General features: G+C 66.6%; 53 protein-coding genes (2 of these 53 running past the window's edge). 21 read left to right on the top strand and 32 right to left on the bottom strand.

Features of this window, described 5'->3' with window-relative positions; all coding sequences use genetic code 11:
- The 5 genes from ccmE to speB form a co-directional block, all read right to left on the bottom strand.
- Nucleotides 1-102, bottom strand: the beginning of a protein-coding gene (gene ccmE, locus KUV65_RS02795; RefSeq protein ID WP_222187334.1) for a cytochrome c maturation protein CcmE. The gene continues 360 nt to the left of window position 1, outside the view; only the first 102 of its 462 coding nucleotides appear in the window; it begins with the start codon at nt 100-102; the stop codon falls past the left edge of the window.
- Between the two features lie 25 nt (nt 103-127).
- Nucleotides 128-1,156, bottom strand: a complete 1,029-nt coding sequence (gene argC / locus KUV65_RS02790) for an N-acetyl-gamma-glutamyl-phosphate reductase (protein WP_222187332.1) — start codon at nt 1,154-1,156, stop codon at nt 128-130.
- A 31-nt stretch (nt 1,157-1,187) separates the two neighbouring features.
- Nucleotides 1,188-2,006, bottom strand: a complete 819-nt coding sequence (locus KUV65_RS02785) for a glutamate racemase (RefSeq protein ID WP_222187331.1) — start codon at nt 2,004-2,006, stop codon at nt 1,188-1,190.
- 4 nt (nt 2,007-2,010) lie between these two features.
- The gene (locus tag KUV65_RS02780; RefSeq protein ID WP_222187330.1) at nt 2,011-2,967 is read right to left on the bottom strand and encodes a lysophospholipid acyltransferase family protein; all 957 of its coding nucleotides are present in this window, start codon (nt 2,965-2,967) and stop codon (nt 2,011-2,013) included.
- Between the two features lie 64 nt (nt 2,968-3,031).
- Complete coding sequence (gene speB, locus KUV65_RS02775) at nt 3,032-3,994, bottom strand: agmatinase (protein WP_222187329.1); 963 nt, start codon at nt 3,992-3,994, stop codon at nt 3,032-3,034.
- Nucleotides 3,995-4,127: 133 nt separating this feature from the next.
- On the opposite strand from speB, the gene KUV65_RS02770 reads away from it, so the two are divergent.
- The 5 genes from KUV65_RS02770 (at nt 4,128) to KUV65_RS02750 (ending at nt 8,968) form a co-directional block, all read left to right on the top strand.
- Entirely contained in the window at nt 4,128-4,652 is a 525-nt protein-coding gene (locus KUV65_RS02770) for a flavin reductase family protein (RefSeq protein ID WP_222187328.1), read from the top strand.
- Nucleotides 4,652-5,449, top strand: a complete 798-nt coding sequence (gene mazG / locus KUV65_RS02765) for a nucleoside triphosphate pyrophosphohydrolase (RefSeq protein WP_222187327.1) — start codon at nt 4,652-4,654, stop codon at nt 5,447-5,449. The genes KUV65_RS02770 and mazG overlap by 1 nt, the downstream gene beginning before the upstream one ends.
- 104 nt (nt 5,450-5,553) lie before the next feature.
- Nucleotides 5,554-6,459: a DMT family transporter gene (locus KUV65_RS02760; protein WP_308124491.1), complete on the top strand. Its 906-nt coding sequence runs from the start codon at nt 5,554-5,556 to the stop codon at nt 6,457-6,459.
- A 371-nt stretch (nt 6,460-6,830) separates the two neighbouring features.
- On the top strand, nt 6,831-7,916 hold the full coding sequence (locus KUV65_RS02755; RefSeq protein WP_222187326.1) for an OmpP1/FadL family transporter: 1,086 nt from the start codon (nt 6,831-6,833) through the stop codon (nt 7,914-7,916).
- 116 nt (nt 7,917-8,032) lie between these two features.
- Complete coding sequence (locus tag KUV65_RS02750; RefSeq protein ID WP_222187325.1) at nt 8,033-8,968, top strand: DMT family transporter; 936 nt, start codon at nt 8,033-8,035, stop codon at nt 8,966-8,968.
- Here the strand turns inward: KUV65_RS02750 and hflX are convergent.
- From hflX to trkA, 4 genes are all read right to left on the bottom strand, one after another.
- A complete protein-coding gene (gene hflX / locus KUV65_RS02745; RefSeq protein ID WP_374107053.1) occupies nt 8,925-10,229 on the bottom strand; it encodes a GTPase HflX in 1,305 nt (434 codons plus the stop codon). The two genes, KUV65_RS02750 and hflX, sit on opposite strands and share 44 nt — an antisense overlap.
- Nucleotides 10,226-10,459, bottom strand: a complete 234-nt coding sequence (hfq, locus tag KUV65_RS02740; protein ID WP_025312876.1) for an RNA chaperone Hfq — start codon at nt 10,457-10,459, stop codon at nt 10,226-10,228. The genes hflX and hfq overlap by 4 nt, the downstream gene beginning before the upstream one ends.
- 124 nt (nt 10,460-10,583) lie before the next feature.
- The gene (locus KUV65_RS02735; protein ID WP_222187324.1) at nt 10,584-12,101 is read right to left on the bottom strand and encodes a TrkH family potassium uptake protein; all 1,518 of its coding nucleotides are present in this window, start codon (nt 12,099-12,101) and stop codon (nt 10,584-10,586) included.
- A gap of 3 nt (nt 12,102-12,104) precedes the next feature.
- Nucleotides 12,105-13,481 carry a Trk system potassium transporter TrkA gene (trkA, locus tag KUV65_RS02730; protein ID WP_222187323.1) on the bottom strand — a complete coding sequence of 459 codons (1,377 nt, stop codon included), beginning with the start codon at nt 13,479-13,481 and terminating at the stop codon, nt 12,105-12,107.
- A 213-nt stretch (nt 13,482-13,694) separates the two neighbouring features.
- On the opposite strand from trkA, the gene KUV65_RS02725 reads away from it, so the two are divergent.
- A complete protein-coding gene (locus KUV65_RS02725; protein ID WP_222187322.1) occupies nt 13,695-14,201 on the top strand; it encodes a hypothetical protein in 507 nt (168 codons plus the stop codon).
- Here KUV65_RS02725 and ntrX read toward each other — a convergent pair.
- The 5 genes from ntrX to dusB form a co-directional block, all read right to left on the bottom strand.
- Nucleotides 14,198-15,598, bottom strand: a complete 1,401-nt coding sequence (gene ntrX, locus KUV65_RS02720) for a nitrogen assimilation response regulator NtrX (RefSeq protein WP_222187321.1) — start codon at nt 15,596-15,598, stop codon at nt 14,198-14,200. The genes KUV65_RS02725 and ntrX overlap by 4 nt on opposite strands.
- 3 nt (nt 15,599-15,601) lie before the next feature.
- Nucleotides 15,602-17,818, bottom strand: coding sequence for a sensor histidine kinase NtrY-like (locus tag KUV65_RS02715; protein WP_222187320.1), 2,217 nt, complete (start codon nt 17,816-17,818; stop codon nt 15,602-15,604).
- Nucleotides 17,819-17,945: 127 nt separating this feature from the next.
- Nucleotides 17,946-19,319 carry a response regulator gene (locus KUV65_RS02710; protein ID WP_222187319.1) on the bottom strand — a complete coding sequence of 458 codons (1,374 nt, stop codon included), beginning with the start codon at nt 19,317-19,319 and terminating at the stop codon, nt 17,946-17,948.
- 36 nt (nt 19,320-19,355) lie between these two features.
- The gene (locus KUV65_RS02705; RefSeq protein ID WP_222187318.1) at nt 19,356-20,429 is read right to left on the bottom strand and encodes a two-component system sensor histidine kinase NtrB; all 1,074 of its coding nucleotides are present in this window, start codon (nt 20,427-20,429) and stop codon (nt 19,356-19,358) included.
- A complete protein-coding gene (gene dusB, locus KUV65_RS02700; protein WP_374107064.1) occupies nt 20,426-21,361 on the bottom strand; it encodes a tRNA dihydrouridine synthase DusB in 936 nt (311 codons plus the stop codon). Before dusB ends, KUV65_RS02705 begins: the two co-directional genes overlap by 4 nt.
- 234 nt (nt 21,362-21,595) lie before the next feature.
- On the opposite strand from dusB, the gene KUV65_RS02695 reads away from it, so the two are divergent.
- Genes KUV65_RS02695 through KUV65_RS02685 form a run of 3 tightly spaced genes read left to right on the top strand, consistent with a single transcriptional unit; the run spans nt 21,596 to nt 23,735 of the window.
- Complete coding sequence (locus KUV65_RS02695; protein WP_222187316.1) at nt 21,596-22,765, top strand: bifunctional 2-C-methyl-D-erythritol 4-phosphate cytidylyltransferase/2-C-methyl-D-erythritol 2,4-cyclodiphosphate synthase; 1,170 nt, start codon at nt 21,596-21,598, stop codon at nt 22,763-22,765.
- Nucleotides 22,762-23,256, top strand: a complete 495-nt coding sequence (locus KUV65_RS02690) for a phosphatidylglycerophosphatase A family protein (RefSeq protein ID WP_222187315.1) — start codon at nt 22,762-22,764, stop codon at nt 23,254-23,256. Before KUV65_RS02695 ends, KUV65_RS02690 begins: the two co-directional genes overlap by 4 nt.
- Complete coding sequence (locus KUV65_RS02685) at nt 23,253-23,735, top strand: CinA family protein (protein ID WP_222187314.1); 483 nt, start codon at nt 23,253-23,255, stop codon at nt 23,733-23,735. Before KUV65_RS02690 ends, KUV65_RS02685 begins: the two co-directional genes overlap by 4 nt.
- A gap of 83 nt (nt 23,736-23,818) precedes the next feature.
- Here KUV65_RS02685 and KUV65_RS02680 read toward each other — a convergent pair whose 3' ends face one another.
- Entirely contained in the window at nt 23,819-24,277 is a 459-nt protein-coding gene (locus KUV65_RS02680; protein ID WP_222187313.1) for a type II toxin-antitoxin system RatA family toxin, read from the bottom strand.
- A 90-nt stretch (nt 24,278-24,367) separates the two neighbouring features.
- On the opposite strand from KUV65_RS02680, the gene hpt reads away from it, so the two are divergent.
- The 5 genes from hpt (at nt 24,368) to KUV65_RS02655 (ending at nt 27,778) form a co-directional block, all read left to right on the top strand.
- Entirely contained in the window at nt 24,368-24,931 is a 564-nt protein-coding gene (hpt, locus tag KUV65_RS02675) for a hypoxanthine phosphoribosyltransferase (protein ID WP_374107052.1), read from the top strand.
- 156 nt (nt 24,932-25,087) lie between these two features.
- Nucleotides 25,088-26,056 carry a hypothetical protein gene (locus tag KUV65_RS02670; RefSeq protein WP_222187312.1) on the top strand — a complete coding sequence of 323 codons (969 nt, stop codon included), beginning with the start codon at nt 25,088-25,090 and terminating at the stop codon, nt 26,054-26,056.
- Between the two features lies 1 nt (nt 26,057).
- Nucleotides 26,058-26,240 (top strand): hypothetical protein, encoded by a 183-nt coding sequence (locus KUV65_RS02665; RefSeq protein WP_222187311.1) that lies wholly within the window; start codon nt 26,058-26,060, stop codon nt 26,238-26,240.
- A 112-nt stretch (nt 26,241-26,352) separates the two neighbouring features.
- Nucleotides 26,353-26,817, top strand: coding sequence for a c-type cytochrome (locus tag KUV65_RS02660; RefSeq protein WP_222187310.1), 465 nt, complete (start codon nt 26,353-26,355; stop codon nt 26,815-26,817).
- Between the two features lie 67 nt (nt 26,818-26,884).
- The gene (locus tag KUV65_RS02655) at nt 26,885-27,778 is read left to right on the top strand and encodes a c-type cytochrome (protein WP_222187309.1); all 894 of its coding nucleotides are present in this window, start codon (nt 26,885-26,887) and stop codon (nt 27,776-27,778) included.
- A gap of 72 nt (nt 27,779-27,850) precedes the next feature.
- Here the strand turns inward: KUV65_RS02655 and KUV65_RS02650 are convergent, their stop codons facing one another.
- From KUV65_RS02650 to KUV65_RS02640, 3 genes are all read right to left on the bottom strand, one after another.
- Nucleotides 27,851-29,203, bottom strand: coding sequence for an SEL1-like repeat protein (locus tag KUV65_RS02650; protein ID WP_222187308.1), 1,353 nt, complete (start codon nt 29,201-29,203; stop codon nt 27,851-27,853).
- A 52-nt stretch (nt 29,204-29,255) separates the two neighbouring features.
- Nucleotides 29,256-30,206: a lipoyl synthase gene (gene lipA, locus KUV65_RS02645; protein WP_222187307.1), complete on the bottom strand. Its 951-nt coding sequence runs from the start codon at nt 30,204-30,206 to the stop codon at nt 29,256-29,258.
- Nucleotides 30,207-30,333: 127 nt separating this feature from the next.
- On the bottom strand, nt 30,334-31,485 hold the full coding sequence (locus KUV65_RS02640; protein ID WP_222187306.1) for a DUF6456 domain-containing protein: 1,152 nt from the start codon (nt 31,483-31,485) through the stop codon (nt 30,334-30,336).
- 212 nt (nt 31,486-31,697) lie between these two features.
- On the opposite strand from KUV65_RS02640, the gene KUV65_RS02635 reads away from it, so the two are divergent.
- Nucleotides 31,698-31,937: a DUF6477 family protein gene (locus KUV65_RS02635; RefSeq protein ID WP_222187305.1), complete on the top strand. Its 240-nt coding sequence runs from the start codon at nt 31,698-31,700 to the stop codon at nt 31,935-31,937.
- Nucleotides 31,938-31,960: 23 nt separating this feature from the next.
- Here the strand turns inward: KUV65_RS02635 and KUV65_RS02630 are convergent, their stop codons facing one another.
- Complete coding sequence (locus KUV65_RS02630) at nt 31,961-33,517, bottom strand: trimethylamine methyltransferase family protein (RefSeq protein ID WP_222187304.1); 1,557 nt, start codon at nt 33,515-33,517, stop codon at nt 31,961-31,963.
- Between the two features lie 285 nt (nt 33,518-33,802).
- Here KUV65_RS02630 and KUV65_RS02625 point away from each other — a divergent pair, with 285 nt between their 5' ends.
- From KUV65_RS02625 to KUV65_RS02615, 3 genes are all read left to right on the top strand, one after another.
- Entirely contained in the window at nt 33,803-34,504 is a 702-nt protein-coding gene (locus KUV65_RS02625) for an outer membrane protein (protein WP_222187303.1), read from the top strand.
- Between the two features lie 96 nt (nt 34,505-34,600).
- Entirely contained in the window at nt 34,601-36,178 is a 1,578-nt protein-coding gene (gene guaA, locus KUV65_RS02620) for a glutamine-hydrolyzing GMP synthase (protein ID WP_222187302.1), read from the top strand.
- Nucleotides 36,179-36,230: 52 nt separating this feature from the next.
- Nucleotides 36,231-36,818 carry a YdcF family protein gene (locus tag KUV65_RS02615; RefSeq protein WP_222187301.1) on the top strand — a complete coding sequence of 196 codons (588 nt, stop codon included), beginning with the start codon at nt 36,231-36,233 and terminating at the stop codon, nt 36,816-36,818.
- Between the two features lie 28 nt (nt 36,819-36,846).
- On the opposite strand, the gene KUV65_RS02610 is transcribed toward KUV65_RS02615, so the two are convergent.
- Both KUV65_RS02610 and KUV65_RS02605 read right to left on the bottom strand, forming a co-directional pair.
- Nucleotides 36,847-38,217 (bottom strand): outer membrane protein assembly factor BamB family protein, encoded by a 1,371-nt coding sequence (locus tag KUV65_RS02610; RefSeq protein WP_222187300.1) that lies wholly within the window; start codon nt 38,215-38,217, stop codon nt 36,847-36,849.
- A gap of 49 nt (nt 38,218-38,266) precedes the next feature.
- Entirely contained in the window at nt 38,267-39,115 is an 849-nt protein-coding gene (locus KUV65_RS02605) for a hypothetical protein (protein ID WP_222187299.1), read from the bottom strand.
- A 283-nt stretch (nt 39,116-39,398) separates the two neighbouring features.
- On the opposite strand from KUV65_RS02605, the gene KUV65_RS02600 reads away from it, so the two are divergent.
- Both KUV65_RS02600 and KUV65_RS02595 read left to right on the top strand, forming a co-directional pair.
- Nucleotides 39,399-40,646: an efflux RND transporter periplasmic adaptor subunit gene (locus tag KUV65_RS02600; RefSeq protein ID WP_222187298.1), complete on the top strand. Its 1,248-nt coding sequence runs from the start codon at nt 39,399-39,401 to the stop codon at nt 40,644-40,646.
- Nucleotides 40,643-44,464 carry an efflux RND transporter permease subunit gene (locus KUV65_RS02595; RefSeq protein ID WP_222187297.1) on the top strand — a complete coding sequence of 1,274 codons (3,822 nt, stop codon included), beginning with the start codon at nt 40,643-40,645 and terminating at the stop codon, nt 44,462-44,464. Before KUV65_RS02600 ends, KUV65_RS02595 begins: the two co-directional genes overlap by 4 nt.
- A gap of 120 nt (nt 44,465-44,584) precedes the next feature.
- On the opposite strand, the gene KUV65_RS02590 is transcribed toward KUV65_RS02595, so the two are convergent.
- Nucleotides 44,585-46,471: an ABCB family ABC transporter ATP-binding protein/permease gene (locus tag KUV65_RS02590; protein ID WP_222187296.1), complete on the bottom strand. Its 1,887-nt coding sequence runs from the start codon at nt 46,469-46,471 to the stop codon at nt 44,585-44,587.
- 71 nt (nt 46,472-46,542) lie between these two features.
- On the bottom strand, nt 46,543-47,883 hold the full coding sequence (locus KUV65_RS02585; RefSeq protein WP_222187295.1) for a LysM peptidoglycan-binding domain-containing protein: 1,341 nt from the start codon (nt 47,881-47,883) through the stop codon (nt 46,543-46,545).
- Nucleotides 47,884-47,995: 112 nt separating this feature from the next.
- On the opposite strand from KUV65_RS02585, the gene KUV65_RS02580 reads away from it, so the two are divergent.
- Nucleotides 47,996-48,547: an LOG family protein gene (locus KUV65_RS02580; protein WP_222187294.1), complete on the top strand. Its 552-nt coding sequence runs from the start codon at nt 47,996-47,998 to the stop codon at nt 48,545-48,547.
- Here the strand turns inward: KUV65_RS02580 and rarD are convergent.
- From rarD to KUV65_RS02535, 9 genes are all read right to left on the bottom strand, one after another.
- Nucleotides 48,516-49,439, bottom strand: coding sequence for an EamA family transporter RarD (gene rarD, locus KUV65_RS02575; protein WP_222187293.1), 924 nt, complete (start codon nt 49,437-49,439; stop codon nt 48,516-48,518). The two genes, KUV65_RS02580 and rarD, sit on opposite strands and share 32 nt — an antisense overlap.
- A gap of 57 nt (nt 49,440-49,496) precedes the next feature.
- Nucleotides 49,497-50,003: a host attachment family protein gene (locus KUV65_RS02570; RefSeq protein WP_261331572.1), complete on the bottom strand. Its 507-nt coding sequence runs from the start codon at nt 50,001-50,003 to the stop codon at nt 49,497-49,499.
- Nucleotides 50,003-50,233: a hypothetical protein gene (locus tag KUV65_RS02565; protein ID WP_222187292.1), complete on the bottom strand. Its 231-nt coding sequence runs from the start codon at nt 50,231-50,233 to the stop codon at nt 50,003-50,005. Before KUV65_RS02565 ends, KUV65_RS02570 begins: the two co-directional genes overlap by 1 nt.
- Before the next feature lie 134 nt (nt 50,234-50,367).
- The gene (locus tag KUV65_RS02560; RefSeq protein ID WP_222187291.1) at nt 50,368-50,976 is read right to left on the bottom strand and encodes a superoxide dismutase; all 609 of its coding nucleotides are present in this window, start codon (nt 50,974-50,976) and stop codon (nt 50,368-50,370) included.
- Between the two features lie 137 nt (nt 50,977-51,113).
- A complete protein-coding gene (locus KUV65_RS02555; protein ID WP_222187290.1) occupies nt 51,114-51,680 on the bottom strand; it encodes a sarcosine oxidase subunit gamma in 567 nt (188 codons plus the stop codon).
- The gene (locus tag KUV65_RS02550; RefSeq protein WP_222187289.1) at nt 51,673-54,687 is read right to left on the bottom strand and encodes a sarcosine oxidase subunit alpha family protein; all 3,015 of its coding nucleotides are present in this window, start codon (nt 54,685-54,687) and stop codon (nt 51,673-51,675) included. Before KUV65_RS02550 ends, KUV65_RS02555 begins: the two co-directional genes overlap by 8 nt.
- Nucleotides 54,684-55,004 carry a sarcosine oxidase subunit delta gene (locus KUV65_RS02545; protein WP_222187288.1) on the bottom strand — a complete coding sequence of 107 codons (321 nt, stop codon included), beginning with the start codon at nt 55,002-55,004 and terminating at the stop codon, nt 54,684-54,686. Before KUV65_RS02545 ends, KUV65_RS02550 begins: the two co-directional genes overlap by 4 nt.
- Complete coding sequence (locus KUV65_RS02540) at nt 54,991-55,443, bottom strand: HD domain-containing protein (protein ID WP_261331571.1); 453 nt, start codon at nt 55,441-55,443, stop codon at nt 54,991-54,993. Before KUV65_RS02540 ends, KUV65_RS02545 begins: the two co-directional genes overlap by 14 nt.
- A 134-nt stretch (nt 55,444-55,577) precedes the next feature.
- Nucleotides 55,578-55,694 carry the 3' portion of a hypothetical protein gene (locus KUV65_RS02535; RefSeq protein ID WP_222187287.1) on the bottom strand. The gene runs 144 nt beyond the window's last position, so 117 of the gene's 261 nt are visible here — the last part of the coding sequence; its start codon lies off the right edge, out of view — the gene reads right to left on this strand; its stop codon occupies nt 55,578-55,580.

Genomic DNA, 55,694 nt, shown 5'->3' with positions numbered 1-55,694 from the left:
TCCGTCGCGCATGGCATATCCGATCAGGCCGGCGGATACGGCCAGGGCGAGGGTGGCCACGATGATGACCTGAATCCGCCGCTGTTTCTTGAGACCGCGCATGGTCGTTCGTCTCCTCAATGGGGCGTCAGGGGAACAGCGCCGCGCCCAGCAAGCCGGTGGTTTCCTCCACCCCCAGCATCAGGTTCGCGTTCTGAAGCGCTTGCCCCGAAGAGCCCTTGCACAGATTGTCGAGCGCAACGAACACCGAGGCCCGTCCCGCCCGCCGGTCCGCCGTCACACCGACATGGACATAATTGCTTCCTCTGACGTCGTGAGTCGAGGGGGATGCGCCAAAGGGAAGCATCTGGATGAAGGGTTCGTCCCGGTAGGCCTGCTCCAGCGCCTCGTAGATCGCCTGCGCATGGCCGTGCACGTAGACGGTGGCGAGGATGCCACGGTTCATCGGCGCCAGATGCGGGGTGAACTGCACCGACACGGGACGGCCGGCAATGGCGCTGAATTCCTGGTCGAATTCGCCGAGGTGCCGGTGCGTGCTGCCGATGGCGTAGGCGTTCGCGCCCTCGCTCATCTCGGCGTGCAGCAGGTTTTCCTTCAGGCTGCGCCCCGCGCCCGAAACGCCGGTGATCAGGTTGATGATGATCTCGTCGGGGTCGATCACGCCCGCCGCAAGCAGCGGCCGGATGGCGTATTGCCCGGTCGCGGCGTTGCAGCCGGTGCCGGCCACCAGCCGTGCGGTGCGGATCTGGTCGCGGTAGAACTCGGTCAGGCCATAGACGGCCTCTGCCTGCAACTCGGGCGCGTCATGGGGTTTGCCATACCACTTGGCATAGGCGGCGGGGTCGCGCAGGCGGAAATCGGCGGACAAGTCCACAACTTTAAGATCGCGAGGCAAACCCTTGATCACGCGTTGTGATGTCGCATGCGGCAGCGCGCAAAAGGCGAGATCCACCCCAGAGAAATCCACATCCTCGATCCGGCAGAGATCGGGCAGGTCGAAGCCGCGCAGGAACGGATAGACCTCGGCCATGGCGCGGCCGGCCTTGCGCTCGCCGGTGAGCGCGACAAGGGTCATGTCGGGATGGCCGAGGATCAGCCGGGTGAGTTCGGCGCCGGTATAGCCGGACGCGCCGAGAATGGCGATTTTGTAGGTCATGGTCTGCGAACCCCCAGAAAAGGGCGAAAGGTCAAAGATCGGCGGCGGTGAAGTCGATCTGTCGTCGCAGGAATTGCGTGGCCTTGGAGGAGACGCGCTTGGGGTCACCCGTGGTCAGGAACCGGGTCTCGGCACCCGGCCCCACCATTTCGGGGCGGCGCTCGAGGTAATCGGCAAGGCTTTCGGCCACGAGATTGGGCTGGGAATAGACGGCCACGTCCGGCCCCAGCGCATCACGGAAGACCTCTTCGACCAGCGGGTAATGGGTGCAGCCCAGGATCGCGGCCTCGGGCCTCGGCATCCGCCGTTGCAGCGATTCCACGTGGGACCGCACCAGCGCATCGGCCAGGATCATGTCGCCCATCTCGATCGCGTCGACGACACCGGCGCAAGGCTGCGCCTCCACGTCGACGCCGATGGCGCGGAAGGCCAGTTCGCGCTGGAAGGCGCGGCTGGAGACGGTGGTGGGCGTGGCAAAGAGTGCGACGTGCTTTACCGCGACTTCGCGCGGGGGGGAGTTGTCGCCCCATTTGCGTTCGGTCAGCGCCTCGATCAGCGGCACGAACACGCCGAGTACGCGCTTGTCATGGGGCACCCAGCCTTCCTGCATCCGGCGCAGCGCGGCGGCGGAGGCCGTGTTGCAGGCCAGGATCACGAGGTCGCAGCCCTGATCGAACAGGCATTGCACGCCGGCGGTGGTCAGCTCGTAGATGTCATCGGCATCGCGCACGCCATAGGGGGTGTGGGCGTTGTCACCGAAATAGACCACGGGCAGGTCCGGCAGGCGCTTGGTCACCGCCTCAAGAACCGTCAGACCACCCAATCCGCTATCGAAAATCCCGACTGCCATCGCCTCAATACCTGTCTTTCAGCTTGCCGCGCGGGCGTGCGCCCTCGTCATCCCTGTCGCGGTGCTGTGCCTCGAATTCGAATCCTCTCAGCCGCGGGTCCAGCGGCCTCGGGCTTAACCCATAGGTCCTTTCGCGCAGGAAGGCCATCATCGCCTTGGTGTCGCGGGCGAAGGGCTCCAACTCGGCGCGCGGGATCGGATCGCCGATGACGACGCGCACGGGGCTGTTCACGCGGGAGCGGAATTCCTTGATGAGAAGGCCCATACGCAGGGTCGTGTGCAGGTGGCTCATCAGCTGGAAGAGGCGCGAATTGTGGCCGTCGAAGAAGATCGGCACCACGGTGGCGTCGGATTTCGCAATCATCTTGGCGGTGAAACCGCGCCAGCCGGGATCCATCGGGCGGCCAAAGGGCTTGGCCGCCGTCGAGACCGTGCCGCCGGGAAAGACCCCGATCGCGCCCCCGTCGGAGAGGTAGCGCAGCGCCTCGCGCCGGGTTTCGATGTTCAGCGCCAGCGCCTCTTTCGTGTCATCGAAGCTGATGGGCAGGATGACCCGGTCGATATCCTCGGCCTTGCGGAACACGCGGTGGGCCAGGATGCGGAAATCGCCCCGCGCCTTGCTGAGGATATGGCCCATCATCAGCCCGTCGAGGATGCCGTAGGGATGGTTGGCGATCACCACCACTGGCCCCTCGGCGGGGATGTTCGACAGGCTGCCGCCGATCACGTCGAGGCTGAGCCCGTAGCGATCGGTCATCACCTGCCAGAAATCGCGGCCCTGCCGCACCTCGTCGTCATAGCCCTCGGCCCGGCGGATCAGGCCCATGCGACCGGTGGCGTTCTCCATCACCCGGATCATCGCGCGCCCGCCCTTGGAGGCGGCCGAAGACGCATAGGAGATCTCGCGCGCGACCTGGCGCTGGAGCGACTGTTGCGTGGGTTCGGAGCGCCTGAGGGGCATGGCTCGCGTCCGGGTTGAAAGCGTTGGTTTGGCTTACCGCGAAGGGGGCGGCTGCGTCCAGCCTCTAGCGGCGGGTCCAGCCCCAAAGGCAGAGCAATTCCATCGCCACATGGGCGCCGGCCACCGCCGTCATCTCGGCATGGTCGAAGGGGGGCGAAACCTCGACCACGTCGCCGCCGACAAGGGTGATCCCCGCGAGTCCGCGCAACAGTTGCGCGGCCTGTGCGCTGGACAGGCCGCCCCAGACCGGCGTGCCTGTGCCGGGGGCAAAAGCCGGGTCCAGACCGTCGATGTCGAAGCTGAGGTAAACGGGCCGCTCCCCGACCCGTGCGCGCAGGTCCTCGGCCACGGCCCCTGCCCCGCGCGCATGCACCTCGGCCGCGTCGTGGATGTGAATGCCGAGATTGTCTTCGACCACGGTGCGGATGCCGACATGGGCGGAATGGGCCACGTCGATCAGCCCCTCCTTCACCGCCGTGTAGCAGAAGGTGCCGTGGTCGATGCGGGACGCGTCGTCATCGGGCCATGTGTCGGTATGGGCATCGACCTGGATCAGGGCGACGGGCCCGTGCTTGGCCGCATGGGCGCGCAGGATCGGCAGGGTGATGGAGTGATCGCCGCCAAGCGTGATCGCGGCGGCGCCTGCGTCGAGGATGCCCTTGATATGCGCCTCGATCCGGGCGGGCACGTCGGCGGTATAGGCATAATCCAGCGCCATGTCGCCGTAATCGGCAATGGCCAGTGCTTCGAGCGGCGAATAGCCATCCCAGCCATAGGGCGGATCGAAGGGTTGCAGGCTGGAGGCCGCGCGGATCGCGCGCGGGCCGAACCGGGTGCCGGGCCGGTTCGTCACCGACTGGTCGAAGGGAATGCCGGTGATCGCTACGTCCACGCCGCTGAGGTCCTTGGTGTAGGTACGGCGCAGGAAGCTGGTCACGCCCGAAAAGGCGTTCTCGAAGGCCAACCCCTTGAACTCGTCGCGCGTGATGGCGGTGTCGATCTGGTGTTTCGCGTCTTCCAGGGCCATGTGCGTCTCCGTTTCGTTGCGCCAGCCTTTGCCGTTTCGCGCGCGATTGGCAAGCGGCCCCTGACTTTGCCGCCCTTGCCCCTATCTGCCCCATCGGGCAATGAGGCGACAGGCAAGCGACGGGAGAGTTCCGATGGCCGACACCACCGATGCAACCGCAGGAGAGGCGCTGCGCGCGGCCTTCCTCGAAGGGATGAGCCGGGCGGCGGCCTCGGTCTCGGTGGTCACGACCGATGGCGCGGCGGGCCGTGCGGGTGTCACCGTGTCGGCCATGACCTCGATCTCGGCGGACGGGGCCGCGCCCACGATGCTGACCTGCCTGAATGCGTCCTCCTCGGCCCTGCCGCTGGTGCTGGAGAACAAGTGCTTCTGCATCAACGTGCTGCGCACCGGCCAGACCGAGATCTCGGACGTGTTCTCTTCGCGCCTGCCCGCGCCGGGGGGCGACAAGTTCAACGCGGTCGCGCATGAGGTGATGGCCACCGGCGCGCCGCGCCTGTCGGACGCGCTGGTCAGTTTCGACTGCCGCCTGATCTCGGCTGAGCGGATCGGCACGCACCATATCTGCATCGGCGAGGTGGCCGAGGTGATCACCGCGCATGAGGGCGAGCCGCTGCTTTACGGTTTGCGGAAATACCTGCGGCCCGAGGCGCATTGATGCCGGATACCTCGCAAAACCAGATGAGCCGCCTGCGCGCTATCATGGCGCGCCTTCGCGACCCGGAACACGGCTGCCCCTGGGACGTGGAGCAGACCTTTGCCACCATCGCGCCCTACACGATCGAGGAAGCCTACGAGGTCGCCGACGCGATCGAGCGCGAGGCCTGGGACGAGTTGAAGGGCGAGTTGGGCGATCTTCTGTTCCAGTCGGTGTTCCACGCCCGCATGGCCGAAGAAGCGGGGCTGTTCGATTTCGACGACGTGGCGCGGTCCATCGCCGACAAGATGGTAGCGCGCCATCCGCATGTGTTCGGGGAGGAAAGCAATGCGAAATCCGCCGAACAGCAGACCCGCGACTGGGAAGCGGTAAAGGCCGCCGAACGCGCCGCCAAGGCGCGGGGCGGCGTGCTGGATGACGTGGCGCTGGGCCTGCCGGCGCTGATGCGGGCCGAGAAGCTGCAGAAACGGGCCGCCCGGGTCGGGTTCGACTGGCCCGAGATCGGCATGGTCGTGGACAAGATCGCCGAGGAGGCGCGCGAACTGGCCGAAGCCCGCGCAACCCTGCCGCAGGACAAGATCGAGGAGGAACTGGGCGACCTGCTTTTCGTCGTGGCCAACCTCGCCCGGCATCTCAAGGTCGACCCCGAGGTCGCCTTGCGCGCGGCCAATGCGAAATTCGTCCGCCGGTTCCATTTCATCGAAGCCGCGCTGGCAGAGCGGGGCAAGACGCCGGATCAAAGCGATCTCGACGAGATGGACGCGCTCTGGACCGAGGCGAAAACGCAAGGTCTGTGACCGGGTTGGCCGGTAGGTGCACTTGCGCCCCGAGTGTGAAGACGGCATGCAAGGCATGAGGGCATCGGCTTCCTTTCCTTGGCCGCTGCGGGAGGATTTTCAACGTGACCGACCGGACGGCGCAGACACCTTTGGCCGCCGCGCCCGCGCCTGCGCAGGTGGGGTTGGCCGCAGTCTGGATGCTGGGGGCCATCGCCTCCTTCTCCGCCATGGCGATTGCCGGGCGCGCGGCCAGCCTGGAACTCGATACCTTCGAGCTGATGACCTATCGCTCGGCGGTGGGCTTCGTGATCGTCGTGACGGTCGGCCTGCTGACCGGGCGTATCCGGCAGGTCACGACGCGGCACATGGGACGGCACGTCTTGCGCAACATCGCGCATTTCACCGGGCAGAACCTGTGGTTCTACGCCATCACGGTCAGCCCGCTGGCGCTGGTCTTCGCGTTGGAATTCACCTCGCCGCTCTGGACCATCGGGCTTGCCGCGCTGTTTTTGGGCGAGCGGCTGACGCGCATCAAGCTGCTGGCGGGGGCGATGGGCTTCGCGGGCATCCTTGCCATCGTCCAGCCGGGCACGGCCGCGATCTCGCCGGGGATGATCGCCGCGGCCTCTGCCGCCATCATGTTCGCGACAACGGCGATCTTCACCAAGCGGCTGACGGCGACCGAGACCATCACCTGCATCCTGTTCTGGCTGACGCTGATCCAGCTGGGCCTTGGCCTTGTGACCTCGCTTTATGACGGGGACATGACCCTGCCCTCGCTGGCCATGCTGCCCTGGGTCGTCATCATCGGGGTCGCAGGGCTGGCCGCGCATTTCTGCCTGACAACCGCCCTGTCGCTGGCCCCGGCCTCGGTCGTGATGCCGATGGATTTCGCGCGCCTACCGGTGATCGCCGTGATCGGCGTCCTGTTCTACAACGAGGCCTTGAGCCTTGGCGTGATCCTTGGCGCGATCCTGATCCTGACGGGCAACTTCCTGAACATCCGCGCCGGGCGGCGGGCCGGGTGACTGGGCTGTTTCGCCCCCGCCACAGGTTTCGTTAGAGGTTGGGGTTGACGCAGCCACGGTCGACGGTGCGGAGCGGGACCCGCCAGGCATGGGCTTTCACTTCGACGAAGGCAGCACCCTCGAACTCCTGCTGACTTTTTCCGGGCCCGATAACAAAGGGTTCGGCAGGCTCGGCCGCCTTCCAGATCGGGGTCCTTTTTCCAAAACCCCGGCGATCTGCGGCACAGCGGCATCAGCCTGTAGCATTTCCGCCACATCAGCGGGTTTACCAAGACCTCAAATTCGAGATTACGCTGGGGAAGAATTGACCGGATCAGGCCTTCCACAGACATAGTGCCGCAGGGAACCAAGGGTTTATTGGGGAGGAACGCATGTACCGTTTCGCAGCCGCAAGTGCGGCACTTCTGGCGACAACCGCCATCGCACAGGCCGATATCGAGCGCACGAACCAGTCGCTGCGCATTCTGTATGAAGACACCGGCGACCTCGGCAGCTATGTCGAGCTGTCCTACGGCAGCATCATGCCCGAGGCGGGCGCGAACGGCTATTCAAACCCGCTGACCGATTACGACCTCACCAGCATTGGCTACCTATACCGGTTCAATGACCAGTTTTCGGTCGCGATGCTCTACGATCAGCCGTTCGGTGCGGGCGTGGATTACACCCCGGGCGTCCCGTTCTTTGACGGCGAGGCTGCCGTGGAAAGCGACGCCATAACCGTTGTGGGCCGCTACGAGATCAACGATCGCTTCAGCGTGCACGCCGGGGTCCGCGCCCTGGCCGTCGAAGGCGATATCTATACCAACGTGGCAGGTCAGGTGTTTCATCTTCTCGAAGGTGAAAGCGATTGGGGCTATGGTTACGTGGTCGGTGCGGCCTACGAGATCCCTGACATCGCGCTGCGCGTCGCCCTGACCTACAATTCGGCGATCGAAGTGTCGTTCGATGCCGATGAAACCCCGTTCAATCCGGCAACGGGGACCCCTGTCGGGCCGACAGCGCAAGCCAATTTCGATGTCGAGTTCCCTGAAAGCATCAATCTCGAGTTCCAAAGCGGCATCGCCGAGAACACCCTGATCTTCGGCTCCATCCGTCATGCCTTCTGGGATGGTTTCCGGCTGTCGACAACCGTGGGTGATTACGTGAACTTCACCTCGGATTCGACGACGTACACGCTGGGTGTGGGCCGACAGTTCAACGATAACTGGGCCGGTTCGGTGTCTTACTTGCACCGTACCGACGGCACGATTCCCAGCGATACGGCGCTGGCACCCACCACGGGCCTGGATTCGGTGACGTTGGGCCTGCGCTACACGCGTGATGCCTTCACCATCTCGGGTAGCCTGACCCTCGGCGTGCCCGGTGACCAGGTGGTTCAGAACGGGATCGTCGGCGACATCGACTTCGACGACAACTTCGTGTCCGCCGTTGGTGTGCGCGTCGGCTTCCGCTTCTGATCCGAGCCAATACCGCAAGACCAAGCCCCTGCGCGCCACATGGCCCGCGGGGGTTTTTCTTGTCGCATGAGCAGGTTTCGGGTCGGCGGGGGCGTTTGCCCATGCCATGAAGGGGCATGATCCAGGCCCCTGCTCTCACCTTTCGCAGCCTGAGCGAGATGCTGCTTCTGGCGGCGATATGGGGCGCGTCTTTCCTGTCGATAAAGCTGGCGCTGGACGAATTGCCGGTGCTGACGCTGGTGGCGCATCGCGTGGTCTGGGCGGCGCTGATCCTTTGGGCCTATGTCCTGATCCGGGGCCTGCCCGTGCCGCGCGCGCCGCGAGTCTGGGGCGCGTTGATCGTCATGGGGCTGCTCAACAACGCCATTCCCTTCGCGCTGATGGCCTGGGGGCAGCAGTATATCGAGACCGGGCTGACCTCGATCTTCAACGCGGGCACTGCCGTTTTTGGTGTGCTGGTCGCCGCCGTCGTCTTTGCGGATGAGCGGCTGACGGCGCGGCGGTTGGCGGGCGTGCTGATTGCCTTTGTGGGCGTCGCGGTGGCGATCGGGCTGGAGGCCCTGGCGCAGTTCGACATCCGCTCGGCGGCGCAACTGGCGGTGTTGGCGGGGGCGCTCTCTTACGCTGTGGCGGCGGCCTGGGCGCGCAAGCAGCTTTCCGGCCTGCCGCCGCAGATCGCCGCGATGGGGATGCTGACGGGATCGAGCCTGATCCTGCTGCCGCTGGCCTATGTCGTGGATGGGGGCATCAGCCTGCCCCACACGGCACAGGGCATCGGCGCGGTCGCCTATTTCGCCGTGATCGGCACGGCGCTGGCCTACCTGCTTTATTACCGCGTGCTGGCCGTGGCCGGATCGGGCAACGCAATGTTGGTGACGCTGATGATCCCGCCCGTGGCGATCACCTTCGGATGGCTGGTGCTGGACGAGCGGCTGGCGCCCTCGGTCTTCGTGGGGTTCGGGCTGCTGGCGGTGGGGCTTTTGCTGCTCAACCCGCCCGCCGCGCTGGTCAGAGCGCTTGGAAGGCCGCGCGCTGCCGGTCGGTCCAGTTGACGGTCAGGCGGGTTTCCTCGTCGCCCGTCTCTTCGCCCTCGACGATGCCCTGATCGAAAAGCCAGGCGCGGCGGCGGCCGTCCTCGTGCTTGAGCGTCACCACGGTCCGCGTGCGCGGCGGCGAGACGGCCTCGGCCACGGCCTTGAGCAGCGGCCCCATCCCCTCGCCCGTCAGCGCCGAGGCGGCATAGACATGCTCACGCCGGGCGGCCTCGGTCAGGCGGGTGGCGCGCTCGGGTCCCGGCAACTGGTCGATCTTGTTCCAGACCTCGATCAGCGGGGTTTCGCCCCGCACGCCCAGATCGGTCAGGATCTGCATCACATCCTCGGCCTGTTCGGCGGTTTCCGGATGGCTGATGTCGCGCACATGCAGGATCAGGTCGGCGTCCAGCACCTCTTCCAGCGTGGCGCGGAAGGCGGCGACCAGTTGCGTCGGCAGGTCCGAGATGAAGCCCACCGTGTCGGACAGGATCACCTCGGTGCCATCGGGCAGTTCAACCGCGCGCATGGTCGGGTCGAGCGTGGCGAAGAGCATGTCCTCGGCCATCACCTCGGCCCCGGTCAGGCGGTTGAACAGCGTGGATTTGCCGGCGTTGGTGTAGCCCACCAGCGCGACGATCGGGTAAGGCACCTTCTTGCGCGCGGCGCGGTGAAGCGTGCGGGTCTTGACCACCTTGGCCAGTTGCCGGCGGATGCGGGTGACCGCCTCATCGATGGCGCGGCGGTCGGCCTCGATCTGCGTCTCACCGGGGCCGCCGACAAAGCCGAGGCCACCGCGCTGGCGTTCAAGGTGGGTCCAGGCGCGGACAAGGCGCGTGCGCTGGTAGCTGAGCGCTGCCAGTTCCACCTGCAACACGCCTTCGCGGGTCGCGGCGCGGTCGGCGAAGATCTCGAGGATCAGGCCGGTCCGGTCCAGCAGCTTGACGCCCCATTCCTTTTCGAGGTTGCGTTGCTGCACAGGCGTCACCGGCCCGTCGATCAGGACGAGTTCGACCTCCTGCGCCTCGATCCGCGCCTTCAGCTCCTCGATCTTGCCGGTGCCGAAGAGAAGGCCGGGATGGGCCTTGGGCAGGCGCACGACCTCGGCGCCCACGACCTCCAGATCCGGCAGCGCGGCGGCAAGCGCCACGGCCTCTTCCAGCGCGGGGCCGGGATCGCGGCGGTCGCGGTCGGTATGGATGTCGGGATGCAACACGACTGCGCGCGTGGGCCCACGCGCGGTCAGGTCGCCTTCGGATGCGTGACGATCGGGGGCTGTCACTCTTCCCCGTCGTAAAGATTGATGGGCTGAGCCGGCATCACGGTGGAGATCGCATGCTTGTAAACCAACTGGCTTTGCCCGTCGCGGCGCAGAAGCACGCAGAAATTGTCAAACCAGGTGATCACGCCCTGCAGCTTGACGCCGTTGATCAGAAAGATCGTCACCGGCACCTTGGTCTTGCGGACGTGGTTGAGAAATGCGTCCTGAAGGTTCTGTTTATTCTCGGCCATTTTTTGTTCGCGCCTTCTTGTCTTCGGTCACCGCGTTAAATGCCGCGGAATGGTCGCCAAATCACACTATGGCGATGATCGAGACGGATTTCCACCCCGGATACGGGCACTTGCCGCAATTGCATCATGATCGCCAGAAGGCCGGGTTGAAAAGTGCGATCAGCACCAGCGTCTCGATCCGGCCGATCACCATCGCCGCGGCGAGGATCAGCTTGGCCGCGTCGCTCAGGGCGACATAGGCGATGGGGGCCTCGCCCGCGACCTGCGCCAGCGAGCCGGTCGTCGAGAGCGCGGCGATGGACAGGATCATCGCAGGCTCGAAGCGCAGCCCGGTGGCGGCAAGCCCCGTCATCGTCGCCGCCATGGCGATGATGAAGAGCATGAAGAAGATCCACGCGATATAGGCGCCCTCGCGCCGGATGCGGCGGCCCATGCGGCCCGCGCCCGCCACCGAATGCGGGTAGATCAGTTTGCCCAGTTCCCGCGCGCCGTGCTTGTAGAGCGCGTAGACGCGCAGGAGTTTCAGCCCGCCCGCACTGGTCGCCACGCCGCCGCCCATCAGGACAAGGCCGATCAGGACGATCCCCGGCGTGCCCAGCCCCGACCAGGACGCCGCCGCGTCCCAGTGTTCGGAGACGAAGCCGGTCGTGGTCAGGAAGGACAGGACGGTAAAGAGGCTCCCCCAGAGCGCGCTGAGCGCCGCGCCGAGATCCGTCAGCTCATCGACCTCCCACGCGCCCATCCAGTGGCGGGCGAACAGAAGCGTCGGCACCAGGATCGTGGCAAAGAGCGCAAGGCGGATTTCCCGGTCGCGCGAGACGCGCTCGATGAAATGACGCCCGAAGCCACTGGTGAAGGTGCGCCGTGACAGGGCAAAGAACAGGAACAGGAAGATCAGAAGCTCGGCCAGGATCCCGCCCGGCCGCCCTTCAAGCCCCGCGACGGGCGAAATCCCCGAGGTGGAGAGCGTGGACATCGCGTGGATCGTCGCGATGATCGGGTCCTCGCCCGCCGACATCAGGAGAAGCGCAAGGATCGCCGTCAGCGTGACATAGACCGGGGTCAGCTTCGCGGTCGAGCGGCGCAGCCGCTCGCTGGGACGCGCGGCGCGCATCTGCTGGGTCGAGGACACCACCCTGCCCTGCACATGCGCCTCGGAGGTCACCTCGTAGCCGCCGAGATTGAGCGGTGCGAGGATCGCCATGGCCGAAATCCAGATCAGCAGCCCGCCCAGCCAGCCCACCGTGGCGCGCCACAAATGCACCGCCATGCCGAAACGGTCCGGCTCGAAGATCACCGCGCCGGTGGTGGTGAAGGCCGAGACCATGTCGAAATAGACATTGATGAACCGGGTGTTGCCGACCGCCTGCTGCATCGGGATCGACAGGATCACCGGCAGCACGAGATAGGCCGCGAACATCGCGACAAGATGCGTGCGCTCGGTCGGCGGTCTGGGATGGGCCTGCAGCGCGATGCCGATCAGCCAGGCACCGACACCGACCAGAAGGCTGGAGTAGAAAAACAGTCGCCCGGTGCGGAAATCGCCCAGCATCATGCCCGCCGCCGCCGGGATCAGCATCGCCCCCGCCGATAGCAGGATCAGCACGACGAAGAGCGGCAGGTTGCGGAACCAGGCGGCCATGGCTCAGAAAAAGTCGATCGAGACCTGGAGCAGCCGTTCGACCGCCGGCACGTCCGAGGCCAGGGCGAAGATGACCACCACGTCGCCTTCCTCGATCCGGGTGGAGCCGGTGGGCCGCATCACCTTGCCGCCCTTCTGCACCGCGCCGACCAGCGCGCCCTCGGGGAAGTCGATCTCGCGGATCGGGCGGCCCGCGATGGGCGAGGTTTTGAGCACCTGCGCCTCGATCACCTCGGCCTCGGCATCGCCGATGGAATAGACGCCGCGCACGCGGCCGTGCCGGATATGGCGCAGGATCGAGGACACGGTCGTGGCGCGCGGGTTGACGTAGGCGTCGATGTCGAGCGGGTCCATCAGCGGCACAAGCGTGGGGTCGTTGACCAGCGCAATGGCCATCTTGGCGCCCGCGGATTTCGCCCGCACCGAGGCCAGAAGGTTGGTCTTGTCGTCATCGGTGACGCAGACGACCGCATCGGCGCGTTCGACGCCCGCCTCGCGCAGGAGTTCGATATCAAGGCCGTCGCCATGCAGGACGATGGTGCGTTCCAGCGCGTCCGCGGCCACCTCGGCGCGGCTGCGGTTGGCCTCGATCACGCGGGTGCGCAGACGGGTTTCGGATTTCTCCAAAGCGGTGGCGACCGTGAGGCCGACATTGCCGCCGCCCACGATCAGGATGCGCTCAGGCGGTTTGCGGGTCTTGCCGAAGATCTCAAGCGTGCGGGCCATGTCCTGCGCGTGGGTGAAGGCGTAGATCTGGTCGCCCTCGAACAACTGGTCGCCCGGCTCGGGGGAAAACAGCGTGCCCTCGCGCCGGATGCCCACGACGATGGCGCGCAGCGTCGAGAACAACTCGGACAGCTGGCGCAGCGGCGTGTTGAGCACGGGGCACTCCGCGTCGAGAAATATCCCGATCATCTGCGCATCGCCGCCGAGGAAGGTCTCGGCATCGAAGGTGGCGGGGCTGGCGATGCGGCGCAGCGCGGCCTCGGCCACCTCGCGCTCGGGCGAGATCACCACGTCGATGGGCAGGTGATCGCGGCGGTAGAGGTCGGAATAGATGGCATCCAGGTAGGACTGGCTGCGCAGGCGCGCGATCTTGCGCGGGACCGAAAAGACCGAATGGGCCACCTGGCAGGTGACCATGTTGACCTCGTCCGAGAAGGTCGCGGCGATGATCATGTCGGCATCCCGCGCCCCGGCCCGGTCGAGCACGTCGGGATGGCTGGCAAAGCCTTCGAGGCCCTGCACGTCGAGCGTGTCGGTCGCACGCCGAACCAGGTCGGGATTGTTGTCCACGACCGTCACATCGTTGTTTTCACCGGAAAGATGGCGCGCGATTTGCCAGCCGACCTGGCCCGCGCCGCAGATGATGACCTTCATGTGCCTTTTCGCCTGAAGTGTCGCAACAGGGGTTCTGCATGGCAGGAAGACGCGCAGGCGTCAATTGCGTGCGAGACCTCGGGCCGAGGGTTTGCGCCGGCTTCGCCGTCGCCCGGCGAAGCGCCGGACGGGGCATCGAGCCCCGTCCAACGCTGCCGCGCGTCCCGCGCGGGTGCATATTTGTAGGATAAAGATGCGGGCGGGGTAGTTGCCATGGGCCGAGCCTGGCGGCAGGAATGGGGCATCGGAACTGACCCGGAGGATGGCATGCAGCGCCGCATCATGCTGCTGGGGGCGCTGGTCTTGGCCGGGTGCACCACGAGCACGGTCTACTACGCCGAGGGTGTATCGGTCGGGGAGCGGGAGCGGGATTACGCGCTTTGCGAGGCCGAGGCGCTACAGCGCCACCCGGTGCGCACCGAAATCCGGCGCGAGCCGCCCACTGTCGTGCCGCCGCAACGGCGCTGCGATGCGGAGGGCAATTGCACCTTTGTCGCGGGCTATGTCATTCCGGGCGATGTCTACACGGTCGACGTGAATGCCGATTTCCGGCGCAACGCGGTGCGGGGCTGCATGGGCGGGCGTGGGTATGACCGGATGAGCCTGCCCTATTGCGAGGAGGGCACCGCCGTGATCCGCTCGCCCGTCATGGCGCCGTTGACCTCTGGGACCTGCATCCTGCGCCAGAGCGGGCCGGACCTGGTGGTGAACCCGGCCTAGTCCTCGCCCACCTGCGCGACGCGGGCGCCGGCCTTGTTCGAGGTCACGACGCCGAGCGATTTCAGCTTGCGGTGCAGGGCCGAGCGCTCCATCCCGACGAAACTGGCCGTGCGGCTGATATTGCCGCCGAAACGGTTGATCTGCGCCATGAGATACTGGCGTTCGAACAGCTCGCGTGCCTCGCGCAGCGGCAGCGTGGTCAGCGATGCCGAGAGGGTGATATCCTCGTTCGCGCTTTCACCGCCCTCGTTGCCGCTTGGCAGGTCGCGCGCCTCGATCGGGCCGCTGCCCTCGCCCAGGATCAGCACGCGCTCGATCACGTTCTTGAGCTGACGGACATTGCCGGGCCAGGTCATGGTCTGGAGCATGGCGACGGCATCCTCGCCCATCTCGCGCAGCGGTAGGCCCTGCTCGCGGTTGAAGGTCTCGATGAAATGGCGCGCGAGATCGGGGATATCCTCGCGCCGGTCGGACAGCGCGGGCACCTCGATCGGCACCACGTTGAGGCGGTGGTAGAGTTCCTCGCGGAAATTGCCCGACGCGATCTCGTCGGTCAGGTTGCGGGTGGTGGAGGAAATCACGCGCAGATCCACGCGCACCTTGGTGGTGCCGCCCACGCGGGTGAAGCTCTGGTCGACCAGAACACGCAGGATCTTGGACTGGGTGCCAAGCGGCATATCGGCCACCTCGTCGAAGAAGACGACGCCGCCATGGGCCTGTTCGAGCAGCCCCTGCTCGACCCCACGTTCGGGGCTTTCGCGGCCGAAGAGGACCTCTTCCATGTGATCGGGCTGGATCGAGGCGCAGGAGACAGTGACGAAAGGCGCATCGGCGCGGTTGGAATTGGCGTGAATCCAGCGCGCGGCGACCTCCTTGCCGGTGCCGGGGCCGCCCGTCAGCATCACGCGACCGTTGGACTTGGTGACTTTTTCCAACTGCCCTTTCATCGTCTTGAAGGTGGGTGAGGCGCCGATCATCTCGGCGGCCTTGCTGTCCTGGCGGCGCAGCGAGGAGTTTTCGCGCCGCAGGCGGGAGGTTTCCATCGCGCGGCGGATCACCACCATCAGCTGGTCGATGTTGAAGGGCTTCTCGATGAAGTCATAGGCGCCCTGCTTGATGGCGGCGACGGCGATCTCGATATTGCCGTGACCCGAGATGATGACCACGGGCACGTCCGGGTTGTCCTGCTTCACATGTTTCAGGATGTCGATCCCGTCCATATTGCTGTCTTTCAACCAGATATCGAGGATCATCAGCCCCGGCGCGGCCTTGTTCAATTCGGCCATCGCCTCGTCTGAAGTGCCGGCGCGGCGGGTGACATAGCCCTCGTCTTCGAGAATATCGCAGATCAATTCGCGGATATCGCGTTCGTCATCGACGACCAGAATGTCGCTCATGCTTCAATCTCCCTGACTATCTGCAAGCCGTGGCAACGTCATACGCGCCATGGCCCCTTGATGCGCGCCCTCGGCGAAGGGCTCGGCATCGACCAATTCCAATGTGCCGCCATGTTCCTCGACGATCTTCTTGACGATGGGCAGGCCGAGGCCGGTGCCCTTCTCGCGCGTCGTGACATAGGGTTCGAACAGTTTCGCCCGGTCCGGCGGCAGGCCGATCCCGTTATCGGCGATGGTGATGACGACGGTTTCATCCGTGGTCGCAAGCGCGATCCGTAACTCGGGCACATGACCTTCGGGCGCGCCTTTTTCCTGCAGGCTTTCAATGGCTTCGCCGCCATTCTTCATCAGGTTTGTGAAGGCCTGGCCGATCATGGTGGCGTCAAGCTCGGCCATGACGGGGGCGTCTGGGATGTCGACCTCGAACCGGACCTCGGGTTGACCGGCCCGTTGCAGGGTGACGGATTCGCGCAGCAGGTCGGCCACGTCCTCGACCCGGGTTTCCGGCTCGGGCATGCGGGCGAATTTCGAGAACTCGTCAACGATGCGGCGCAGGTCGTTGGTCTGGCGCACGATAACCTCGGTCATCTGTTCAAGCTTTGCCGCATCATCTTCATCCAGGCCCTTGGAAAACTTTCGGTTTATGCGTTCGGCCGAAAGCTGGATCGGGGTCAGCGGGTTCTTGATCTCATGCGCGATGCGGCGGGCCACGTCGCCCCAGGCGGCCATGCGCTGCGCCGAGACGAGCTGCGTGACGTCATCGAAGGCGACCACGTAGCCCTCCAACTGCCCCTCGGCATTGCGGCGGGTGGCCATGCGCACCAGCAGGCTTTCCTGCTTGCCGCGTCGGGTCAGCTTGATTTCCTCCTGCACGGTTTCGGCCAGCCGGGTTTGCAGCCGTTCGAACAAAGCGGCGAATTCCGGCACGGCGGCTTGCAGGGACAGGCCATTGTCGCGCTGTTCCACCAAGGCCAGAAGGCGAATGGCCGAGCGGTTCATGAAATCGATGCGGCCCTCGTCATTCAGGCCGATCACGCCCGCGGTGACCGAGCCGAGGACGGAGTCGAACAATCGGCGCCGCGCCTCGGTCGCGGCGTTCTGTTCGATCAGCGTGTCGCGCTGGCCCTTCAACTGCCGGGTCATCTGGTTGAAGAGACGGCCCAGCATGGCGATCTCGTCATCGCTGGTTTCCTCGATCACGCGTACATCGAGGTCGCCCTGCCCGACCTGTTGCGCCGCGCTGGCCAGACGTCCCACGGGGCGCGACAGGCGTTCGGCGAACCACAGGCCCAGCCACACGGCGGCGAGGATCATGATGATGGCGAAGCCCAGGTAAAGCAGCCCGAATTCGAACAGGACGCGCCCCCGGTCGGCCTCCAGCTGGCGGTAGAGCTGCACCGTCTGCTGGGTTTCATCGAGCAGCGCGATGATCTCTCCGTCCACCTCGCGGCTGACATAGAGGTAGCGGTCGGGAAAGGCCTGTAGCCGGACAAGGGCGCGAAACTCGTTCTGGGTGCGATCCTCGATCAAGACAAGCTCCCCCCCTTCGGCAAGGTCCAGATCGGCGTCGCTGGGGCGTTCGTAATCGAAGAAATAGCTGCGCTCGCCCCGGGCGCGGATCTCGCCGCCGCCGTCGATGACAAAGGCTTCTCGCAAGCCGCGCTGGATCTGGCCCTGACCCTGGCTGAGCACCTGGCGCAACTCGCCATCGGTGATCAGCGGCGAGGCCCGGCGGTTCACGTTCAGGAAGGCCGCCAGCGCGCGGGTGTCCTGCTCCAGATCGTCGAAATGTTCCTGCTGGTAGGCCTCGGCGGCGTCCACCGAATTGCCGAGCGCGGTTGAGACCCGGTCCGAGAACCAGCCTTCGAGCCCCATGTTCACCGTGATCGTGGCAAAGACGGCGACAAGGATCGTGGGCACCAGCGCCACAATGGCGAAGACCCCGGTCAGGCGCAGGTGCAAGCGGGACCCCGCTGATTGCGCGCGGCGCGAGGCGACGATGCGCGCCACCTCCCGCAGGACCAGCGCCGCGAGGACAAGGATGTAGACGAGGTCGGCAAGCAGAACGAGCCGCAGCACAGGCGAGTCGGCAAAGGCCGCGAGCGGGCCGAGCACGAGGAAGGTCGCGACCGCCAGGATCGGCCCCAGCACGACAAGGCCAAGCGTGCCCGCGCTGCGCAAACCGCGCTTGCGGCGCAACCCCGCAAGACGTTCGATCAAGGATGTCGTCCTCTCGGCCGGACGTTCCAAATCCTGTCTCCGACTGCTCCCCCAATCGCGGCGTCAGGCGCGCGCCCTAATGGGGCGTCGCGGGCTGTTTCCCAACTGCCACGTTACTGTTGCCGTTTTACATCAACTTGCGGCGGCGAGTCACGCGAATATCGAGGTCGGTAATTTTCTTGCGGAGGGTATTGCGGTTGATGCCCAGAAGTTCGGCACATTTCGCCTGGTTGCCGCCCGTGGCCTCCAGCGCGATCTCGATCAGGGGTGTTTCGACCTCGCGCAGGATGCGGGCATAGAGCCCCGGCGGCGGCAAGACCCCGCCATGCAGGTCGAAATAGCGGCGCAGATGCTTGCCGACCGAGGCCGAAAGCTTCTCACCCTCGCCGCCGCCCATGAGCGGTTCGATCGCGGGTTGGCTGCCCAGAACCGCCTCGACCTCGCCACGCGAGATTTCCTCGGCGAGACTGGTGACCGTCAGGCGGCGAATCGTGTTCTCCAACTGGCGCACGTTGCCGGGCCAGGAATAGGCGCGGATCATGTCCATCGCCTCGGGCGAGAAGCGGCGCAGCGGCGCGCCATCGCGTTCGGCGCGGGCTAGGAAATGCGTGGCCAGAAGCGGGATGTCATCGACCCGTTCGCGCAAGCTGGGCACCGAGATCGTGACGCCGCCGAGCCGATAGAAAAGGTCCTGCCGGAATTCCCCGGCCTCCATCTTTTCCATCAGGTCCTTCTGGCTGGTCGCCATCACGCGCGGGGCCGCATCGCCCATGGCGTCCAGCATGCGCACGATCTTGGCCTGCGCCTCTTCACTCAGATCGCCCACCTCGTCGAACAGGATCGACCCGCCCTTAGCGCGCGAGATCACCACCGAGGGGCCGTCCATCCCGTCGAGATCGCTGGCCGAAGCGACGACGAAGGGCAGCGTGCGCCGGTCCGAGAAATCGTGAATGGCGCGCGCGATCAGGCTTTTGCCAGTGCCGCTTTCGCCGGTGATCAGAACCGGCAGATCGGTGTTCATCACCCGCGCCACCAGACGGTAGAGCGCCTGCATCGAGGCCGTGCGCCCCACCAGCGGCAGATCCTCCTGCGCCGAGGAGGGCAGCTCGGGCGCGGGTTTCGGCGCGGGTGCGCGGCGCTTCTGGTCCAGCGCGCGGGCGGCGCGCTTCATCAGGTCGGGCAGATCGAAGGGCTTGGGCAGGTAGTCATAGGCGTCGGCCTCGGTCGCCTGGATGGCCGTCATGATCGTGTTCTGCGCCGAGATGATGATGACCGGCAGGCCCGGGCGCCGCTCGCTGATCTTGGGCAGGGTTTCAAGCCCGTTGCCGTCGGGCATGATCACGTCCGAGATCACCAGGTCACCCTTCCCCTCCTCGACCCAGCGCATCAGCGTCATCAGGCTGGAGGTGGCGTGCACCTTGCAGCCGGCGCGGGTCAGCGCCTGGGTCAGTACGGTGCGGATGGTGCGGTCGTCATCGGCGACGAGGACAGTGCCGTCCATGGGGTCAAGCTCCGATCGTCAGGAAAGAGAAGTGGGTCATTCAGGGGCCTCATCACGCGGCGCGACAGGAAGCGAGATGCGGAACACGGTGCGGCCCGGAACGCTGTCCAGCGCGACCCAGCCCTCGTGATCGGCGATGATCTTGGAGACCAGGGCAAGGCCCAGCCCGGTGCCGTTCTCGCGCCCCGAGACGAAAGGCTCGAAGATATCGGCGGCGATGTCGGGCGGGATGCCGGGGCCGTCGTCGATGATCTCGATCTGTAGCGGCACGGCCCCGCCGCTGCCATCGCGGCGGCGGACCTTGAGGCTGAGTTCATAGAAGGTGCGAATGCAAATCGTGCCGCCCGCCTTGCCGGCCTCGGCCGCGTTCTTCAACAGGTTCAGGAAGACCTGCTGCAACTGGTCGGGATCGGCCCAGGTGGCTGGCAAGGACGGGTCATAATCGTCCTCGATCTCCATATGCGCGGCAAAGCCCACGGCAGCGGACCGGCGGGCGCGGTCCAGCACGTCGTGGATGTTGACCGCGCGCCGGTCGGGCGGGCGGACATTGCCGAATTCCTCGACCTGCTCCAGCAGTTTCAGGATGCGGCGTGTCTCGGCCACGATCAGGTCGGTCAGTTCCCGATCCTCGCCGCTGGCGTTCATGCTAATCAGCTGCGCGGCCCCGGTGATCCCGGCCAGCGGGTTCTTGATCTCGTGCGCCAGCATCTCGGCCATGCCGATGGCCGATTTCGCGGCGGTCTTGGAGGACATCGCGCGGTCCAGCCGCCCGGCCAGTTCGCGGTTTTCGAACAGGACCAGCACGTGATCCGGCCGCTCGGAGAGCGGCGCGATCTGCACATCGCAGGAGACCGGTTTGCGGCTGCCGGTGCCCACATCGACGGCGTTGACAAAAAGCGCGGACTGGTTCGTACGGACCCGGGAAAACGCCTCTTCCAGCGGCGCATCGACAAAGACCTTGTCCCAGACCGGGTGCCCGTCGAGGGATTTTCGCGACGCGTTCAGAAAGGTCTCGCCGGCGGGGTTCACGTTGCAGATGCGATCCGCGCCGTCGATGATCAGGGCGGGCAGCGGCAGCGAGGCCCACAGCATGTCCGAGGGGATGCTCATGCGGCCTGCGCCTCCTCGCCTGGCTTGGTCAGGGCATCGGGCAGACGCGCGAGAACAGCCTCCGGCCTCCGTGCCGTCAGAACGTCGCGGCGCAGGGTTGCCGGTGTGGCGGCCCTGTCCATGTACCAGCCCAGGTGCTTGCGCGCGACGCGCAGGCCGAGGTCTCGCCCGTAGAAGGCCAGCATGTCCTCGTAATGGGCGGCCACCATGTCGGTCAGCGCCCCGCCCTCGGGGATATCGGGCGGTTCCGCGCCGAACAGCTCCGCCGCGATTTCCGCCAGCACCCAGGGTGCGCCTTGCGCGCCGCGGCCCACCATCACGCCATCCGCGCCCGAAGCCGCCAGCGCCGCCCGCGCGCTGCGCGCGTCCACGATATCGCCATTGGCGATGACCGGGATGCTCACCGCCTCCTTCACCGCGCGGATCGCGGCCCAATCGGCCCGCCCCTTGTAGAACTGGCAGCGGGTGCGCCCATGGATCGTGACCATCTGGATGCCCGCCGCCTCGGCCCGCCGGGCCAGTTCCGGCGCGTTGCGCACCTCGTCATCCCAGCCAAGACGCGTCTTCAGCGTGACGGGCACGCGCACCGCGCCCACCACCGCCTCGATCAGCGACAGCGCGTGGTCGAGGTCGCGCATCAGGGCCGAGCCGGAATAGCCGCTTGTCACCTTCTTGGCGGGGCAGCCCATGTTGATGTCGATGAACCGTGCGCCCTGCCCTTCGGCGATCCGCGCGGCCTCGGCCATCCAATGCGCCTGGCGCCCGGCCAGCTGCACCGCCGTGTTGTCGAGGCCGAAGCCCAGCTCGGCGCGCGCCCGGACCGACGCCTTGGCTTCCACCATCTCCTGGCTCGCGACCATTTCCGACACGACCAGCCCAGCCCCGAACCGCGCCACGAGGCGACGGAACGGCAGATCGGTGATCCCGGCCATCGGGGCAAGGAATACCGGCGGCGTCAGGTGGCGGCATGCCAGCGAAACGGACAAATGCTCAATCCTTGTGCAGATGGGTTCGGGATAGTGCGGCTACGCGGGGAGTTCAAAGGAAAGTCTTGTGACAAAGTGGGATGCGCGGGGCGTCGCCCAAAAATTAATCACAGCGCCCGGAAATTCATCACGCAGCGCAGGTGATTGTGCCCGAACTGGTTTGGGCCTACACCCCCGCCCATGGACCCGCAAGATCGCAGCACCGCCCCGCTCAAAGCCGCCGCCCTGGTCGTCGCGGCCGGTCGCGGGACGCGGGCGGGCGGTGGATTGCCCAAGCAATACAGGGATTTGGCCGGACAGCCCGTGCTGGCGCGCACGCTGGCCGCGCTGGATGCGCACCCGGCGGTGCAGCAGATCGTGGTGGTGCGCCACAGCGATGATTCCGAGCGTTTCGCCGCGGCGCGGCCAAGAACCCGCGCGCCCCTTCTCGACGTCATCGGCGGGGCCACGCGCGACGCCTCGGTCCGGGCGGGGCTGGCTGCGGTGGATGACGCCTGCGACGTGGTGCTGATCCACGACGCCGCGCGCCCCCTCGTCAGCCGCGCGGTGATCGACGGGGTGCTGGAGGCGCTGCGCAGCCATGACGGGGCGGCCCCTGCCCTTGCCGTCACCGATGCGCTCTGGCGCGGGGCGGAGACCGTCACCGGCACCCAGTCGCGCGAGGGCCTCTGGCGCGCCCAGACGCCGCAAGGCTTTCACCTTGCGCAGATCCGCGCGGCGCATGACGCGCATCCCGGCGGCGCCGCCGATGATGTCGAGGTCGCCCGCGCCCATGGCCTGACCGTCGCCATCACCCAAGGCGACGAGGCCAATCTCAAGATCACCACGGCGGGGGATTTCGCCCGCGCCGCCCGATACCTGGAGGGACAGATGGATATTCGCACCGGCAACGGGTTCGATGTGCACCGGTTCGGCGAGGGCGACCATGTCATGCTCTGTGGCGTGGCCATCCCGCATGAGCGCGGGCTACAGGGCCATTCCGACGCAGATGTGGGCCTGCACACGGTGACGGACGCGATCTATGGCGCACTCGCCATGGGCGATATCGGCACGCATTTCCCGCCCTCGGATCCGCAATGGAAGGGCGCGGAAAGCCATATCTTCCTGACCCATGCCGTCGATCTTGCCGCCGAGATGGGGTTCACGATCACCAACGCGGACCTGACCCTGATCTGCGAGCGGCCCAAGATCGGCCCGCACGCCGCGCCGATGCGCGCGCGCCTGTCCGAGCTGTTGCGGATCGAGGCCGCGCGCGTCTCGGTCAAGGCAACGACCACCGAACGCCTCGGCTTTCCCGGCCGCGAGGAAGGGATCGCGGCGCTGGCCACCGTGACCTTGGTGAAAGCATGACCCGCATCATCGCGACGCTGGCCTATATCGGCTACCTGAGACCCGCCCCCGGCACCTGGGGCAGCCTGGCCGCGATCCCGCTGGCCTGGGGGCTGCACGCGCTTGGCGGCTTCGTTGCCCTCTTTGCTGCCACGCTGATCGTCACCCTGCTGGGGTGGTGGGCGGTGGCGCGCGAAACCGACGGGGCCGAGAACAAGGACCCGTCCGAGATCGTGATCGACGAGGTCGTGGGCCAGTGGATCGCGCTCTGGCCGGTCTCCTACGGCGCGGTCTTCGCGGGCGTCGGCTTCTGGGACCTTTACCCGGGCGTCATCACCGCATTCGTCGCCTTCCGCGCCTTCGACATCTGGAAGCCCGGCCCCGTGGGCTGGGCCGACCGCAAGCCGGGGGCGTTCGGCGTCATGGCCGATGACGTGATCGCGGGCTGGCTGGCGGCGCTCGTCGTCGCGGTAGCCGCCGCCATCGCGCATATCCCGATGATCTTGGGATGAGCGCGGCCGAGGTCATCGCGGCGCTGAAGGCGCGCGGCTGGATGATGGCCACCGCCGAAAGCTGCACCGGCGGCCTGATCGCAGGCGCGATCACCGAGGTGCCGGGATCGTCCGCCGTCTTCGACCGGGGCTTCGTCACCTATTCCAACGCCGCCAAGATCGACATGCTGGGCGTGTCGCCGGCCACGCTCGACGCCCACGGCGCGGTCAGCGAAGAGGTCGCCGCCGAAATGGCGCGCGGCGCGTTGGACCGGTCCGCGGCGCAGGTCGCCATCTCTGTCACTGGCATCGCGGGCCCCGGCGGGTCGGACCACAAGCCGGAGGGGCGCGTGTGTTTCGGCCTCGCCACGGGTGTCGCGGTGATGACGGAAACAGTCGAGTTCGGCGCGCCTGGACGGACCGAGGTGCGCCGCCGCACCGTGGAGCATGCCCTGTCCCTCCTCCTGCGAGCGGCCGGGGAAGAGGCAGGATTTTCCTGAAAATCTTGCGGCACGCCGTCAATCGCGCGCTCGGCCTTTGGGCGCGACACTGGCCACCGAGGCCGCATAATTTTTAAGGAAAATTATGCTACGCCCGTGCCGTAGAGCGCTTGGGCCCGCGTCTCGAAGGCACGCACGATCCGCTGCATCGCCTCCATGAAGAACAGCCCCGCCGCCCCTTGCAGGATGCGGTTCTTGAACTCGAAATCGACGCTGAAGGCCACCTCGCAGCCGCCTTCGGGCAGATCGCGGAACTGCCAGGTCGACAGCAGGTGATGGAACGGCCCCTCGATATACTCGGTGTCGATCTTCTGCTTCTCTTCCCACAGCGTAACGCGGCTGAGGAATCGCTCGCGGAACATCTTGAAGCCGACCACCAGGTCGGCCAGCATCACCGCATACTCGCCCTCGGGCGTGACCGAGCGCACGCGGCTGGCAGCAATCCAGGGAATGAACTCGGGGTATCGCGCCACGTCGGCCACCAGATCGTACATCTGTCGGGCGGTATAGGGCAGCGTTCGAGTCTCTGAATGCGCGGGCATCGCGGGCCTTTCGTCTTTCACCGGTGAGAGGGATGTCTTAAAAGCGGGCCGGAAATTCAAGGTTTCAAACCTTTTTCTGCGGGGGACCAAATGGCGCAGCCCGACTACGCGGTCGATCAGATGATCTCGGCCAAGACCATCGCCGCCCGGATCGAGGATCTGGCGCGCGAAATCGAGAAAGCCTTCGCCGGCACCGAGAAGCTGGTCGTGGTTGGCCTGCTGCGCGGCAGCTTCGTTTTCATCGCCGACCTGGTGCGCGAGATCGACCTGCCGGTCGAGGTCGATTTCCTCGAAGCGTCCTCCTACGGCAACGCGATGAAAAGCTCGCGTGAGGTGCGCATCCTCAAGGACCTGCGCGGCGAGATCGCGGGGCGCGACGTTCTGGTGGTCGAGGATATCGTCGACACCGGCCACACGCTGCACCATGTCGTGAACCTGCTCAAATCGCGCGAGCCACGGCGGCTGAAGACCATCGCCCTGCTCGACAAGCCCACCCGGCGCGAGGTCGATATCCGCTCGGACTGGATCGGCTTTGAAATTCCCGACGAATTCGTCGTCGGCTACGGCATCGACTATGCACAGCGCAACCGGAACCTGCCCTTCATCGGCAAGGTGCGGATGCTGGCCGAAACGCCCGCCAACGAAACCGCCTGAGCGTCTCTCCAAGGGCGTTGCACCCGGGCCACGCAAGCGGTCGCCGCGCGGCTGCCGCGACGACGTGCATGGCGCGCCTTTACGGGTTCGTGTTAAGATCGCCGCAAACCTGGCGGCTAACGACCAGGCCAACAGAGCAGTTATTGAGGTATCCCCGTGACCCGAGCACTCGCGCCCCGTTCGCGCGCTTCCTTCGCGTTCTCCGCAGCCATACTGTCGGCACTTGCCCTGTCCAGCGCCGCCGATCTGGCGCATGCGCAAGGCTATTCCGACCCTTTCGACCTCGACGGTCGCATCGCGCTTGGCTATGCCGCCAACGATCGCGGCGCGCTCGACAGCATGGCCTATGTCAGCCTTGATGCCGAGGGGCGCTTCCATTTCGATCCCGATCGCCGGGTCGGCCTTGGCTTCGACGTGTTCGCAATCAACGAGTTCGACACCGACACGCTCGACTATTACGACATCTACCTGTTCTACGATTTCGGCGCAGGCGAGATCCAGTTAGGCCGCTCGCCCTCGGCCATCGAGTTGTTCCTGCCGGAGCGGTCGCTGCGCTTCGGCGGCGCCGATCAGGCCTCGCTGCTGGTCGAGGTGGCAGGGCAAGCCAGCGGGTTGCGCCAGATCTCCTACGGCAGCGACCCGGCCCTCGGCCTGTCCTATTTCGGCGATTACGGCACCATCGAAGCCGGTCTCAGCGCGCATTACGACACCGATGGCGACGGGCAGATCTACGCGCTGTCGGGCCTCTATCACATCACCGATACCGTCCAGCTGTTTGCCGGAACCGAGTTCGCCGTCGACACCGGCACCGACCTCGATCACCGGCTCTGGATGGGCGGGCGTTATGACGATGGCTGGTTCACCGTGCACGGCATCTTGTCGAACGGCGTCGGCTTCGACGCCGACAACACCAGTTTCGAGCTTGGGGCCGAATACGCGCTGGATGCGATCCCGGGCCTGAGCGTGGGCGGCGACATTACCATGCTGGACCTCGGCGGCGGGTCAGAGACGCTGGCGCGCGTCGGTGCCGAATATATCGGGGAGAACGGCCTTGGCCTTGGCGGTCATGCGACGGTCTTCGACGACACGGCCTTCTGGGGGCTCGAAGCCAGCGTCAACTTCTGAGATGTTCCCGTTCAACTGGCTCCTGCGGGCGGTGGGCTGGGCCCGCAACCCGCCCTCCGCCAAACGGGTCATCCTCGTGTTGTCCGTCATCGCCGCGGCCCTGGCGCTTGGGATCTACGAGTATTTTTTGGGCTGGCCCGAGGCGTTGACGGTCGAGAACTTTCGCGGGCGGGGCTGGCGTTAGGCCCTGCCCGCGCGCGCACACACCCCTGCGCCGTTACACAGAAGCTTTGATTGACCTCTCGCCTGCGACGTCTAGCCTCAGGGGAGTGTCCAGCTTCAAAGGAGGTTTCCCAATGCCCCGTTTCAGCAAGATCATTGCCACCGGCCTCGCAGCGCTCACCTTTTCCGGCGCGGTCGCCGTCGCGCAGGACCTGCCCGCCCCGGTCGAGGCGCGCCAGGGCCAGTTCCGCATCATGGCGCTCAACATCGGCGTGCTTGGGCAGATGGCCCGCGGCAATACCGAGTACGATGCCGACGCCGCAAGTGCGGCGGCCTCCAACCTTCTGACCATCTCGATGCTGAACCAATCCTTCCATTGGCCCGAGGGGACGGACAGTTTCGGCCTCGATGGCACGCGCGCCCTGCCCGCGATCTGGGAAAACCCCGAGGATTTCGCCGCGAAATGGGGTGATTTCGGCACCGCCGCCGAAGCACTGGCCGCCGTCGCGGGCGACGGGCTGGAAGGGATGCAGGCCGCCCTTGGCCCGGTCGGCGGCACCTGTGGCGCCTGCCACGACGATTACCGCGAAGCGCAGTGATCAAGACCCTGGGCGGGGCCGGACCGGCCCTGCCCCTTTCGTCATTTTCTGATCTGACAGGTGTTTGATGGGCCGCTTTTTCGGCATTCTCGTCGCGCTCGGGGCGTTGGGCCTTGCCGCGTTCTGGGTCCTGACCCGCCCGGACCATGTGACCGAGGCCGAGGTCGCGGGCCTGACCGGGGACGCCGCCGCGGGCGAGGCGATCTTCTGGGCCGGGGGCTGCGCCTCCTGTCACGCGGATGCCGAGGCCGAGGGCGAAGAGCGCCTGATCCTGTCGGGGGGCGAAGGGCTGGTCAGCGATTTCGGCACCTTCTACCCGCCCAATATCTCGCCCGACCCCGAGCATGGCATAGGCGGCTGGACCCTGGCCGAGTTCGTCACCGCCATGCAGAACGGCATCAGCCCCGAGGGGCGGCATTACTACCCCGCCTTCCCCTACCCTGCCTATCGGCTGGCCGAGCGTCAGGACCTCGCGGATCTTTTCGCCTTCCTGCAAACCCTGCCCGAGGACGACACCGAATCGCCCGCCCATGAGGTGGGCTTCCCCTTCAACATCCGGCGCGCGGTGGGCGGCTGGAACCTGCTTTACCTGTCCGACGATTACGTCGTGCAAGGCGAGCTAAGCGCCGAGGAAGCGCGCGGGCGCTACCTGGCCGAGGCGCTGGCCCATTGCGGCGAATGCCACACGCCGCGCGACGCGCTTGGCGGGCCGGATCGCGCCGCGTGGCTGACCGGCGCGCCTAACCCCACCGGAACGGGCCGCATCCCGGCGCTCACCCCCGATGAATTGCGCTGGTCCACGACCGAGATCGCGGCCTATCTCAACGACGGCTTCACCCCCAGCTTCGACAGCGCGGGTGGCCATATGCGCAGCGTGATCCTGAACCTCGCCAACCTGCCCGACGCCGACAGGCAGGCCATCGCGGCCTATCTCAAGGTGCTGCCACCGGCTCAGAACTGAGCGATAAGCTCCCCCGCCATAGCCTGCGCGCGGGTGAAAAACCCTCGCCCTTTCTAGGACCGGAGCGCGCTCTTACCGGATCGCGTTTTCAGGGTCGGGCAACTCGGCGAAGCGCGCCTCGGCGGCGCGCAAGACGGCCTCGGACAAGGTTTGCGCATGGGCGTTGCAACTCGCCTCGTGGCGGGCGCGCAAGGTCGCGTCCACTTCCGCCGCTATGGCCCAGAGGCACCAGGCATAGCCCTCGGCCGCGTCATCGGGCGTTGCGGCAACGCTCAGCAGCAGATCGGCAAGGTTCCACGCGCCCAGCACGTAACCCGCCTCGGCGCTGTCGCGATAGGCCTCTCGCGCGCCCTGCGGGTCGGCCGGGCCGCCGATACCCGTCTCCAGCATCACGCCCAGGCCATTCATCGCCGCCACGCTGCCGCGCACGGCGGCAAGACGGATGGTCGTGCGGGCGGCCTCGAGGTCGGTCTCGACACCCAGCCCGTCCCAAAGATGGATGGCCAGCGCATAGCTGCCCTCGGCGATCCCGGCCGCGTGGGCCTGGCGGTAAAGCTCGGTCGCGCGCGGCAGGTCATCGTCGGGCGCGGCCTCCCCATCCGAGAGCAGGCGGCCAAGGTTCAGCGCGCCCCAACCATCGCCAAGCTCGGCGGCGCGGGTGAACCAGCGCAGGGCCGCCTCGGGGTCCTCGGCTCGGATCAGAAGGCCAAGATCGGTGGCCGCAGCACCCTCCCCGGCCTCGTAGGCGGCGCGCAGCAGCGCGCGGGCAGCCTCGGGGTCGGCGGCGCCGCCCACGCCCTGCACCTGCATCTGCGCCAAAAGGCGGGCGGCGCCCGGCACGCCCTCGTCCACCAGCGCCTCAGCCAGGTCGCGGGCGCGGAACGGGTCGGCCTCTCCCCCCAACCCCTGCGCCAACAGCGCGGCGAGGTGCAGCCGCGCCGCCGTGCTGCCCTCCTCGGCGGCTGTGTCCAGCAAGCCCCGCAGCGCGGTCCAGTTGGGCGGCCCGAAGACGCCCGAGGCGATCAGCGCGGCAAGGTTGGTGCGCGCGGCGACGCTGCCCGCCTCGATCGCCGCCTCGTAATAACGTTGCGCCGCAAGCGGATCGACGGGCACACCCGGCGCGCCGTGGTGGTAGATCCGGCCAAGCGCGACCTGCGCCGTGACAGACCCGGCCGCGGCGGACGATTCGAACAGCGCCATCGCGCCTTGCAGATCGGCCTCGCTGCCCAACCCGTCGCGCAGCATCAGGCCCGCCAGCGCCAGCGCGTCGGGCGCACCCGTCGCCATCAGCTCGGCCAATAGCGCGCGCGCGGCCTCGGCATCGCCCGTGGCCAGCGCCTCGCGCGCATCCTCCAGGCTTTGGCCGTGGACCGGGCCGCTCAGCGCAAGGCAGAGCGCCATGTATGGGAAAACTCGCCGGAACATGGACCAACCCTAACGGGCCGATCCATGCCCGGAAAGCGGGGAAAACCGGCGCTTACACGAGGCCCAGGCGCTTCATCCGGTTCTCGCGCAGGCGGGCGAAATCGTCGCCCGCGTGGTAGCTCGACCGTGTCAGCGGCGTGGCCGAGACCATGAGGAAGCCCTTGCCATAGGCGGCTTTCTCGTAGGACGCGAATTCGTCGGGATGCACGAAGCGGTCGACCGCGTGGTGCTTGGGCGTAGGTTGCAGGTACTGGCCGATGGTCAGGAAGTCGATATCGGCGCTACGCATGTCGTCCATGACCTGCAGAACCGATTGCCGATCCTCGCCCAAGCCCACCATGATGCCCGACTTGGTGAACATCGACGGGTCCAGTTCCTTCACCCGCTGCAGCAAGCGCAGCGAATGGAAATAGCGCGCGCCGGGCCGCACCTCGGGGTAGAGGCCGGGCACGGTCTCGAGATTGTGGTTGAACACGTCCGGTTTCGCTGCCACGACCGTTTCCAGCGCCTCGGGGGCGCATTTCAGGAAATCGGGCGTCAGGATCTCGATCGTCGTGCCGGGCGATTGCTTGCGGATGGCGCGGATCGTCATGGCGAAATGCTCGGCCCCGCCGTCTTCGAGGTCGTCACGGTCCACTGAGGTCACGACGACATGGTTCAGCCCCAGCTTCTTGACCGCATCGGCCACCCGGCCCGGCTCAAACACGTCGAGGTCATCGGGACGCCCCGTCGCGATATTGCAGAAGGAACAGCCGCGCGTGCAGATCTCGCCCATGATCATCATGGTGGCGTGGCCCTGGCTCCAGCATTCGCCGGCATTGGGGCAGCCCGCCTCTTCGCAGACCGTCACCAGCTTGTGCTCGCGCATGATGCGATGCGTCTCGCGATAGCCTTCGCCCGTGGGCGCCTTGACCCGGATCCAGTCGGGTTTCTTCGGCTGGGCGTTGTCGGGGCGGTGCGCCTTTTCGGGGTGGCGCTGGTCAGGGATCTTCAGATCGCGCATGGGTCTCCTCCGCGCGGGCCGGTTGGCCCGCCTTTGATGGGCTATCTAACCCGTTTCGAGGCAATTGTAACGGGGCATGGGCGCACAGCCGGGTTGCATGTCGCGAAACCCGGCCATGCGGCCGCGATCACATGCGCAGGGCGGGCACGAAGCCGTAGCGCATCTCGTAATGGCGTAGCAGGCGTTGCAAGCCGATCTTCAGCACGATCTTGCCCGAGCGTGCCGACCAGCCGAGGCGCTTCTCGGCCTGCTCCAGCCCCTCGCAGAAACAGCAGACCCGCGTCACCACGTCGGCCAGCCCCGGCCCGAGATCATCCAGCGCGTCGGACACCCGTTGGCGCGCGGCGCGCGGCCCCTCGCCGATGCCGCTATCGTTGAGAAACCCGCCGCGATCGGCCCCGGCGGTCAGGAACCTGTCCCAGTTCTGGCCGACGCGCGGGCCCATTTGGGCGCGCTCGAAATCCTCGCGCAGGCGCTCGCCCGCCTGCACCAGATCGGGCGTGAGGAAGGGCTGCCCGTCCTGCCCCTTGCGCCGCGCCAGCCCCGCCAGGGGCGACTCGGCGATGTTCACGCGGATCTCGGTGCGCTGGCCATCCTCGCCCGTGATCGGCACAGGGCCGAAGGTGGCGTGCTGCGCGGCAAAGCTCGACGGTGCCTCGGCAAAGCCCTGTGCCGCGTGGCGGCGGCGGCGATCCTCGTCGATCAGCCGCTTGAGCGCCGCGCGGCCCGCCCGCGTGATCCCGTAGCGCGCCACCCGCCCCTTGCGCAGGCACGAGATCCAGTCCTTCACGGCAAAGGCCTGCGCCACGCGGCGGTCCACCACGGCGGTGCGGGTCTGCTCGCCGGGGGCCGCGCCGGGGCGCAGGACCACCGCCTTGTCCATGTCGTGCGCCACGGCGAGCACCGCGCCCGTCTCGCACAGGCGGCGCAGGATGCGGCGGGCCTCGCGGGTGATGGTGGCTTCGTCCATTGTGGCGGGGGTCGGGAAATGGGCTGACATATGCTCGTGCTCCTGTGCTTCCTTGTCTGGCTGCCTGCGGGCAGTGGCCTGGTGGGCGAGCGCATCCAGCGCCTCGTCCAGCAACGGGTCCTCGCGCCGTGCCTCGATCCGATGGACCCGCCGACACACGGTCGAGGGGGCTTGGCCGGAGGCTTCGGCGATCCGGCGGAGCGATTGCCCCCCGGCGACATGGACGAGGTATTGACGCGTCGAAACCGGAAGCCAGCCCGGCAGGGTCAAGCCGGGGCAGGTGTCTTCGGGCAGTACGGTCAAAGTCATAGGTCCCCTCCTCGTCTCACGTCAGGACGACAGGGGTCAGGTTTTGTTTGGATTGATTACTGATTAGTTAAAATCAGGGGATTACAGGGAATTTGTTTCCGAATTGTTAACAAAGCGATGCCGTGCGAACGCAGGTTTCGGGATCGGCGCAACACCGGTGCCGGCCGGTGCAGGCTGTGGCCCTCTGACATGCCACGGACCCGGAGGTTTCCATGACCGATCTTGCCACCCGACTCGCCCATCTGCACCGCCCCGGCCTGCTGGTTCAGGCCGCCCGCATCGCGGCTGAGGCGGGATGCGCGCATCGCCGCGCCGCGCGCCGCCCAGTCTCCGCCCTGCTGGCGGAAGAAGAGATGCTGAACGCCGCGCGGCTGGGTGGCGGCCTGGGCTATTCGCCCCGCCGCCATGTGCAGGTGATGAGCGCGCTTCTGTCCGCGGCGCGGTCGGCCTGATGAAACGGGCTCGCCCCGGCGCCTCAGATGAAGGCGTCGGGCATCTCGGACTTGCGCCGCGCGATGTAATCCTTCAGCGCCTCGTCCACGGCGGGGTCCAGCGCGGGCTGCTGGTAATCGCCCAGCATCTTGCCGACCCGTTGGGTGGCGAGTTCATAGGTGCTGCGCTCGCCCTCCTCGGCCCAGGTCTCGAAGGGTTTGTAATCCAGCAGCTTGGTGCGCCAGAAGGCCGTCTGGTAATTGGCCTGGGTATGCGCGCAGCCAAGGTAGTGGCCGCCCGGCCCGACCTCGCGGATGGCGTCCATCGCCTGCGCGTTCTCGTCGGTGGGAATGCCCGCGGCCAGCTTGTGCAGCGTGCCAAGCTGATCGGCATCCATGACGAATTTCTCGGGGCTGGAGACAAGCCCGCCTTCCAGCCAGCCGCAGGCGTGGAGCATGAAATTCACGCCCGACAGAAGCGCGTTGTTGAGCGTGTTCGCACTCTCGTAGGCGGCCTGCGCATCGGGCAGTTTCGAGCCGGTGAAGCCCCCGCCCGAGCGGTAGGGAAGCCCGAGGCGGCGGGCCAGCTGCCCGGCGCCGTTGGTGATCTGCGCAGCCTCGGGCGTGCCGAAGGTGGGCGCGCCCGAGTTCATGTCGATCGAGGTGACGAAAGCGCCGAAAATCACCGGCGCGCCGGGGCGGATCAGCTGGCTGTAGGCGACGCCGGCCAGCACTTCGGCCAGCACCTGCGTCAGCGTCCCCATGACCGAGACGGGCGCCATCGCGCCGCCCACGATGAAGGGGGAGACGATGCAGGCCTGACCGGCGGCGGCGTAATGCTCCAGCGCGCCCATCATCGTCGCGTCGAAGGTCAGCGGCGAGTTGATGTTGATGAGCGAGGTCATCACGCAGTTCTGGTCAACGACCTCGTCCCCGAAGAGGATCCTGGCCATCTCGATGGAGTCGAGCGCGCGCGACGGGTCGGTGACCGAACCCATGAAGGGTTTGTCGCTAAGGCTCATATGCGCGTAGAGCATGTCGAAATGGCGCTTGTTGACCGGCACGTCGGTCGGCTCGCACACGGTGCCGCCGGAATGGTGAAGCCATTCGGACATGTAGCCCAGTTTCACCAGCTTCTCGAAATCGGCCATCGTGGCGTAGCGGCGTCCGCCCTCGTAATCGCGCACGAAGGGCGGTCCGTAGACAGGCGCGAGCACCAGGCTGCCGCCGCCGATCTCGACGTCGCGGGCGCGGTTGCGGGCGATCTGGGTGAAGCGCGACGGAGCGGTGGCGCAGAGTTTCCGCGCCAGGCCGCGCGGGATGCGGACGCGTTCGCCCTGCACATCGGCCCCGGCCTCTTTCCAGCGCTCCAGCGCGGCGGGGTTCTCGACGAAGGCAACGCCGATCTCTTCGAGGATCGTTTCGGCATTCTCCTCGATGATCTGAAGCGCCTCTTCGTTCAGCATTTCGAGATTGGGAATGTTGCGCTCGATGAAGCAGGCGGTCTCGAAACTCACCGCCGAGCGCGCCGCGCGCCGCGCCGCCCCGCCGCCTGCCCCGCGCCCGCGCCGTCGCGCGCCCTGTGCCTGTGCTTCGGCCATCTCGAATCCTCCCGCTTGCGGAGCCCTGTTTCACGCGGTTCTAGCGATATAGCGCGGCCGGACGCAGCCGAATTGCGGCAAGTTCAGCGGGAAAACGACATGTCCGCCAAGGGCAACCGTGTGACAGCGTCAATTTTTTCTTTTTAATCCGACCGTTGCATATGATATGTTGCAGAGTGATCACGGGGCGAATGAATTACCTTAGGGAAACCACGACTCATCGCATATTCGCTGAGGTGGTGTTAACCTTAGGTCAATTCAAAAGCTCTCGATTGGGGGAACGTTATGAAAAGCGTCCAGCTTGTGAAACTGTCCGCCGCAGCCCTTCTGGCTAGCACGTGTGCTACCTTTGCAGGAGGCGTTGTCGAAACACCTCCGCCGCCAGTTACGATCATTCCTGAGCCAATCTATGATTGGACGGGTGTTTATGTTGGAGGGAGCCTGAGCTTCGGCCATGGCATCTATGAAGGCGAGTTCGTTCCGCCCGCAACCACAGACTTTCCCGGCGATGGCGAAGGCGACATTGACGGGCACATGATCAGCGGCCTGATTGGCTACAATATGCAAAACGGCAATCTCGTTTACGGTGCAGAGGTTGCGCTCTCAGCGGTGGACATTGACGGGTCCGAGCCCTGCCCCAATACCTCTTTCGATTGCAACATTGCCATTGACTCGATGGTTTCGCTCAGCGGTCGGCTGGGCTATCTCATGAATGACCAGATGATGGTGTATGGCTCTCTCGGCCTCGCCGCTGCAAATGTTGAAGTTTCGACAATCGGTCTGGCCAACGATGGCAGCGAGGAAACCGCGACCGGCTTCACGATTGGCGTGGGAATGGAATATGCGGTGAGTGAGTCCATGCGTGTGCGCGGCGGCATCACCCACTATGCCTTCGGTGAAGAAGAGTATGGCGTTTCCGGCGGTGACGTAGCCGAGGTTGATTTCAACTTCACGACTGTCGAGATCGGCGTTCTGTTCCAGTTCTGAGCATCAGACATCTTCATGACAAAACGGGCCCAATTTGAGGCCCGTTTTTTCGTGCTCTATCTTGCCCAATTTCGTTGCGTCGCTTAGAGGCAGCCCATGAGCACCGCCGTTGATCCCGCCCGCCATCACGAACGCCTGCTGATCATCGATTTCGGCAGCCAGGTCACGCAACTGATCGCCCGTCGCCTGCGCGAGCTGAATGTCTATTGCGAGATCCACCCGTTCCAGAATGTCACCGACGCCTTCCTCGACGACTTTGCGCCGAAGGCTGTGATCTTTTCCGGCGGGCCGGCCAGCGTGATCGACGACGGCTCCCCCCGCCCGCCGCAGAAGGTCTTTGACCTCGGCGTGCCGATCCTGGGCATCTGCTATGGCCAGCAGGTGATGATGCACATGCTGGGCGGCGAGGTGCTGCGCGGCGAGGGCACGGCCGAGTTCGGTCGCGCCTATGTGGAGCCTGCGGAAAAGCGCATCGATCTGCTGAACGGCTGGTTCCTGGATGGGCGCGAGCAGGTGTGGATGAGCCATGGGGACCATGTCAGCCGCATTGCCCCCGGTTTCGAGGTGATCGCAACCTCGCCCGGTGCGCCCTTCGCCATCACCGCCGACCTGGACCGCAACTACTTCGCCGTGCAATTCCACCCCGAGGTACACCACACCCCCAACGGCAAGACGCTGTATGAAAACTTCGTGCGGCTGGCCGGGTTCAAGGGCGACTGGACCATGGCTGCCTATCGCGACGAGGCGATCCGCCTGATCCGTGAACAGGTGGGCGATGCGCAGGTGATCTGCGGCCTGTCGGGCGGCGTCGACTCCTCCGTGGCCGCCGTACTGATCCACGAGGCGATCGGCGACCAGTTGACCTGCGTCTTCGTCGACCACGGGCTGTTGCGGCAGAACGAGGCCGAGGAAGTGGTCGGCATGTTCCGCGACCACTACAACATCCCGCTGATCCATGCCGACGAGAGCGAGCTGTTCCTCGGCGCGCTGGAGGGCGTTTCCGATCCGGAAACGAAGCGCAAGACCATCGGCAAGCTCTTCATCGACGTGTTCCAGAAATACGCCGACCAGATCGAGGGGGCGGAGTTCCTCGCCCAAGGCACGCTTTACCCGGATGTGATTGAATCGGTGTCGTTTTCCGGCGGCCCCAGCGTCACGATCAAGAGCCATCACAATGTTGGCGGCCTGCCCGAGAAGATGGGCCTGAAACTGGTCGAGCCGCTGCGCGAGCTGTTCAAGGACGAGGTCCGCGCCTTGGGTCACGAGTTGGGCCTGCCCGCCAGCTTCATCGGGCGGCACCCCTTCCCCGGCCCCGGCCTTGCCATCCGCTGCCCCGGCGAGATTACCCGAGAGAAGCTGGAGATCCTGCGCAAGGCCGACGCGGTCTATATCGACCAGATCCGCAAACACGGCCTCTATGACGAGATCTGGCAGGCCTTCGTCGCGATCCTGCCGGTGCGCACCGTCGGCGTGATGGGCGACGGGCGGACCTATGACTATGCCTGCGCGCTGCGCGCGGTCACGTCGGTCGATGGCATGACCGCCGATTACTACCCGTTCAGCCATGAGTTCCTTGGCGAAACCGCGACGCGGATCATCAACGAGGTGAAGGGCATCAACCGGGTGACCTATGACATCACCTCGAAACCGCCGGGCACCATCGAGTGGGAATAAGGACCTAATGCGCGGACGCGGCATTCGACGGGTCGGGCGGACCCTCCGGGCAATGCTCCTGGTCTGGGTGGCGACCTTCGCGGCGGTGTGCCTCTGGACAGTGGTCTGGCCCGACCAAGACCTGTCCGGCGAAGGCGATGCGATCCTGTGCCTGAGCAGCGGCGTGCTGGAGGACGGAACCGCCGATAGCGGATCCCGCGTGCGCGCCGAAACCTGTGCCGAGCTTTTCCGTGCCGGCGCCGCGCCGCTTGTCGTGTTCAGCGGGGGCGGCTTTCCCGTGACCGCCGCGGACGCCATGGCCGAGGTGGCCGCCCTGCCCGCCGACGTGGTCCGGATCGAGCCGCAAGCGGCCTCGACCCTGCAAAACATCTACTACGCGTCCGACCTTATTGCGGAGGGCAGCCATGTCCTGTTGGTCACCGAGGCGTACCATCTGCCGCGCTCCTGGGCCTCGGCCCGGGTCATGGGGATGGACAACGTGACCCTGGTTCCCGCCGCCCGGCTGCAGAATGAGCCGAGGCTGTGGTCACTAACCCGCGAAAGCCTTGCGATCTGGTTCAACCTGGCGCGGTTCGCAGCCTATGGACTAGGTGGCTGGCTGGGTGTGCCAGACGAGACACGGATCGCCTGGTTGACATGATCGGATCGGGTGGGTCGAAGGAACGCGCTTAGCGGTAGGCCGTCAACCGGCCATCCTCGGTCAAGACCAGCAGCATGTCATTGACGACAATCGGCGCGGCAGCCGCGCCGTTGCGCAGCTCGACCGACCCGACCAACTCCCCGCTTTCCGGCGAGAAGAGGCGCACGCGCTCGTCCCCCGAGGCGACAAGCAACCGTCCACCGGCGAGGATCGGGCCGTAATGGGTGAAGACCGCGCGGCGGCGGCGTTCCCGCTCGCGCACGTAAAGCGGCAATTCCGTGCCCCAGACCCGTTCGCCCGTATCGGCGTCGATCCGGATCAACTCGTTGCGATCCGAGACGAAGAACAGGCTGTCGCCAGCGGCCAGAACCGGGGAATAGCTGCCTTCGGTCGCCGTCCAGATGCGGGTGCCCGTGCGCGCGTTCAACGCGATCACCCGGCCCGACTGGTTGCCGGTATAGACGGTGCCGCCGACGACCACCGGATCGCCGGTGATGTCGTTGATGTTGGAATAGGCCACGCCAAGGCGTCCGCCTGCGACGGCGGTAGACCACATGCGCAGCCCGCTGCTGCGCGACGCAGCGACCAGTTCGCCCGAGCCGTAGGGGAAGATCACGAGGTTGTCGCTGACCGCCGGGGCCGCGCCGCCGGAGAGGACGGCATTTGCGGGGGCCGAGGGCACCTCCCACTCGATCCGGCCGGTTTCGGCGTCGATGGCCCAGGCCCTGTTGTCCCGGCTGACCACGAAGACGGTGCCGCCCGCGACCGTGGGGGCGCCGATGCCCGCGCCAAGGCGCTGGCGCCACTGGATATTTCCGCTGGCCGGGTCGAGCGCGATCAACTCACCGAAGCCCGTGGTCGCGTAAAGACGCCCCCCCGACACGGCCAGACCACCGCCGGAGACGGCGCCGCCCCGGTCGAAGCCGGGTTCGAGGCTCACGCGCCAGACCGGCGCGCCGTTCGATAGCGACGTGGCCTGAAGGCCGGCTTCGGCATCGAGGGTGAAGACGCGGCCACCAGCGGCCACCGGGTCCGCCGTCAGGCGCTGGCGGCGGGCATTGCCCGCGCCGATATCTGCGCTCCAGACCTGTTGCAGGGCGCCGCCGAGTGCGCCGTGGGGCGTGCGGTTCTGCGCATCGAAGCCGCGCATCTCCCAACTGCCAAGGCTGCGCGCGGCGGGCAGGCTGATCGGACGGGGCGCATCGACGGTCTCGCCCGCGCTTTCGGCACCGGTCAGGACCGCGCGCGTGTCGAGGCGTTCGCCGGGCAGGATCACTTCGCGGTCACAGGCGGCAAGCGTCATGGCGCTGCCCAGAAGGACCGCGAGGCCGATGGCACGGCGCAGGGGCTGATTTCGGCGCGTCACGCTCGGGCGGGGTGCATCGGCTTCGATCATCATGCGGTCCGGTATTCCTGTTGTCTCGTCCTGCGCGCCGGGTCGGCCCGCTTTACTGTTCGACGACGGCCTCGGTCTCCTCGTCCGCCGCCGCGTCGCCGGCGGTGTCGCCGCCGTCATCCTCACCCTCGGGGGCTACATCTTCGGCGTCCGCGTCGGACGCCTCGCCAGTCCCCGTTTCAGCATCTTCGGCGGGGGCTTCGGGTGCTGGCTCAACCACCGGCGGTTCCTCCTCCACCGGGGCAGTATCGACCAGCGTGGCCCCCGCTTCGAGCGCCACAATCAACTGTGCGGCGCGCTGTTGCAAGCCCGGCGTGGCCGCGGCGGCATTTTCCAGCGAACGTAGGCGGTTGATCGCCGCCTCGATGTCGCCCTCGACAACGTCGATCAGCGCCAGTTGCTCCTCTGCAAGCGCCGCGAAGGGGCGGCCCGGTTCGGCCAGGACGCCCAGTTCGAGGCGGGCCTCGTCGGCGGGCAGCGGCGACAGCAGATGCGCCTTGTAGATCGCGAGGTCGCGGTAGATCTGCGGCAGTTCGGGCGCCATGGCCGCCGCGCGCAGGCCTGCGGCGGCGTCGGCGGCGGTGCCGTCATCGGCACTGGCCTCGCCTGCCGCCAGCAGGGCCACCACGAGCGCGGCCTCGTCGCCCGGGGCCTCCACGGCCTCAAGCGCGGCGATGCGGGCCTCGGGGCTGCCATTGTCGAGCGCGGTCAAAACGGCATTGCCGAACGCTTCGGCGCTGGCCTGGTTCTGCGCGCGCTGCCATTCGAGATAGGCCGCCCCGCCGACCAGAAGAACCACGATCAGGATCGCCAGCCACGCCCAACGGCGGAACAGGCCGAACAAGCGGTCGCGACGGACCTCTTCACTGACCTCGTCGATAAAACTGTCGGTATTGGCCATGTTTGCCGCTCACCCCCAAGCATTCCTCGAGGCCCCAATAGCGCGGGCGACGGGGCCGCCGCAAGGGCCGGCCCGCGCCTTGGGTCTGGATTGTGCACGGATCCCCTGCAATCTGTGCGCGACACGGGGTCAGCGCCGTGCGGGATCAGCGTTGCGCCGCGTTGCAGAAAAAACTAATCTGAACGGAATGGTTCAGCGTATTTGAAGAACGCACCAAACAAACAATCGGCATGGACCGCGCGGCTTGGCGGCGGGCGTGGCCGGGAAAGACGCAGTAATCGGCATGAAACCTTTTCCCTTGATCATCGCGGCGCTGGTCTGCGTCGCCCTGTATTTCGTCATTCTCGACCGTGAAAGCCTCGTCGATTTCGCGGCGCGCTACGCGCCCGAGCCGACGATGAACGTGCCCGTCGATGAAACCTCCCTCGCCGAAGTGGCCGCGGCAGAGGCCGCCGATGATGATCGCGTGCACGTGACCGTGCGCCGGTCCGCGGCCCAGGTGACCGAGAACGCCGTTCTGTTGCGCGGCCGGACCGAGGCGATCCGGCAGGTCGACGTCGCCGCCGAAACCTCGGGCCGCGTGATCTCGGAGCCGATCCGGGCCGGCGCCTTCGTCGAGGAAGGGCAGCTTCTGTGCGAGATCGACCCGGGCACCCGCCTGACCTCGCTGGAAGAAGCGCAAGCCGCGCTTGAGACCGCACAGGCCCGCCTGCCCGAGGCCGAGGCGCAACTGGCCGGGGCGCGGGCGCAACTGGCCGCCGCCGAGATCGACGCCAACGCGGCCACCCGGCTGAGCGAACGGGGCTTCGGGTCGGAAACAGCGGCCGCCAGCGCCGAGGCAGGACGCGAAAGCGCATTGGCGGCCATCGCCGCCGCCGAGGCCGGCGTGGCGCAGGCGCGGTCGACCATCCGCTCGGCCGAGGCCGCCGTGGCCAGCGCCGAGGAGGAGATCGCCAACCTGACCATCAGCGCGCCATTCCCCGGGTTCCTCGAGTCCGACACGGCGGAACTGGGCAGCCTGATGCAGCCCGGCAGCCTGTGCGCCACGGTGATCCAGCTTGACCCGATGAAACTGGTGGGCTTCGTCCCCGAGGCCGAGGTCGACCGGATCGCGCTTGGCGCCATGGCCGGGGCGCGGCTGGCCTCGGGGCGCGAGGTGGTGGGCGAGGTGACGTTCCTCAGCCGCTCCGCCGATGAGCAGACCCGCACCTTCCGCGTGGAAATCACGGTGGCCAATCCCGACACGACGATCCGCGACGGCCAGACTGCCGATATCCTGATCCAGACGGCGGGCACGCCCGCGCATCTGCTGCCGGCCTCGGCCATGACGCTGAACGATGGCGGCCAGCTTGGCGTGCGCATCGTCGAGGACGGCATCGTCCGCTTCGTGCCGGTGCGCATGATCCGCGACACGGCGAACGGCGTCTGGCTGGAGGGCCTGCCCGAGGTGGCCGATGTCATCACCGTGGGACAGGAATTCGTGACCGAAGGCGTCGAGGTGCGCACCAGTTACGAGGAGCTGACGCAATGATCGGCGTCATCGACTGGGCGGCCAGCCGTGCGCGGATGGTCATCGCCTTCATCGTGCTGTCGCTGGTCATCGGCACGGCGGCCTATGTCGGCCTGCCGAAAGAGGGCGAGCCGGATATCGACATCCCGGGGCTGTTCGTCTCGGTGCCCTTCCCCGGCATCTCGGCCGAGGACAGCGAGCGCCTGCTGGTCCGCCCGATGGAATCCGAGTTCCAGGATCTCGATGGGCTGACCTCGATCAACGCGACCGCCTCGGAGGGCTTCGCGGGGGTGTTCCTCGAATTCGAATTCGGCTGGGACAAGAGCGCAACCATCGCCGATGTGCGCGACGCGATGGGCCGTGCGGAGTCGCAGTTTCCCGACGGGGCCGAAAGCTACGCCATCAACGAGATCAACTTCTCGGAATTCCCGATCATCGTCGTGGCCTTGTCGGGCGACGCGCCGGAACGCACGCTGATCCGCCTCGCCCAGGAAATGCAGGACGCGTTGGAGACCCTCACCCCGGTGCTGGAAGCAGGCCTTGCGGGCAGCCGCGAGGAAATGCTGGAGGTGCTGATCGACCCGATCGCGCTAGAGGCTTATGACGTCACCGCCGCGGACCTGATCAACGCGGTCGTCAACAACAACCAGTTGATCGCCGCGGGCGAAATCGAAACCGAGGGCGGGGCGATCTCGGTCAAGATCCCGTCCAGTTTCGACAGCGCGGAAGATGTCTACAACCTGCCGATCAGCGTGAATGGTGACCGGGTGGTGACACTGGGGGAGTTGGCCGAGATCCGCCTGACCTACCGGGACCGGACCGGCACCGCCCGCTACAACGGTGAGCCGACCATCGCATTGCAGGTGGTCAAGCGCCTCGGCTTCAACATCATCGACACCGCCGAGCTGGTCCGCCAGACCGTCGAGGAGGTGCGCGCGACCTGGCCGCAGGAATTGCAGGACGCCGTTCAGGTGGACACAACACTCGATCAGTCGGTGCAGGTTCAGGGCATGGTGCGCCAGCTGGAGGGGTCGGTCCTGACCGCCATCGCGCTGGTGATGATCGTGGTGCTGGCCTCGCTCGGGACGCGCTCGGCGCTGCTGGTGGGGTTCGCCATCCCGACCTCGTTCCTTTTGTGCTTCATCCTGCTGGGCGTCATGGGCGTGCCCGTCTCGAACATCGTGATGTTCGGCCTGATCCTCGCCGTGGGGATGCTGGTGGACGGGGCCATCGTGGTCGTCGAATATGCCGACAAGCGCCTGCAGGACGGGGCGCGGCCGATGCAGGCCTATACCGACGCCGCCAAGCGCATGTTCTGGCCGGTCGTGTCCTCCACCGCGACGACGCTCTGCGCCTTCCTGCCCATGCTGTTCTGGCCTGGCGTACCGGGTGAGTTCATGGGCATGCTGCCCGTGACGCTGATCTTCGTCCTGTCCGCCTCGCTGATCGTGGCGCTGATCTACCTGCCGGTTCTGGGCGGGGTCGCGGCGCGGTTCAGCCGCGTCGTTGACCATGCATCCGCAGCCTTCAAGCGCCTCGTGCCGATCTACCTGCTGCGGGTCGCCATCGCGGCGGCGGTCGCCTTTGGCCTGTTCCAGGCGGCGATGCTGACGATCAACGGGCAGGCCTTCTTCCCACCGGGCTCGCCTGCGCTGATGACAATGGCGCCGGGTATTGTGGCCTTCGTGGTGCTGTCGGCGATCATGTCGGTGGTGCTTGGCTCCATCCAGCTGCCGCAGCGCGAAAAGCGGGTGCAGGCGGGGTATCGCCGCTCGCCCTTCGGCTGGGTCATCCATGCCATCGTCGCAAACCCGATCATGCCGCTGGTGATGATCGGCGTGGTCGGGGCCTTCGTCGTGTCGGTCTTCCTCTACTTCGTCGAGAACAACAACGGCGTGGAGTTCTTCGTCGAGAACGAACCCGAGAATGCGATCGTCTATGTCCGGGCGCGCGGCAACCTGTCGGTCGCCGAACAGGACCGGCTGGTCGGCCTTGTCGAGAGGGAGGTGCTCGGCACCCCCGGCGTGCGCGACGTCTTTGCCTTTGCCGGTGATGGCGGGCTGAACAACAACACCGGCGGCGCGTCGGCGCCCGCCGATACCATCGGGCAGGTCCAGATCGACCTCGAACCTTGGGGGGAGCGGGCCGATGGCGACCTGATCCTCGAACGGCTTCAGGCCCGCCTCGACCAGATCCCCGGCATCATGGTCGAGATCTTCTCGCAAGCGCGCGGGCCCGCCAGTGGCAAGCCCATCGACCTGCGCCTGTCCGGCGACAACTGGGAGGAGTTGCAGGAAGCCACCCAGATCGTCCGCACGAGGTTCGAGGGCCTCGCCGGCCTGACCCTGATCGAGGACACGCTGCCGCTGCCCGGCATCGACTGGCAGATCGACGTGGATGTCGAAGCCGCCGGCCGGTTCGGCGCCGACGTCGCCACCGTGGGGGCGATGGTCCAGCTTGTCACGCGCGGCATCCTGCTCGACACAATGCGTGTGCCCTCCTCGGACGAAGAGATCGACATCCGCGTGCGGTTCCCCGAGGAGTCGCGCGTGCTCTCGACGCTGGACACGATGCGCGTGCGCACCATGGACGGTCTGGTGCCCCTGTCGAATTTCGTCACCTACACCCCGGCCCCGCAACTGGCCGAGATCAGCCGCGTCGACCAGTCCCGCGTGTTCGAGGTGAAGGCCGACGTGCTGGCCGCGCTCTTCCGGGTCGACGATGCCGAGGGGGAGACGGTCGCCTACCTGCGGGACACCGCCAATCCCACGGTCGAGGGCGACGCCGATTTCACGATCGGCGAGACATCGTGGCAGATCTACCTGCTGTCCGGCGAGCTGGGGGCCGACGCGATCGCGGCCGGCCTGGCCGACGGCGATCTGACCACCGTTCCGGTAACGGCGAACGAACGCATCGCCCTCATCACCGATTGGCTGGAGACGGAAAACCCCCTGCCCGCCTCGGTCGGCTGGGAATGGGCCGGCGACCAGGAGGACCAGGCCGAAAGCCAGGCCTTCCTCGGGCAGGCCTTCGGCGCGGCACTGGGGCTGATGTTCATCATCCTGCTGGCGCAGTTCAACTCGGTCTACAACGCGGTGCTGGTGCTTCTGGCGGTGGTCCTGTCGACCACGGGCGTGCTGATCGGCATGCTGGTGATGGACCAGACTTTCTCCATCATCATGACCGGCACCGGGATCGTGGCCTTGGCCGGGATCGTGGTGAACAACAACATCGTCCTGATCGACACCTACCAGGAATATTCCCGCTACATGCCCCGGATCGAGGCGATCACCCGCACGGCCGAGGCGCGCATCCGCCCGGTCCTGCTGACCACGATCACCACCATGGCGGGGCTCGCGCCGATGATGTTCGGCATCTCGCTCGATTTCGGCAATGGCGGCTACACGATCGACAGCCCAACCGCGCTGTGGTGGAAGCAACTGGCCACGGCGGTCGTGTTCGGCCTCGGCATTGCGACCGTGCTGACCCTCGTCTTCACGCCCTCGCTGCTGGCCCTGCGCATCTGGTCCGGCACCACGGTCGGATGGATCGGCAAAGGCCTCGCCCGCGCCGGCGCCCATCGCATGAGCCGCGCAGCACAGGACTGGGCCACCACGCGCGCCGCACGCCGCGTCTACGACCCGGTGATCTATTGGGACGAACGCCCGGAACCGCCGGTCGAGGACACCCCCTCGCCCGCGGACACCACCGAAGAGTTGCCCGAAAACACCGAAACGCCGAACGCGCCCGACACGGACACACGGGCCGACCCGGAGCCGGAGCAAAACGCTCACGACCCCGACGCCCCGCCGCAACCGCCCTTGCGCGCCGCCGAATAACCAGCGGCCCGCCCCTCCTTCATCTTGGCCAAAAAACTCCCGCCGGAGGCATCAGGGCCGAGGGGGGCTCAAGGCCCCCCGAGGCGCTTTCCCGGGCGACGTCGAAGACGGCGCAATCCCTCAGTCGAGATCGTCCCCGGCCATCTGCCGGGCCCAGAGGCTCGCGTAGCGCCCGCCTTTGGCCAGCAGCGCGACATGGGTGCCGGATTCCACGACCCCGCCCGCCTCCAGCACAAGGATCCGGTCCGAGTCCACGATGGTCGAAAGCCGATGCGCGATGGTGATGACCGACCGCCCCTGCCCCATCATGCGCAGTTCCGACTGGATGCCCCGCTCGGTTTCGGTGTCGAGCGCCGAAGTCGCCTCGTCCAGCAACAGGATCGGCGGGTCCTTCAGCAAGGTCCGGGCGATGCCCACCCGCTGCTTCTCCCCGCCCGACAGCTTCAGGCCCCGCTCGCCCACCATCGTGTCGTAGCCCTGCGGCAGCCCGAGGATGAAATCGTGGATCTTGGCGGCGCGGGCGGCGGCGGTGACCTCCGCCTCGCTGGCCTCGGGGCGGCCATAGGCGATGTTGTAGCGGATCGTGTCGTTGAACAGCACCGTGTCCTGCGGCACCACGCCGATGGCGTCATGCAGGCTGTCCTGCGTGACATCGCGCAGGTCCTGGCCATCGATCCGGATCGCCCCGCCCGTGACGTCGTAAAAGCGGAACAGAAGCCGCCCGATGGTGGATTTCCCCGCCCCCGAGGACCCGACCAGCGCCACGGTTTCCCCCGGCGCAACCCGGAAGGAGATGCCCTTGAGGATCGCGCGTTCGCTATCATAGGCAAAGCGCACATCCTCGAACACGACCTCGCCGCCCGACACCGAAAGGGCGCGCGCGCCGGGCTTGTCCGCCACCTCGGCGGGTTGCTCCAGCAGGTCGAACATCTCGCCCATGTCGACAAGGCTCTGGCGGATCTCGCGATAGACGGTGCCGAGGAAGTTCAACGGCATGGTGATCTGGATCATGTAGGCGTTGACCATGACGAAATCGCCGACGGTCAGGGACCCGTCGGCCACGCCGAGCGCGGCCATGACCATCACGATCACAAGCCCGGTGGTGATGATCAGCGACTGGCCGAAATTCAGAAAGGCCAGCGACAGCGAGGTGCGGATCGCGGCATCCTCGTAGCCGGCCATCGCCCCGTCATAGCGCTCGGCCTCGCGCCTCTCGGCGCCGAAATACTTGACGGTTTCGAAATTCAGCAGGCTGTCGATCGCCTTCTGGTTGGCGTCGGTGTCCTGCTTGTTCATCTCGCGCCGGATTTTCACCCGCCATTCCGTCACCTTGAAGGTGAAGACGATGTAAAGCGCGATGGTGACGGCAAGGACCAGCAGGTAGCTGATATCGAAGACCACGGCGAGGATGATCCCGGTCAGCAGCAGTTCCAGGATCAGAGGACCGACCGAGAAGAGCATGAAGCGCAACAGGAACTCGACGCCTTTCACCCCCCGCTCGATGATCCGCGACAGCCCGCCGGTCTTGCGTGTGATGTGGTAGCGCAGCGACAGCGCATGGATGTGCTGGAACGTCTCCAGCGCCAGTTGCCGGAGCGCGCGCTGCGCCACGCGGGCAAAGACCGCATCGCGCAACTGCTGGAAGCCGACGGTGCCAAGGCGCGCAAACCCATAGGCCACGGTCAGGCCGACGGCCCCAAGGGCCAGCATCCAGGCCGGCGATCCATCGGCCTCGCCGGCCAGCACGTCGACGGCGGCCTTGTAGACGAAGGGGGTGGCCACGGTCACGATCTTGGCCAGCGCCAGCATCGCCAGCGCGATCACGACGCGCCGCTTCACCCAGGGCTTGTCCTCGGGCCAGAGATAGGGGGCCACCTTGCGGATCGTGCGCAGGGCCGAGCGGCGCTCGGCCTGTTCCAGACCAGCGTCACCCGGATCGCCGCCGGTCACCTGATCGGTCTTGCGCCCCGGTTGGGCACCGGTCGGGGTGGTTGCATCGGCTGGCATGGATGGATTCCGCTGGCTGTTCGACCCCTACCTAGGTCCCTGCGCGCGGAAACACCAGTGCGCGACGATCCCTAGCCCTCGTCAGGCGCCCCTTGCGAGACCGGCAGGTCCGGCAGACGAAAGATCTGGCCCGGGAAGATCCAGTTCGGGTCCTGGATCTGGTCGCGGTTTTCCTCGAAGATCTGCACATAGGCCAGGCCATCGCCGAAGTTTTCCTCGGCGATCCCCCACAGCGTGAAGCCCGGCTGCACCGTCATCACCGAGACGCCCCCGCCGATCATCAGCGGCGCTGCCGCCACACGCGCGGGGTCTTCGCGCAGGAAGGGCGTTTCGACTTCCGAGGTCACGTTCCCTTCTGGTGACAGTTCGGTCACGCGAAGCGTGTAGGTGCCTGGGTCGATATCGGGCAGGTCCAGCGACCAGTTGCCGGACGGGCCGACCTCGCCCAGACGGATGGGTTGGTTGTCGAGGAAGACCTGCAGCTGCGCTTCGGCTGCGCCGCGCCCGGAAAGAATGACATCGCCCTCGGTGTCATAGGAAATCGCGTCGAGGCGCACCTCGGTCTGAGCGGCGGGCGGGGGCGTTCCGCCTTGGGCCACGCGCACGCCCTCGGGCCCCGCGATGATGACCGAGGGCGCGGCGGGTTCGGTTGGCGTGGCGGTCGCCGGGGCCTCGGCCAATGCGGCGGGCGCGTCGGGGCCGGGGGATGTCGCGGCGCTGGCAGGCTCGTCTGGCACTGTGGTGGACGCGTCGGGGGTGTCGGCCAGCGCGATATCCGTTTCCGGCGCAGCATCCTCGGGGGCGCTTGCCGCCTCGGCGGTGGCCCCGGGGGCGGCCTCGTCACCGCCCGGCGGCGCGGGCACGGCCTCGGGCGTGGCGGCGGCCATCGCCTCCGGCGCACCGAACGGCGCGACGATCACCTGTTCGGCCCCGGCGACCTCGGTCCCGTCGAGACGGGCCATCAGGCTCAGGATGCGCGGGGCGTCGGCGGGCGGCAGGGTCAGCAGCATCGCGAAGCTGCCGCTGCCATCGGCCCGCGTCTCGGCAACGGGAACCCCGTCGAGAAGCAGCTGCACATCGGCCCCGGCGGGCGCGCGACCGGCGATCACCGTCGCGCCGTCCGGGGCGACCCGCACCTGGTCGAAGCTGGGCGGTGCCACGCTCGCCTGCGCCTCGGGCGGGTCCGCCGGTGCGGGCGCCTCGGGTGCGGGGGCTTCGGCTTCGGGGGCCTCCGCCGTCACGTCCGGCTCGGGCGTGACCTCGGCCACCGGGGGCGGGTCCTGCGTGGGGGGCGTGTCGTCCTCCCCGCGCATCAGGCCGTAGCCCACGACCCCGGCCACGAGCAGCACGACCGCGCCTGCGGCCGCACCCACGGCGGGTGTGCTGGTGCCAAAAACGGCGCCGAGTTTCATCGGCTGATCCCCCTGTCGTCCTGTGGTGCGCCCGCCCCTGTCCCCTTGGGTTGAGCGCCCCTCGCTTCGGGGGTATCAGGTCTCAAAATCCCCTCGAATTCAAGGTGCCGCCATGTCGAGCTTTTCCGTCTGTGTCTATTGTGGCTCGCGGGCCGGTCGAAACCCCGCCTACCTGGAGGCCGCGACCGAACTGGGTGCAGCCCTGGCCGAGGCCGGATACCGGTTGGTTTATGGCGCGGGCGATGTCGGCCTGATGGGCGCGGTGGCCCGCGCCGCGCAACAGGCGGGCGGCGAAACCTTCGGCGTGATCCCGACGCATTTGCTGGACCTGGAGGTTGGCAAGCGCGATCTGACCAGCTTCATCGTGACCGAGACGATGCACGAGCGCAAAAAGGTCATGTTCATGAACTCGGACGCGATCGTCATGCTGCCCGGCGGGGCCGGCAGCCTCGACGAGTTCTTCGAGGTTCTGACGTGGCGGCAGCTTGGCCTGCATGACAAGCCGCTGATCCTGCTGGGCACGGAAGGCTACTGGCAGCCGCTGCTCGACCTGGTGGAGCATGTGGTTCGCGAGGGGTTCGCCGACGCCTCGCTGCTGGACTTCTACACGACCGTGCCGGATGTCCCGTCGCTCATGTCGGAGCTTTCGGGTGCTGTGAGCTGAACGTCGCCCAGGAATAGATCGCCAAGGCGACCCAGATCATGGGAAAGGCGATCATGTGCCAGGGCGTCACGACCTCGCCCAGGATCAGGGCGGCGACGCCGAATTGCAGGGTCGGGTTGAGGTATTGCACCAGCCCCACGGTCGCCATGGCGACACGCTTGGTGGCATAGGAAAACAGGATCAGCGGCGTCGCCGTCATCGGGCCGGACGCGATGAGCAGGAGGCTGGTGCCGATGTCATGGCCGAAATGGCCGGCCTCCGCCCCCAGCCAGACCAGGTAGACGGTCGCGATGGGGACAAGGATCAGCACCTCGGCCGTGACCGATACGACCGGCCCGGCCTGCACCCAGCGTTTCAAAAGCCCGTAGATCCCGAAGGTCACCGCCAGCGTCAGGGAAATCCACGGCGCGGCCCCAAGGCCTATGGTCAGCGTGATGACCGCCGCAGCGGCAATCGCAACGGCGAGGAGTTGCGCGCGGCCCAACCCCTCGCGCAGCACGGTGGCCCCCAGCAGGACGGCCACGAGCGGGAAGATGTAGTAGCCGAGCGAGGCCTCGACCGTGCGGCCTGCCTGGATGGCGAAGATGAACAGAAACCAGTTCACCGAGATCATCGCCGAGGCGGCCAGAACGGCGAGAAAGCCCCGTACGGAGCCCAGGGCCCTCGGCACCTCCCGCAAGCGGCGCTGAAGCGCCAGCATGCCTGCGAAAACGATCAGCGACCAAGCGGTGCGATGGGCCAGGACCTCGGCAGGCGGCACATCGGACAAGAGCGCGTAGAACAGCGGCGACAGGCCCCAGATCGTGCAGGCCATGACAAGCGCCAACACGCCTTTCCCGGCGTCCCGCAACAGCAGGCTTGATTGTGCCAGGGGGGGCCGAACCTCGGTCATGGGATCGGCTTTTCACGCGGGCAGGCCGGGGTCAATCCCCGCCCTGCCCCGAGGCTGTCAGTCTTCGGTCAGATGGTCGGCGATCCGCTTGGCCATCTCGTCGATGGGATGGTTGGTCAGCGTCAATGCGACCTCGCCCACCACCCTGTCGGCGACCTCCTTGTGCATCTTGTCCCGCAACTCGCCCAATACCTTGGGGCTGGCGGCGATGATAAGGCGCTTGAACCCGTGGGCATGGGCGCGCTTATAGAGCATTTCTGCCAGATCATCGGCAAAGCGCATCTGTTCGAGATGGTGCCAGTCGGTCTGCTCCACCGCCGAGCGGTGCACGTTTGGTCCATCGTTGAACCGGCCCGGCTTGTCTGTGCCCTGCTGCGCGGTCTTGGGATTGTCCTGCTCCTTCTCGCGCCGGACCTCCAGTTGCGGATAGTCCGCGTCGCCGATGTTTTCGAGAAACAGGGCCTTCTCCCCATCGGCGACCAGAACCCACGTGCCGTTGGTCAGCGGTGAGGGGTTCTTGCGCACCTGGTCGACGGGGGTGGGCGTCATGGAAGGGTCTGCCATCATTTGTTCCTTTCGCCGAGATTGTCGGTGCCGGGGCGGTCTTCGTCAGACTTGGTGACGCGCGTGGCGCCAAAACGCCCGTCATGATCGCGCTTCATCTCGTCCTTCGTGGCGGTCTTGCGGGCAAGAACCCCGCCATCGCGCCCTTGAAAAGCCGGGGCTTTTTCGACGTCACCGATGATCTCGCGGGTCTCGCTGCGACCGTCCTTGGATTTCACGCGCTCTGCCATGGGGTCCTCCTTGTGTGTGCAAGGCAAAAACGCATGCCCGCCCGGGCTTGTTCCAGTTTACCACGTGGAAAGACCGATCCCGAAACGAAAAAAGGCCCGCCGAAGCGGGCCTTTCGAAACGTGTCGGTCGCGGATCAGGCCGCGGCGAGACGCGCCGCGACATTCTCCCAGTTCACCAGCTTGTCGAGGAAGTTCGACAGGTAGGCAGGGCGCTTGTTGCGGAAGTCGATGTAGTAGGAGTGCTCCCACACGTCACAGCCCAGAAGCGCGGTCTGCCCGAAGCAGAGCGGGTTCACGCCGTTCTCGGTCTTGGTGACCTTCAGGCTGCCATCGGTATCCTTGACCAGCCAGCACCAGCCCGAGCCGAACTGCCCCGCGCCCGCGGCGGCGAAGTCTTCCTTGAACTTGTCGACCGAGCCGAAGCTTTCTGTGATGGCCGCTTCCAGCTCGCCGGGCATGCCGCCGGTGCCGGGGCCCATCATTTCCCAGAACTGGACGTGGTTCCAGTGCTGCGAGGCGTTGTTGAAGATGCCGTTCTGCGCAACCGCGCCCGCCTGGTAGGTGCCGGTGATGATCTCTTCGACCGACTTGCCTTCCCACTCGGTGCCCGCGATCAGCTTGTTGCCGTTGTCGACATAGGCCTTGTGGTGCAGGTCGTGGTGGTATTCCAGCGTCTCGGCGGACATGCCGAGATCGGCCAGCGCGTCATGGGCGTAGGGAAGATCGGGAAGTTCAAAAGCCATCGTGGCCCCCTGTTCTGCGGTTGTCTATTGGCCTTGAGATGGAGGTCGGGGCGGGGTTTCGTCAACCCCAACACCCCGCCTCGCAGGGAAATTCCCAAGATTTCTGTCGGGTATTCGGAGGCCACCCCCGCGAAACGCTAGTGGTATCCGACGGCCCCGCCCTCTTTCGCCGAAAGCGCCAAAAGGTCGAACACATACCGCGCGACCGAGCGGAAGCAGATCACGCGGACCGTTTCCTCGCCCGTCATCCAGAAGGCGCCCGCAACCTGTGCCAGCCGCGTGCGGCGCATCTCACCCGGTCCGAAGGCCTCGCGCGACAGGTCGGCGGGGCTGACCTTGGCCAACACGTCGCGCCATCCCGCACCCGCGACCTCGAACACCGCGCGGGCGTCCGAGACGTTGAGCGCAAGGTGATGCGCCGCGCCCATCTGCGCGGAGATCTGCGCGGCCATCCCGGTCGCGGCGTCATGCGGGCAGATGACCAGCAATTCGTCGGGCGACATCCATGCCACGCTGACCTCGCCCTCGGTCACCACGGCGCGCTGTCCCGGCACATCGCAGCCGGTGGCCGCCTTGATCGCCGCTGCCGTGTCGGGGGCGGACAGGTCACCCCGAAAGGTGACCATGCCCACCAGTCCCGCTTCGCGAACCGTGACGAGGCCCTGCGCCTCGGCCCCCGGAAGTGCGCTTGCCAGATCAGACATTCTGCTTCTCCCCCTCGGGATCATAGAACACGGGGCTGACGATCCGCGCCTTCACAGTGCGATCCCCGGTCGTGTTGAACTCCAGCACTTCTCCCATGCGGTCAGGGCCGTTCAGGACCAGCCCCATAGCGATGCCCTTGTCCAAGGTCGGCGAGTAATAGGTCGAGGTCACACGTCCTTGCGTGTTCCCCTGCCCGTTCGCGTTCTCACCCTCGGCCATGGCGTAGCTGCCATCGGGCAGGACCGAGCCATCGAGCGTCTCGAGCCCCACCAGTTTCCAGCGGGCGGGATCAGTCATGTGGCTGCGTTGCTGACCGCGCTTGCCGAGGAAATCGTCCTTCTTCTTGGAAATCGCCCAGTCGAGGCCAAGGTCCTGCGGAATGACCGTGCCGTCGGTCTCGTCCCCGATCATGATGAAGCCCTTCTCGGCGCGCATCACGTGCAGCGCCTCGGTGCCGTAGGGGGTCGCGTCGAACTCGGCCCCGGCATCCAGCAGCGCCTCCCAAAGCGCGCGGCCCTGGCTGGCTGGAACCGCGACCTCGAAGGACAATTCCCCCGAGAAGGAGATGCGGAAGACGCGGGCGTCGAACGCGCCAAGTTTTCCCTCGGCCCAGGCCATGAAGGGCAGCGCGTCTTTCGACAGGTCGATGTCACCGCCCAACTTTTGCAGCACCTTCCGGGCGTTCGGGCCGACCACGGCCACCTGCGCCCATTGCTCGGTCACGTTGGCGGTGTAGACCTTCCAGTCCCACCATTCGCATTGCAGCCAATCTTCCATATGGGCGTGGATCGACTCGGTCCCGCCGGTGGTGGTGTGGCAAAGGAAGGTGTCCTCATCCAGCCGCGCCACGACACCGTCATCCATCAGGAACCCGTTTTCCGAGCACATCAGCCCGTAGCGGCATTTGCCCGGTTTCAGAGTGCTCATCATGTTGGTGTAGAGCATGTCCATGAAACGGCCCGCATCCGGCCCCTTGACGATGATCTTGCCAAGGGTCGAGGCATCGAGCAGGCCAAGTGAATTGCGCGTCGCCGTGATCTCGCGATTGACGGCCTGGCGGTGGCTTTCGCCGTCGCGCGGGAAGCAGTAGGGCCGGCGCCACTGGCCGACCGGTTCCCAATGCGCGCCGTTGGCCTCGTGCCAGTCCTGCATCGGCGTGCGGCGCAGCGGCTGGAACACGTCGCCGCGCGCCTCGCCCGCGATCGCGCCCATGGAAATGGGCGTGTAGGGCGGGCGGAACGTGGTGGTGCCGACCTGCGGGATGGCCGCGTTCAACTCGCCTGCAAGGATGGCCAGCCCGTTGATATTGCTCAGCTTGCCCTGATCCGTGGCCATGCCGAGCGTGGTGTAGCGCTTGGTATGTTCGACGCTTTCATACCCCTCGCGCGCGGCCAGTTGCACGTCCGACACCTTCACGTCGTTCTGGAAGTCGAGCCACATCTTGGCGCGCTTCTTGGGGCCTGCGCCCTGGGGCATCATCCAGATCGGGGCGAGTGGCGCCTCGTCTGGCGCGTCGGCCTGGACGACGGGCGCGTCAGCCGCCGTCTTGCCGATCTGCCCGAGCATCCCGCGCGTGGCGGCACTGGTATTCGGCAGCACTTCGGCGGCGTACAGCGCGCCGTCCGACGACCCGACACAGGTGACGAACCCCGCGCCGTCATGGCTGGTGGGCGGGCGGGCGTGATCGGGGCGGAAGAAGGCCCCGGCCTCGTCCCAATTCAGCTTGCCGCCGCAATGGGACCAGAGGTGGACGACAGGCGACCAGCCGCCCGACATGGCGACGGCATCGCACACGACCTCTTCGACCACGGCCCCTTCGCCCGCCTGTCGGCAAAGCTTTACCGCCACGACACCGCGCAGGCCCTTCACGCCCGCGATCCCCATGCCGGTCTTGACCTCGATCCCCAGCGCGCGCGCCTGATCCGGCAAAGCGCCGTTCGCCTCGGGGCGGGCATCGACGATACAGGGCACGTCCAGCCCCGCCTGCTTGATCGCGATGGCGGTGCGGTAGGCGTCGTCATTGTTGGTCACGACAACGGTGCGGTCGCCCGCGCTGACGCCCCAGTTGACGATGTAGTCACGCATGGCGCTGGCCAGCATGACGCCCGGCTTGTCATTGCCGGGGAAGCTCAGCGGGCGCTCCAACGCGCCGGTGGCCGAGATCACCTGTTTCGTGCGGATACGCCACAGGCGGTGGCGCGGCGCGTCGGCCTCGGGGGTGTGGTCGGCCACGCGCTCGTAGGCGATGACATAGCCGTGGTCATAGACGCCCGCGACCATAGTGCGGGGCCGGATATGCACGTTATCCATGCCCTCAAGCTCGGACAGCGTCGCCGCGACCCAATCCTCGGCCGGCTTGCCGTCGATACTCACGCCATCGACGGGTGCGCGGCCGCCGAAATGGGGCGTCTGCTCGCACAGCAGCACCCTGGCACCGGCACGTCCGGCCTCAAGCGCGGATTGCAGCCCGGCAATCCCGCCGCCCGCGATCACCACGTCGACATGGGCATAGAAATGCTCGTAGCGGTCGGCGTCGCGCTCCTTGGGCACCTTGCCCAAGCCCGCGGACTGGCGAATGACCGGCTCGAACACGTGCTTCCAGAAGGGGCGCGGGTGGATGAAGGTCTTGTAGTAGAACCCCGCCGGCAGGAAGCGCGACAGCGCCGCGTTCACCTCGCCGATATCCCAGTCGAGGCTGGGCCAGTGGTTCTGGCTTTCGGCGGTCAGACCGTCGAACAGCTCGGTCGTGGTGGCGCGCTGGTTCGGCTCGAACTTCGCGCCCTTGCCCAGGCCCATCAGTGCATTCGGCTCTTCCGCGCCGGAGGTCATGACCCCGCGCGGGCGGTGATACTTGAAGGACCGTCCCATGATCGTCTGACTATTGGCCAGAAGCGCCGAGGCGAGCGTGTCGCCCTCGACCCCCTTGAAGGACTTGCCGTTGAAGGTGAACGTCAGCTGGCGGCTGCGGTCGATCAGGCGACCGCCGGTGGAAAGACGGGTGCTCATGCCTGGCTCCAGTCGGGTCGTTTGGCGCGGATGGCGTCGATGATGTGCTCGGGCGGTTCGGTCGTCTGGGCCGTGTAGGTGCCGAAAACCTCCAGCGTGGCGGTGTCGCGCGCGGCGAGGAACCACTTGCCGCAGCCATGGGCGTGGCGCCAGCGCTCGAAATGCACGCCCTTGGGGTTGGGGCGCAGAAAGAGGTATTCCTCGAACGCCTCGTCCGTGCTGCCGGGTCCGAAGCGTTTCAGATGCGCCTCGCCGCCGGGGGTCAGCTCGGTTTCATCGGCTTTCACGCCGCAATACGGGCATTCAAGAAGCAGCATCGGATGCCTCCGCAAGCTTGGTCAGAAGGGTTCGGGCGGTCGCGTATTTCTCGGTCAGGCGCGCGCGTTCGGCCGGGTCCAGCGCGGCCAGGCGCGCGGGGTCGGCATTGTCGGCCATGTCGGCCAGCTTGACCTCGCGGCTGATCGGGTTGGCGGCGACGCGCGCGAGGTAGGTGTCATACCCTTCGCCCGGACGCTTGGTGATCGCCTCGACCGCGGCGCAGATATCCGGCGGGAACTTGGCCGCAAGGTCCTCGGCCGTCGTTGCGGTGTCCTCCAGCACGTCGTGCAACAGGGCCACGACCCGCGCATCCCGGTCCGACAGGCTTGCCGAGACCCGCACCAGATGGGTGATGTAGGGATTTCCGGCCTTGTCCACCTGCCCCGCATGGGCATGGAACGCCAGTTCAAACGCCTCGCCGAGGTAAGACTTCATCATGACATCAACTCACACTGTTTTGGTGGCGGCGACGGGCCCGACTTCATGGGCAAGGGCGGGCGCTGGTAAGGCACCATGCCGCGCGGCCACCCGTGTGCCCGGCTGCATCCCCACGATATGCGCGACGCCCTGTATCAATGCGCAACCCCGGCGGCGACGGATTCGTCGATGAACCGGCCTTCGCGGAAGCGGGTCAGCGAAAACTCCTCGGCCAGCGGCGAGTGTCCCTTGGCCATCAACTCGGCCATGGC

The sequence above is a fragment of the Maritalea mobilis genome (assembly GCF_019800885.1).
Classification (GTDB): domain Bacteria; phylum Pseudomonadota; class Alphaproteobacteria; order Rhodobacterales; family Rhodobacteraceae; genus Roseibacterium; species Roseibacterium beibuensis.
This window is presented reverse-complemented; position numbering and strand designations above follow the sequence as displayed.

Coding starts and splice junctions, on each gene's coding strand:
- KUV65_RS02580 (WP_222187294.1), top strand. CDS start 47,996: ATGTCGAGCTTTTCCGTCTGTGTCTATTGTGGCTCGCGGGCCGGTCGA.
- KUV65_RS02710 (WP_222187319.1), bottom strand. CDS start 19,319: ATGGACGGCACTGTCCTCGTCGCCGATGACGACCGCACCATCCGCACC.
- KUV65_RS02595 (WP_222187297.1), top strand. CDS start 40,643: ATGATCGGCGTCATCGACTGGGCGGCCAGCCGTGCGCGGATGGTCATC.
- guaA (WP_222187302.1), top strand. CDS start 34,601: ATGAGCACCGCCGTTGATCCCGCCCGCCATCACGAACGCCTGCTGATC.
- KUV65_RS02625 (WP_222187303.1), top strand. CDS start 33,803: ATGAAAAGCGTCCAGCTTGTGAAACTGTCCGCCGCAGCCCTTCTGGCT.
- KUV65_RS02605 (WP_222187299.1), bottom strand. CDS start 39,115: ATGGCCAATACCGACAGTTTTATCGACGAGGTCAGTGAAGAGGTCCGT.
- hfq (WP_025312876.1), bottom strand. CDS start 10,459: ATGGCCGAGAATAAACAGAACCTTCAGGACGCATTTCTCAACCACGTC.
- KUV65_RS02610 (WP_222187300.1), bottom strand. CDS start 38,217: ATGATGATCGAAGCCGATGCACCCCGCCCGAGCGTGACGCGCCGAAAT.
- argC (WP_222187332.1), bottom strand. CDS start 1,156: ATGACCTACAAAATCGCCATTCTCGGCGCGTCCGGCTATACCGGCGCC.
- mazG (WP_222187327.1), top strand. CDS start 4,652: ATGCCGGATACCTCGCAAAACCAGATGAGCCGCCTGCGCGCTATCATG.
- dusB (WP_374107064.1), bottom strand. CDS start 21,361: ATGGCCGGGATCACCGATCTGCCGTTCCGTCGCCTCGTGGCGCGGTTC.
- speB (WP_222187329.1), bottom strand. CDS start 3,994: ATGGCCCTGGAAGACGCGAAACACCAGATCGACACCGCCATCACGCGC.
- KUV65_RS02545 (WP_222187288.1), bottom strand. CDS start 55,004: ATGCTGCTTCTTGAATGCCCGTATTGCGGCGTGAAAGCCGATGAAACC.
- KUV65_RS02755 (WP_222187326.1), top strand. CDS start 6,831: ATGTACCGTTTCGCAGCCGCAAGTGCGGCACTTCTGGCGACAACCGCC.
- KUV65_RS02685 (WP_222187314.1), top strand. CDS start 23,253: ATGAGCGCGGCCGAGGTCATCGCGGCGCTGAAGGCGCGCGGCTGGATG.
- KUV65_RS02725 (WP_222187322.1), top strand. CDS start 13,695: ATGGGCCGAGCCTGGCGGCAGGAATGGGGCATCGGAACTGACCCGGAG.
- KUV65_RS02555 (WP_222187290.1), bottom strand. CDS start 51,680: ATGTCTGATCTGGCAAGCGCACTTCCGGGGGCCGAGGCGCAGGGCCTC.
- KUV65_RS02630 (WP_222187304.1), bottom strand. CDS start 33,517: ATGGCCGAAGCACAGGCACAGGGCGCGCGACGGCGCGGGCGCGGGGCA.
- KUV65_RS02695 (WP_222187316.1), top strand. CDS start 21,596: ATGGACCCGCAAGATCGCAGCACCGCCCCGCTCAAAGCCGCCGCCCTG.
- KUV65_RS02785 (WP_222187331.1), bottom strand. CDS start 2,006: ATGGCAGTCGGGATTTTCGATAGCGGATTGGGTGGTCTGACGGTTCTT.
- KUV65_RS02570 (WP_261331572.1), bottom strand. CDS start 50,003: ATGGCAGACCCTTCCATGACGCCCACCCCCGTCGACCAGGTGCGCAAG.
- KUV65_RS02705 (WP_222187318.1), bottom strand. CDS start 20,429: ATGAGCATCCCCTCGGACATGCTGTGGGCCTCGCTGCCGCTGCCCGCC.
- KUV65_RS02650 (WP_222187308.1), bottom strand. CDS start 29,203: ATGTTCCGGCGAGTTTTCCCATACATGGCGCTCTGCCTTGCGCTGAGC.
- KUV65_RS02780 (WP_222187330.1), bottom strand. CDS start 2,967: ATGCCCCTCAGGCGCTCCGAACCCACGCAACAGTCGCTCCAGCGCCAG.
- KUV65_RS02690 (WP_222187315.1), top strand. CDS start 22,762: ATGACCCGCATCATCGCGACGCTGGCCTATATCGGCTACCTGAGACCC.
- KUV65_RS02585 (WP_222187295.1), bottom strand. CDS start 47,883: ATGAAACTCGGCGCCGTTTTTGGCACCAGCACACCCGCCGTGGGTGCG.
- KUV65_RS02770 (WP_222187328.1), top strand. CDS start 4,128: ATGGCCGACACCACCGATGCAACCGCAGGAGAGGCGCTGCGCGCGGCC.
- KUV65_RS02590 (WP_222187296.1), bottom strand. CDS start 46,471: ATGCCAGCCGATGCAACCACCCCGACCGGTGCCCAACCGGGGCGCAAG.
- KUV65_RS02735 (WP_222187324.1), bottom strand. CDS start 12,101: ATGGCCGCCTGGTTCCGCAACCTGCCGCTCTTCGTCGTGCTGATCCTG.
- KUV65_RS02680 (WP_222187313.1), bottom strand. CDS start 24,277: ATGCCCGCGCATTCAGAGACTCGAACGCTGCCCTATACCGCCCGACAG.
- KUV65_RS02655 (WP_222187309.1), top strand. CDS start 26,885: ATGGGCCGCTTTTTCGGCATTCTCGTCGCGCTCGGGGCGTTGGGCCTT.
- KUV65_RS02560 (WP_222187291.1), bottom strand. CDS start 50,976: ATGGCTTTTGAACTTCCCGATCTTCCCTACGCCCATGACGCGCTGGCC.
- KUV65_RS02665 (WP_222187311.1), top strand. CDS start 26,058: ATGTTCCCGTTCAACTGGCTCCTGCGGGCGGTGGGCTGGGCCCGCAAC.
- KUV65_RS02565 (WP_222187292.1), bottom strand. CDS start 50,233: ATGGCAGAGCGCGTGAAATCCAAGGACGGTCGCAGCGAGACCCGCGAG.
- KUV65_RS02635 (WP_222187305.1), top strand. CDS start 31,698: ATGACCGATCTTGCCACCCGACTCGCCCATCTGCACCGCCCCGGCCTG.
- KUV65_RS02640 (WP_222187306.1), bottom strand. CDS start 31,485: ATGACTTTGACCGTACTGCCCGAAGACACCTGCCCCGGCTTGACCCTG.
- rarD (WP_222187293.1), bottom strand. CDS start 49,439: ATGACCGAGGTTCGGCCCCCCCTGGCACAATCAAGCCTGCTGTTGCGG.
- KUV65_RS02540 (WP_261331571.1), bottom strand. CDS start 55,443: ATGATGAAGTCTTACCTCGGCGAGGCGTTTGAACTGGCGTTCCATGCC.
- trkA (WP_222187323.1), bottom strand. CDS start 13,481: ATGAAGGTCATCATCTGCGGCGCGGGCCAGGTCGGCTGGCAAATCGCG.
- KUV65_RS02660 (WP_222187310.1), top strand. CDS start 26,353: ATGCCCCGTTTCAGCAAGATCATTGCCACCGGCCTCGCAGCGCTCACC.
- ntrX (WP_222187321.1), bottom strand. CDS start 15,598: ATGAGCGACATTCTGGTCGTCGATGACGAACGCGATATCCGCGAATTG.
- KUV65_RS02550 (WP_222187289.1), bottom strand. CDS start 54,687: ATGAGCACCCGTCTTTCCACCGGCGGTCGCCTGATCGACCGCAGCCGC.
- KUV65_RS02615 (WP_222187301.1), top strand. CDS start 36,231: ATGCTCCTGGTCTGGGTGGCGACCTTCGCGGCGGTGTGCCTCTGGACA.
- KUV65_RS02750 (WP_222187325.1), top strand. CDS start 8,033: ATGATCCAGGCCCCTGCTCTCACCTTTCGCAGCCTGAGCGAGATGCTG.
- hpt (WP_374107052.1), top strand. CDS start 24,368: ATGGCGCAGCCCGACTACGCGGTCGATCAGATGATCTCGGCCAAGACC.
- lipA (WP_222187307.1), bottom strand. CDS start 30,206: ATGCGCGATCTGAAGATCCCTGACCAGCGCCACCCCGAAAAGGCGCAC.
- KUV65_RS02600 (WP_222187298.1), top strand. CDS start 39,399: ATGAAACCTTTTCCCTTGATCATCGCGGCGCTGGTCTGCGTCGCCCTG.